This window comes from Mycobacterium montefiorense (genome assembly GCF_025823255.1).
Lineage (GTDB): Bacteria > Actinomycetota > Actinomycetes > Mycobacteriales > Mycobacteriaceae > Mycobacterium > Mycobacterium montefiorense.
The window spans coordinates 1-57,671 of record NZ_JACKVL010000003.1 but is presented as its reverse complement, the minus strand read 5'-3'; the positions used below and the strand labels follow the sequence as shown (position 1 = coordinate 57,671).

The window sequence follows — 57,671 nt, the reverse complement described above, 5'->3', positions numbered from 1 at the left end:
GGCCAACATCGGCGAGATGTTCATTCACCACGAGGACGTGCGCCGTGCGCAGCCGAAGTGGACGCCCCGCGCCCTGGAACCGGCCCTGGCCAAAAGCCTGCGTCGCACACTGCCGCTGATGGCCCGGATGACCCTCGGCAAGGTTCCCGGGCGGATCGCGTTGCGCACGCCGGAAGGCAAGACGGTGCTGATCGCGGGCAGTGGCGCGGCGGTCACTGTGATCGGTGCGCCCGAGGAGCTGCTGCTGTTCTCCGTGGGGCGGCAGGCTCAGGTCGAGTTCGACGGCGATGCCGATGCAGTGGCGGCGGTGCGCGAGTCGCCCAAGGGGCTGTAGGCGGTCGCAGCTAGGCCAACGTTGCCGGCTCCTGGGCAAAGGGGACCTCCACGCCCTTTTGGAACGACAGCGCCCCACTTTGAACTGCCAACGCGACCGTGAGCACGCCTACCCATAGCCAGGCTTCGGTTGGAGTGATATGTGTCGCCGGACTTGTGTAGCGCAACGCCATAATGGAGCGCACTATCACGGCAGCAACGACAGCAACCGTGACGTACGGAACGGCCATCCGGATGAATCCCGCGACGCGGCCGAAAGGTGATACCGATCGACGTCTACCAATTCCGAAGTACCACAAGGTGGCACAGACGATCATGAGCCCCAGTGGTATCGGAATCGCGAGCCGGTTGGCCCAGTCCCACAACGATTGGAGCGGCTGGTGCGTTTCCGGATCACCCAGCGAGAGCGCCAGATGTGTGAGCGTATCTTCGACCAGGAACACCGAAATTGGGGGAACGAAGACCGCCAGGACGAATACGCAATGCCTGGCCAGCGTGCCTGAGTTTCCCGAAAAGAACTGCACAATGGCGTACAGCAATATGTAAATGGACGCCGCAAACGATACGGCGGCCAGCACTTCCACCGAGGCGGCTCGGCCATAGGTGAGGGAGCATCCGCTCTCCCCGGCAAGCAAGCCATACCGCAGGGTCGTCAGAAAAAGACCCAGGAATGCACACACCAGGGAAATTCCCACTTGGGTCTCATGCTCGACCTCGCGCGGCTCCGGCCCACGCCCCTCGCCACGGCGCCGATAGGCGCGGTCAAGCACGAGATTTATGACGACAAAGGCAAAACCGGCGAGGATCCCGGTGAATTGCGCGTAAGTCCTGGCCACGACCGACATATCGAAGCCGGTCCACAGGACGCAGGAGTCGGCGATGAATCCCAGGGCCATCGTTGCGACGGTACTCGGACCTGGCCCGGCAGCAAAGGTTCGACGCCCGTGTCGACCCTCGAAACTGGTGTATCTCCGGGCCACACGCACCACATCAGCCGCGACGCTTCGGGTGACATGGTTTGCGAAGGCGGTATCGCATGCGATACCGCCATTTAAATCGGTTATAGATCAACATTTCTGGTACGGATGTGTCCGGGTGATCCGGTGGATCACGGGCGGCTGCAGGCCTCGCGCAGATCCTTCTTGATGACTTTGCCGAATTGGTTACGCGGCAAGGAATCGACGATGACCAGGCGCTCGGGATACTTGTAGCGACCGAGCCCTAGCGAATGACAGTGCTGCACCAGGGCTTCCAGCGATACACCCTCAGCTGACGTGGGTACCACGACGGCGCATACCCGCTCCCCTGCGCTGCGGTCGGGCACTCCGATGACCGCGACATCGGCGACCCCAGGATGGGTGGCGAGCACATTTTCGATCTCGAAGGCCGAGATGTTCTCGGCGTTGCGGATAATCGCGTCCTTGATTCGGCCGGTGACCCGCACATTGCCGTCGGTGTCGATCAGCCCGAGATCGCCGGTGCGCAGCCAGCCTTCATCGTCGAACGCGTCGGCGTCGAGCGTGGCCTCCGCGTAGCCCAGGAAGCATTGCGGTCCCTTGAGCCGCAGCTCCCCCTCGTGCCCGACGGACAATTCGGTTTCGTGGTTGTCGACCACGCGAACGCTCACCCCCGCTACCGGTGCGCCGACGGTGTAATCGAGCACCTCGGGCGCGGCGTCAAGCGCCGGTGAGGTGGCCACGGGAAACTCGGTCATCCCCCACGCGTTGGCGATGCCGGCTATTCCGAAGGTCTCGCGAACCTGCCGTCCCAGCTCGGCTGTGATCGGCGCGCCCCCGGCTATGCAACCGCGCAGGGCGCCGAATAGCGGCCGATCACCTTGGGCTCGTTGAGCTTCCAAGAAGGCAACGAAGAACGGGGTGGCCGTGCCGAGAAAGGTTGGGCGGTGCGCCGCGATGGCCTGCGGCGTCGCGGCCTGGTCGAACACCTCGAACAGCGCCAGGCGCATACCGGTCATCAACGCTGCGGCCACCATCGCGGCACCGCCGATATGAGAGATGGGAAACGCGATCGGATCCACGTCGCCGGCGCTGAAGCCCATCGCGTGCACCATGCCGCGCGAACCGGCGATCACCGTAGTGTCGCTGTGACGAATCCCCTTGGGCGCCGCGGTGGTTCCCGACGAGTAGTAGATCCACTGGGTGTCACCGCCGGGAGTCGCCGGTGCGGCGAGAATGCCGATATCTGCGCGTGGCAGCCGAAGCTCGTCAGCCCGCGGAGGTGTGGCCAGGTCGACGGCGATAACCTCGAAGCCCTGATCCGAGGCCAACGCCCGAGCGAGCTCGCCGTAATCGAATCCCCGCCAAACTTCGGGCACCACAAGAAATTCGGTCGACAGCTGGCCGGTGATGAAACCGACCTCACGCTCCCGCAGTATCGGGATGATCGGATTCTGCACCGCGCCGAGTCGGGTCAGCGCCGCCATGACGACCACGGTCTCGAGCGTGGTAGGCAGCTGCCAGGACACGACGCTGTCCGCCCCGATCCCACGTTCAGCGAACCCGGCAGCCGTCGCGCATGCGGCATCATGCAGCTGACGTGCGCTCAGGCTCCGGCCGTAGTCGTCGGCGAATAGCGGTCGATCCGGGTGGCGCTGTGCCGCGTCGACGATCAACGTCCAGTAGGTGACGTCCGTTCCCGTCGTCATCCGGCCGGCGGCAAGTCCGAGGGTGGTCGAAATCCGGAGTGCGCTATGGACACAGACACGGCGCTGCCGACTGGGCCCAGATGGTCTACGACGACGGCTGAACCATTGGCCACCCCGTCGTCGCTGTAATGCGTAAGTGCGGCGAGCCCGATATGCGGCCCTTCGGGCAACCGGCTCAGGGTAAGCGTGTAGTCGACGTTGATGAACTCCAACGCGTTGGTACCCCAGTTGGCGATCGCGGCGGTCACATCGGCACACAGCGCCGCGCGGCTGAACGGAGTGAGAGGCTCGTCGTCGATCAACGGACGCGTTTCGTGTAGCCACGTGTACTTCGGTCCGGTCATGTCCCAATCGGGATCGGGATTCTGAAGCTCGCCTCCCCAACCGTAGGTCTGCAGGAACAGCGTCGGCTTATCGCCGTCCTGCTCGACGGGCAGCCGCGGCATCTGCAACGGCTGCGACCACACTTGGCCGTCGGGCTGTGAGCCGCGCCGCAAGAACAGCGCGCTCGCCCGCGCGACCGCTTCGCCACGCTGGATGAGACGTGCCTCGACCAGCCGCAATCGACGGCGTTCGTGTTGCACCTGGATGTGCACGTCGAAAGGCTCCAGCGCGGCAGGTGCGGGCAGATCAACCGTCAGCCGCGCGGGTTGCAATTCGGGGTCGTCGATTGCACCCTCGAGCGCGCAGGCAAGAATGCCGCCGACCACGTGTCCGCTCATGGATGGGCCCCACCCGCCGCGCGCGACTGCCGTTGGCACGTAACGGCTTCGGTCGCGCGTAAAGTACGGCGTCGATGCCGCCCAATCGATGCCGTACGGCAGGATATTCGGCTCGGTCACCACATGACTCTCCACGCGAACAGGGCCTTCATCCAAACTCCTCCTCTGAGGTACGCAACAGTAGATATTACAGTTCGGCTCCTCAGCCGCGGGATGCATGGTTGTCATTAGTGTCAAAAATCCACCCGCACAGGACTATTGGCCTCTCCACATGCGCGGTTTGCCAGGCACATCAGGCAAGGTCGGGCCGGGCTTAGGGTTCGCCCAAAGCCTTCGCATGCTCATGTCACAGCCGGCACATAGCTAGCCTATCTAGCGTCGAGCGGGATGAGGGTCAGCGTTCGATAGATCCGCTAGTGAATACGTGGGGGAAATATGAATCTCAAGCAACTGATTGCGGCGGCCGCACTGGCCGGCGCCTTCAGCGCGGCAGCGCTGGGCATGGGCGTCGGCATGGCCAATGCCGCTCCAGGATCACCACCGCCGGCTCCAGCCGGCGGCCACGGCGCGCCAGCGCCTGCCGGCATCCATGCCCCGACCGGGCCAAACGACCCGGGTGGGCCCGGTCCGGGCGGACCAGGCGGACCCGGCGGACCTGGCGAACACGGCCCGGGTGGTCCCGGTGGACCGGGCGGACCCGGTGGCCCCGGACCCGGCGGGCCTGGTGGTCCGGGCGGACCCGGTGGCCCCGGACCCGGCGGGCCTGGTGGTCCGGGCGGACCTGGACACCCAGGTGGACCCGGCTTCGACGGTCCGGGTGGGCCGGGCGGACCCGGCGGTGCTTGGCATGGAGACGCCCAGCGTGGCTACTTCAACCGAGCCCCGTGGGGAGAAGGACCCGCGCCTTGGGGCTACGGCGAGCCGCCCCGGCCGGACTGGGGAAGGCCGCTCCCGCCGCCCGGGGGTCCGTGGAACTACGGCCCGATCAACTACTGGGGCTACCAGGAAACCCCCGTGTGGAATCCCGGTTTCAACCAGTGGGGCTTCGACTTCTTCGGAGTCTGGATCCCGCTGTAAATAGCTGACCACGACTGACCACGATGCCCGTTTCGCCGCTTGGCGAGGCGGGCGTCGTGCTGACTCTCCTGCCGCACGGTTGTTCGGGACGCTTTACACTTCTCGCGTGAAACTGCGGATGACTGCCTGCCTCGGCGCGCGCGGGTGAAATCGCCGTGACCATGCGACGTTTCGTTGCCATCGTTGTCGTCACGATGCTGGCCGCGGGCTGCGTGCCGGCGCGGGCCGCAGGCAATCGCAATATCACCTTGACGCTGGTGCGCCATGCCCAGTCAGCGGCCAACGCGTCGGGACTGATCGACACCACGACCCCCGGTCCAGAGCTCTCGCCCAGGGGGTTCTGCCAGGCGACGCTTGTGGTCCCGCAGCTGGCTCCCAATCACTACGACGGCATCTACGCCTCGACGATGATCCGCACGCAGGAGACGGCCACCCCGACGTCGCAGGCGCTGGATGAACCCATCACCGTGCTGCCCGGTCTGCGGGAGATCGAGGCCGGCAAATTCGAGGGCACTCCCGAGGCCGACATCCCGCAGACCTACTTCGCTGCCCCGGCCAAGTGGCTGCAGGGTGACCGCAGCGCACGGATCCCGGGCTCGGTGGATGGCAACGAGTTCAACGCCCGGTTCGCCGAAGCCGTCCAGCGCATCTACGACAGCGGCGAGCAGAATCCGGTCGCGTTCTCACACAGCGCGGCGATTATGTTCTGGGTGCTGATGAACGTGCACAATCCCGACCTGTCGTTGCTGAAAACCAAATCGTTGCCGAACGTCGGCCACGTGGTGCTGACCGGAAATCCGTCCGACGGCTGGACATTGACAGAATGGGATGCCGATCCCCCGCCGTGCTGACTTCCTGAGCAGCGCTTCAGCTCTTGATGCCAACGGTTACCACGTCGGATATGAACCAGATCCACCATGGACGCGGGATCCGGTGCTGATCGGTAACGGTGAACCCGGCACCCTCGAAAATCGATCGTACCTCGTCCGGCGACGCGTTGTGCTGCGGTTTCCACCTGCTCGTCGAAGGCGCCTGCAGGAGTGTTTGTCGGCTGCTTAGCGCCGAGACGACCGCCATTCCGCCGGGCGTCAGTACGCGATGAAACTCCCGGAGCGCAGCCGGCTGGTCGAAGAAGTGAAACGCCGAGGTGGTCACGACCGCATCGAGGGCTCCGTCGTCAAACGGCAGTTGCTCGGCGGGCCCGCGCATCCAGTGCACCCGATCGGATTTGGCGCGCGCCTGGGCCAGCATCCCATCCGACATGTCCACCCCGTAGATCGCCTCGGGGTGCAGTTCCCGCTCGATTCGTTCACTGAGAATACCTGTCCCACAAGCAATATCGGCGATATTGCACGATTGGTGGTCACGGAGCCTCGCGATCACCTCATCATGCGGCAGGCGGTAAATCCGCTGTTGCAGAAACGGCTGGTCGTAAACCGGGGCTAAGAAGCTCCAGGCCCGGGTGATGGCGCTGTTGAGTCCCCGACGACGCGGTGCAGTCATATGAAATGTCTAGTGATGCCCGGGCGCACCGGGTCCTCCGGGACCACCCGGTCCACCCGGTCCACCCGGCCCACCCGGCCCACCCGGTCCACCCGGCCCGCCGGGACCATTTGCGGCCGGCAGCACGAACACGCATTGGTTCAACTCGACGCTCCAGGCCCAGCCCGGGGCGCAATACGGGTCGGCCCGGCTGACCGCCGGCGCAGCGATCCAGGCGGTCGGCAATCCCGTCAGCGCAAGAGCGAACACGCCTACCGCACAACGCCGTAGCGTTGGTGAGCGGGTTAACACCGCGAGTGTCTTGGTCATGTCGGTTCCCCTCCCCGGAGATGGCCAAAAGATAGCCAGCGCACATCATTGTGCTCCAGCCTCACCATTCGCGTCCGGAGATTCGTCGGGTATCCCTGCAGCGCACCGAATTCGCAAAGTTCCCGCACAGGTAAGCGGATTAGCGTGGCAGCGTGACTGATCGTCAAGAGCGTGCAATGTCCTTCGGATCGATTGCCGAAGACTATGACGGACTGCGGCCACAGGCTCCGCAGGAAGCGGTGAGCTGGCTGGTGCCTTCCGGTTGCGAGGTGGCCGTCGACGTGGGGGCGGGAACCGGACTGTTCACCCGCACCCTGGTGGACAAAGCGGCACAGGTCGTCGCGGTGGAGCCTGACGCGCGAATGCGGAGGGTACTGACCGAGCGATCACCGGGAGTCCGTGCGCTCGAGGGGCACGGCGAATCGATCCCCCTTCCCGACGCCAGCGCGGACGGGGTGTTCGTCTCGTCGGCGTGGCACTGGATGGATCACGAACGCGCCGTGCCCGAGATCGGCCGGGTGTTGCGCGACGGTGGTCGCTTCGGTCTGATCTGGACGAGCCGAGACCGCGAGGTGGACTGGGTACGCCAACTCGGCCAACTGCCCGGCCAAGACCTCGAGGAGGTCCAGTCGGCCGAGCGATTCCGGCAGCGCCTGCACTTTGACCTTCCCGAACCGCAGATCTTCTATAACACCGAGCGCGAAGTCTTCCGCTTCGTGAAGACGATGACGGTCGATGACGCCGTGGCAATGTTGGGGACCTACAGCCAGGCCATCATTGCGTCACCCGACGACCGCGCCCAGACATTCTCCGATGCGCGCGCCGCGCTCGACGCGCGCTTTCCCGGTTCCGAGACGATCGATATCCCAATGCGCGCGTGGTGCTGGCGCGCCGACCGCATTCCCCGCGGCTCCGAGCCCTAGGCGGTGCTTCGCCGCGCCGCTGCAGACCCTGTTCGATCACAGACCTGCAGGTAGCGGCATCACGATCGGGAGCAATCCCACTCAGTTCACCAATGGGCTGTTAGACAGCAGATTCCGTTGCCTGCAGCTATCCGGCGCGCTACGCTGAGCCGGCACCACCCCACCGATGCCCCCTGAGGTCGGCAAGACGCACGACAACTGAAGATTCCGGGATCCGCAATGAAATTTGTGCTGGCAAGTTATGGAACTCGGGGGGATATCGAGCCGTCAGTCGCTGTCGGCCGCGAACTGCTACGCAGAGGGCATGACGTGCACATGGCCGTCTCGCCCGACCTCGTCGGCTTCGCAGAAGCGGCGGGCCTCAACGCGGTCGGCTACGGGCTGGACACGCGGGAATGGCTGGACACCTATCGCGACTTCTGGGCGTCTGCCTTCAATAACTATTGGAAAGTCCCCGATCTGATCAGGATGTGGCGCGAACTTCGCGACTCCGTCATCCGCAGCTGGGTGGAGATGAGCGCGACGCTGACGCCGCTGGCGGACGGGGCGGACGTGCTCTTCACCGGCGAAAGCTTCATGGAGACCGCGGCCAACGTCGCGGAGTACTACGACATGCCTTTGGCCACCCTGCACTACGTCCCAATTCGGGCTAACGGCCAGCTCATTCCGATTGTGCCGTCGCCGTTGGCCCGCTCCGCGATGAGCATGTTCAACTGGTTGACGTGGCGGATGACGAAGCACCTCGAAGATGCGCAACGCCGCGAGCTAGGCCTGCCCAAGGCGACTCGTCCTGCCTCACGACGCATCGCTGACCGCGGATCGCTGGAAATTCAGGCCTACGACCAGGCTTGCTTCCCCGGCCTTGAAACCGAATGGGCGAAATGGAAAGAACAGCGGCCCTTCGTCGGCGCGCTGACGATGGAATTGATGACGGATGCCGACGAGGAGGTGGCGTCGTGGATTGCCGCGGGAACACCGCCGATTTGCTTCGGTTTCGGCAGCATGCGCGTCGAATCTCCGGACGACACGGTCGAAATGATCAGTGCGGCGTGCGCGCAACTGGGTGAGCGGGCATTGGTGTGCTCCGGTTGCAGCGACTTCGGCGAGGTGCCACATTTCGACAACGTCAAAGTTGTCAGCGAGATGAACTACGCCGCAATCTTTCCGGCCTGCCGCGCGGTGGTGCACCACGGCGGCACCGGCACGACCGCCGCGGGCCTGCGGGCCGGGGTTCCCACGCTGGTGCTGTCGATGGACCTCGTCCAGGCGATCTGGGGAGCTCAGGTCACCCGGCTGAAGGTTGGCGCCGCACGGCGGTTTGCGAACACCACCCGCGAATCGCTGGTCGCCGATCTCCGCCGGATCCTCAACCCGGAATGCGGGACCCGGGCCCGCGAATTCGCCACTCGGATGAGCAAACCCGACGCGAGCGTTGCCAACGCCGCCGATCTCCTCGAGGGTCTTGCCGATCCGAAGCGTTCGGTCCCCGAGGCGGGTCAGCCTAGTTCTGCGCTCAAATAAGTGATGGTGCGCCGAAACTCGTTTAGCAATTCGTGATCGGGCAGCACGAACCCGTTTTCGGCGTACAGGTCTTCGGTGGGGTGCCGCGTGACCCTCCAGCCGATACCCGTCAGGTGCTCACTGGCCTGGCGCCGCTCGCCGACCCACACCAGATCGGCGACATCGAAATCCAGCCCATGCTTGCGCCACCCGTTGCGCAAGGCTCGAGCACGTTCGTCGGTGAACACCCGCATGTCGGTGATGTTTTCGGTGGCCAGCCGGCTGCCGGGCGCGCTCAGCGCGGTGATGTTGTCGAGAAGCCTGTCCTGGGCATCCGGCGGCAGGTACGGCAGCAGGCCTTCAGCGATCCACGCCGTCGGCGCGGTGGTGTCAAAGAAGTTGTCGCGCAGGGCCGTAGGCCAATCGTCACGCAGATCGACGCCGACGGCTCGACGTTCCGCGGTCGGTTCAGCGCCGATCTGGGCCAGCGTGGTTCCCTTGAACACGATCACCTCGGGTTGGTCCACCTCGAAGACGACGGTGCCCGCCGGCCACGGCAACCGGTAGGCGCGCGCATCGAGCCCGGCGGCCAGGATGACGACCTGACGGATCCCGCTCGAGGTCGCGGTGATCAAGAAATTGTCGAAAAACCTTGTGCGCATGGCTATCTGCTCGCAACGCTGCTGTGCCGTCAGGGGCACATCCTCATCGTCGAGAGGGATATCGCCGTCGAGCATGCGAGTAAAGAAAGAGTGCCCCACCGCCCGGACCAACGGCTCGGCGAAGCGATCATCGAGCAACGGATCGGGTTCGCGTGACGCCAGCGCCCGAGATGCCGCCACCATTGTTGCTGTCGCGCCCACACTGGAGGCAAGGTCCCAGCTGTCTCCTTCGGTACGCGCCGCGCCATCCGATGACACCGTTACCCCCATCCTGAAAGCAGCCCGCAAGGGCAAAGATTCGATTTCAGCCACCATAACTTGGACTACATCGGCACGGCCCGCAGGTAGCCGATCGACAAGAAACGACAAAGATCGCCACACGCGTCGCACGCGACACTAAAGTGCTGTCCGTGAGCAGGAACGTATTAGCCATCGGCCGCAGTCGCTGGATGGCGATCGCGGCCTCGCTCGTCGTTTCTGGCGGCATGATCTACGCCCAAGGCACGAAGTCCACGGTCACTGAGCCGCCAACGGCAACCCCGACGGTGACCGGCGCACCGCCCCCGAAAGACCCGGGATCTGCACCCGCTAACAGGGCCCACGTCGCAACCCCCGCGGAGGCGGAAGCGTTGGCGGCGCTGGCGTCGAGCGCGCCGACCGGGGCGCAGAGCTTTCAGTTCCCGTTACCGGCCGGGGTGGCGTCCGAGGACCGGTTGCAGGTCAAGACCATCTGGGCGGCCCGTGTCATCAGCGTGCTATTTCCACAGATCAAGACCATCTACGGGTACCGGCAGGACGCGTTGCCGTGGCATCCCAACGGATTGGCCATCGACGTGATGATCCCGGACCATGACAGCGCGCAAGGCATCGAACTCGGCAATCAGATCGCGGGATATGCGTTGGCGAATGCAAAGCGGTGGGGTATCAACCATGTGATCTGGCGGCAAAAGATTTATCCGGGCCCCAACTCGGGAGCCTGGACAGCCGATCTCGGGTCAGAAACGGCCAACCACTACGACCATGTCCATATCGCCACCGGTGGCGGCGGATATCCCAAGGGGAACGAGATTTACTACATCGCGTTCATGACCCCTACACCGCCGGAGTAACAGCATTAGCTAGCTCCGCGAGCCAAGGACGGCCCTGAACTGCACAGCGGCGCCTTTACTCGATCTTGACCAGGTATTGAATTGCGCCTCCAACGATGGTTGACGTGAGTACGCTTCCAACCGTGGAACTGGGGGTTTTGGGACCTCTCCAGGTCCGACAGGACGGCACGCCCGTCACGATCCCGGGCGCAAAACCTCGTGCCATTCTTGCGATGCTCGGGTTGCACAGCGGTTCGGTCGTGTCGGCCGACACGCTGATCGAACTACTCTGGGACGCCGATCCGCCGCGCACCGCCGACAAGGCTCTGCAAACCCACATCTCCTCGCTACGTCGCACCCTGGGCGACGGCATCGTGTTGACGGAGGGAGCCGGCTGGACCCTGGCCGGGACCGAGGTCGATGCCTCGCGCTACACATTGACCGCCCGGTTGGGCCGTCAAGCGGCTGCTGCCGGCGACACCGGCCAAGCTGTGGCCCGACTCGAGGAGGCGCTGACCCTCTGGCGCGGCACACCCGAACTGCCCGACGGCCAGCGGGGAACGTCCGAGAAGACCCGCTGGATCGAGCGTCATGCCGCATTGGTGGAGGATCGAGCCGACGCGCTGCTCGCCACCGGTCGCGCCGCCGAGATCATCGGTGAACTCGAAGCAGCGGTGGCCGAGGCACCGCTGCGCGAAAGGCGCTGGGGCCAGCTGATGCTCGCGCTCTACCGCGCCGGTAGGCAGGGTGACGCCCTCGGCGCCTACAAGCGGGCGCGATCACTCCTGGCCGACGAGTTGGGGATTGATCCCGGTCCGGAGCTTCGGCGGCTTGAGGCCGCCATCGTCGCACAGGATTCCGCATTGGATACTCCGGTGGCACAGCATCTTTCGTCGGTTATGCGAGCAGTGACCTTTCTACTCACCGACATCGAAGGATCGACCGCCGCCTGGGAGGCCGACGCCGGCGCGATGGCGGTAGCGTTGGCGCGCCACGATGAGCTGGTCGAACAGGTGGTCACGTCGCGCGGCGGACGGCTGATCAAGACCCGCGGCGAGGGTGATGCGACGTTCTCGGTCTTCGACCGGCCTTCGGGGGCAGCCGCGGCCGCCCTTGAGCTGCAAGACGCGATCAAGCACGAGCCGTTCGCGTTGCGCGAACCGATGCGTATTCGAGTAGCGCTGCATACCGGCGAGGTCGAGCTGCGCGACGGCGACTACTTCGGCCGGGCCGTCAACCGTGCCGCGCGACTGCGGTCACTGGCCGAAGGCGGCCAGATCCTGTGCTCGGGCGCGACCGCCGAACTTGTCATCGACTCACTACCCGACGATGTCGTGCTCGCCGATCTGGGAAAGCGCCAGCTACGCAACCTGCCGCGTCCCGAACACGTCTTCGAGCTCCGGGTGGAAACCGCCGAGGATAGTTCTGAACCGGATACCGGCATTGCGCCCATGCAGCGTCCCGACCTGCCTGCGGTGCTGGTCGGTCCCGGGCCGTTCGTCGGACGTCGGCGCGAACTCGAAAGCCTGTTGTCGGCGTGGCAGACGGCGGTTACCGGCGGAGCGCGCGCCGTGCTGATCGCGGGCGAGCCCGGCGTCGGTAAGACCCGCCTGGCCGGCGAATGGTCGCAGCAGGCCTACGCGCAAGGAGCGGTCGTGCTGTATGGCCGCTGCGACGAAGACCTCGGGGCGCCGTATCAGCCGTTCGCGGAGGCCCTGCGTTCGCTGGTGCCGTGCCTGGGTGCCGACCGCCTGCGAGGTTTACGCGGTGTCGAGGCCTTGCTTCCGCTGGCTCCCGGACTGACCGACGTCTTACCGGATATTGCCAACCCTGCTCGCGCGGATCCCGACACCGAACGCTATGCACTCTTCGATGCCGTCGTTGCGCTGCTGGGAATCGCGTCCGCGGGCGCGACGGTTGTCCTGATACTCGACGACCTGCACTGGGCCGCCAAACCGACGCTGCTGTTATTGCGCCATCTGTTGCGCTTCGGTGACCACTCCCGCGTGCAGGTCATCGGTACCTATCGCAACACCGACCTGGACCGCTCGCACCCGCTGGCGGCGATGCTCGCCGACCTGCACCGCGACGCCACCGCCGACCGCCTCAACCTCACCGGCCTCGACGCAGACGATGTGACCGCGTATGTCGCCGAAGCCGGCTACGACGACGAGGAACTCGCCCACGCACTGGCCTCGGTCACCGGGGGCAATCCGTTCTTCCTCATTGAGGCTTTGCGGCACGTCGATGAAAGTGGCGGCACGTGGGATCAGAGCACACTGCCGCAGGGCGTCCGGGAAGCCGTGAGCCGCCGACTATCCCGGCTTCCGGCAGAGACAAACAAGGCTCTTGCCGCAGCCGCGGTGATCGGCAGCAGGTTCGCCCTGGACCTCGTCGAGCAGGTGGTCGGCGACGATCTCATCGACGCGTTCGACGAGGCGTCGAAGGCGGGTATCGTCATCGAAGAGCCAGGCGGCAACTACCGGTTCAACCACGCCCTGGTCCGACAGTCGCTGCTCGCCGAGCTGGCGTCGGTGCGGCGGATGCGGCTGCACCAGCGCATCGCGACAACCCTGGAGACCCAGCCCGGCGCAGACGACGAGCTGCTCGCTGAATTGGCGTACCACTACTTCGAATGCGCCTGGGCCGGCAACGCGGTCAAAGCCGTCGAGTACTGCCGGCGTGCGGCAGACCAGGCGTTAACACGGCTGGCCTACGAGGGCGCCGCCGACCTTTACGATCGGGCCTGGCACGCGTTGGAGGAGATCGACGACGAGCTGCCGGACCGCGACGAACAAGCCGTCGAACTATTGGTCGCGCGCTGCGAGGCGCTGCTGGCCGCGGGCGACGTGGCCTCGGCGGTGGGTGCGGTCGCGCAATTGCAGCAAGCAACGGTCGATTCGGCGCGGCTGGTGGCGTGGGCAACGTGCTTCGACGGCGAACTCTCGATGCTGATTCACCCTGAACGACTGGACGAGGTCGAGGTCGCCGTCGGCGCGGCCGCCAGCAAACTAGCCGAACTCAGCGACGCCGCTGGAGAAGCCAAGGCGCACACCGTACATGCCGCGTGTCTCGCCCGGCTCGGACGAATTGCCGACTGCGAAGTCGCGTTGGACGACGCTCTGACGGCGGCGCGGCGCGCGCGTGAACATCGCCGGGTGAATGCGGTGCTCGCGGGTGCGCCACTGGCCGCACTATGGGGACCCAACCCGGTTCCACGCGCCGGCGGACGGTGTCTTGACGTGGTGCGGCTGCTGCGCATCACGACCGACTCGCCCGCAGTCGAGGCGACATCGACACGATGCCAGGCAGTGTTGGAGGCCTTCCGGGGACGTGGTGAGGCAGCGCGACGGATGATCGACTCGGCCCGGCGCGCCGTCACCGAACTCGGTCTACGCCATGCACGGCTCGAAGTTGAGCAGTTCGCCGGCATCGTCGAACTCGTCATCGATGACCCCGCTGCGGCCGAGCCGCATCTGCGTAAGGCCTACAACGGCTTTCGCCGGATGGGCTTGGACGCCGAGACCGCCGCGCTGCTGGGACGTGCCTGTCTCGCCCTCGGACGAGACGGGGAGGCGGACGAATTATGCACGAAGAGTGAACGTCTCGCTGGGCACGCGCTGAAACCGTCGATCGCCTGGCGCACGCTGCGGGCACGGTTGCTGTCGCGTGGCAATGAGCACGACGAGGCTCGACGAGTCGCCGAGGCGGCGGTGAGCCTGGCCGAACGCACCGACGCGTTGGTCGATCACGGCGACGCATGTCTGGCGTTGGCGACGGTTTTGGGGGCGGCCGGCGATGCTGCGGGTGCGCGTGCCGCCGCGGAGCGAGCCGTCGGCTTGTACGAGCGGAAAGGTGCTGCGGCACTTTCGGAGAAGGTGCACGCCCTTCTCGACGTTCGTGTTGTGCAGACCGTCGCCTCTCAACCCGAAGCGCTGGCCATCGAGCTGGACACCGAATGCATACGAGTGGGCGAGCGCGTGATGGCTGCTTTTCACCGCAAGGACTGGGATGAGTTCGAGCGGCTGTTCGCACCCAATGTTTCGATCGAGAGTCGACGGAAGATCGTCGGCGTTACGCTCCCGTCGGTTGCGGCGCGACGCGAGATAAGGCGCAGTGTCGAGACGGGCAACACGCGGATCGACCATGTCATGATTGCCGCGCGAGGCGAGCGACTAGCTCTGTCTCGATTGGTGTCGAGCACGTCCGACACGAGCCCGGGAGCGCCGCAAGACGAGCTTCTCCAGCTATTCGCTATCGACGACAACGGTCAAGTCACGCGGCAGGTGTGGTTCGACGTCGAAGACCTCGACGCGGCGATCGCCGAACTCGACGCGGCTTACGCGCGGCTGGAGGAAGAACATCCACAGGCGCGGAGACTCGAAAACACCGTAACTCGGGTATTCGACCGACTGTATTCCGACTTCGCGGCCCGCGATTGGAATGCCATCAGTCAAGCAGTGGACGAAGACTATTCCATCGACGACCGCCGGCGCGTGGTCAATACCGGAGTTCGACATGGTCGAGGCCCTGGGATCGACGAATTGCGAGCGGCGGCGGACGTCGGTATGGCGATAAAGATGTTGAGCATCATCGCGATTCGTGGCGAGCGGCTTGCCCTTACGCACACCCGCGCTTCGGGCCGCGACCCCGAGACAATTCAAAACGATGCGCTCAACGTCGTCGAGATCGACGCCGACGAGCGAATCACGTCCGTCGTCGTCTTCGATCTCGACGACATCGACACAGCATTCGGCGATCTCGACGCGCGCTACCTCACCGGCGAAGCGGCACCGTACGCGCACACGTGGACGGCAACCACTGAGAACTACGCGGCGCTGAGCCGACACGAACTTCCCCCGATGACACCTGACGCCGTGACGATTGATCATCGTCGAGCAGCCGCGTTCGCGCCCGGTGAATTCCTCCAATACCTGAGCACCGCCTTCGATCAAAGCCGAAGCACCAACATCCACCCCATGGCGGTGCATCGGCTGAATGAACTCGGCACGGTCATCACTCATACGGCGCATGTGACCTCGCTCGAAGGTTTCGACGCTGAGTTCCAAGACGTTATCGTCTGCACACTGGCGGGCAACGCGATCAATCACTTCGAGCTCTTCGGCGAAGCAGATCTCGACTCCGCGCTTGCGCGTTTTGAGGAATTGCAGCCAAGCGCGCGGCGACTGGAAAACGCGGCAGTCCGAACGGCGGCACGATTCCTGGCGCACTATGCGGTCCGCGACTGGAAGGCCACCGCGGACATGCTGGCCGAGGGCTTTTGCAATGACGATCGTCGTCGGGTGGTGGGCGCGGGAATCCGACATGGTCGAGATGCCCAGCTCGAGGACATGCGGGCCATCGCCGACATCGGAATTGACGACGTTGCGTCGACCTTCATAGCGACCCGCGGGGGAAAACTTGTCCTCGCTCGTCTCGACTTCTCTAACCGACGTCAAGCACCCGAAACACTTGTAATAAGAACGCTTAGCATCTTCGAGATCGATGCCGACGAGCGGATAGTCGCCCTCACCTCGTTCGATCTCGACGACCTCGACGCCGCGTTCGCTGAACTCGAAGCCCGGTACCTCGCAGGTGAAGCTATTCCGCACGCGCACGCCTGGTCGGTGATCACGGCATCCTTTGCCGCGCTCAATCGACGTGAGCCGCTGCCGACCACGCCGAACTTTGTGAGCATCGACCATCGCCGAGCCGTAGCGTTCGCTCCCGGTGAGCTGACTGCCTTCGTCCGCGCCGGATCAGACCTCGACCGCGACATCACTCACATCGAGGCCGTCAATCGGCTGACCAACTTCGGAGCGGTCGTCACCTTCACGACGCATGGAACCTCGCCTGAGGGCTTCGACGCGGAGTGGCGGGCACTCGCTGTTTCGACAGTCGACGGCGAGATGGTCAACCGGTGCGAGGTCTTCGACGAGACCGATCTCGACGCCGCGATCGCACGGTTCGAGGAACTACTCCCCCGAGCAGACCGGCTGAACAACGCGGCAAGCCAACTGGCCGAACGCTTCCTGAAGCATCTCGCGGCAAGCGACTGGGACGCCATGGCACAGACCCTGGCCGACGACATGTCCAATGACGATCGCCGCCCTATAGTAGGCGCGGGAGTCCGGCATGGACCCGCAGCCCAGATCGCGGACATGCGGGCCATCGCCGACCTCGGGGTCAACAACGTTACGTCGACCTTCTTGGCGATCCGCGGCGAGCGTCTCGTCCTTATGCACCTCGGCTTCGCGGAACGCGGTCAAGAGTCCGGCGAAGTTGTCACCGAGGCGCTCACCATCGCCGAAACCACTGCCGACAACCGAATCATCGCAATCGTCTCGTTCGAACCCGACGACATCGACGGCGCTATCGCCGAGCTCGATTCCCGTTACCTCGCAGGCGAAGCGGCGGCTCACACGGACACCTGGCGAGTCGTCTCGCAGTCTTACGTCTCGATCAGTCGGCAAGAATTGCCCTTGACCACACCAGATTGCGTACTCGTGGATCACCGCCGCGCTTCGGCATATTCGGGTGATCTGGTCGAATACGTCCGCGCCGGATGGGAACTGGGTCAACACGTCAGCACCTACGTCGAGACTGTGCATCGGCTGGATGACTTTGGCGCTGTCGTCACTCAATTCGCCCTTGGGAGCTCACGAGAGGGCTTCGAAGCAGAGTGGCGTGGGGTTCACGTCACTCATGTCGTCGGCGACCTGATTCACCGTTGCGAAATGTTCGAACCGACGGACCTGGACACGGCGCTCGCTCGCTTTGACGAACTGCACCCGCAGACGCCGCGACTAGAAAACGCCGCAACCCGAGCGTATGCGCGCTACCGAAGCTCCTTCGCCGCCCGCGACTGGGACGCGCTAACCGCGGTCGTCGCCGACGGCATAGTTACAGACGATCGCCGTCGGATGGTGGGCGCCGGGGTCCGACGGGGTCGCAGGGCCGAGATCGAAGACCTGCGGACGATCGCCGATCTCGGAGTCAACATGACGGCTGACTTCATTGCGACCCGCGGGGAACACCTCGCCCTCGCTCGCGTCCATTACTCGGGCCTGGGCCAGCAGTCTCAGGCTTTCCTCGTCGAGGTCTTCGGTGTTCTCGAGGTAGACGCTGACGAGCGGATCGCGGCCCGCGTCGGGTTCGACCTCGACGACCTCGACGCCGCGTTCGCTGAACTCGAAACCCGTTACCTCGCAGGCGACGCGGCTGCCCCCGCGCGCACCTGGTCGGTGATCTCGAACGGTTATGCCGCAATGAACCGGCACCAGCTTTTCCCGACGACGCCGAACTGGGTGAACGTCGATCACAGGCGACCCGCAATCATCGAGGAGGGCGGCCTGAACGCGTCCTTGCTCTCGCTCTGGAAGCTGGTGCCGGACCTCACCTTTCGTGTGACGGCCGTCCATCGCCTGAATGACCTAGGGGCGGTCTGCAGCCATGTCGCGCGTGGTGTTTCGCAAGACGGCGTTGCTGCTGAATGGCGCGGGATCGAAGTTATGACCATCGACGGCGATCTGATCAATCGCTGCGAAATCTTCGACGAGGCAGACCTCGACGGTGCTCTCGCGCGCTTCGACGAACTCCAGCCGCGGGCAACGCGGTTGGAGAACGCCGCAGGCCGAGCGTACGACCGCCTGCTAGCCTGCTTCACGGCCCATGAGTGGGACGCGGTCGGCGAGATGCTGGTCGCCGACGTCGTCAGTGATGATCGCCGACGAACCGCGAACTCGGGGATCCGCCGCGGCCGGGATGCCGCGGTCCAGGATGCGCGCGCAATGGCTGACGTCTGGATCACAACGGTGACGTCAAAGGTTATTGCGATCCGCGGCGAGCACCTCTCCCTCGCGCGCGCTCGGTACTCGGGTCGCAACCAGGGCGCCGAGGCGTTCTACACCGAGGTACTCAACCTCGTTGAGATCAATGACCACGGTGAGATCGTCGCGCGCCTCTGGCTCGATCCCGACGACATCGACGCCGCCTTCACCGAACTCGATGCACGCTACCTCGCGGGCGAAGCGGCAAACCATGCGCGCACTTGGTCGGTGATCGCGACAGCCTATGCCGCGCTCAATCGAGCTGAAGTTCCCACGACGGCATCCGATTTCGAAGACATCGACCATCGCCGTGGCGCAATGGTGGCGCCCGGTGACCTCATGGCGTACCTTCGGACCTCACTGGACGAGCCGGGGCGCAACAGCCTCTACGTCGAAGCCGTTCATCGGCTGACAGCTCGCGGCGCTGTCATCACTCATGTGGCGAAGGCAACGTCGGGAGACGGCTTCGAAGCCGAGTGGCGCATGACTTGCCTGTTTACCGTCGATGGCGACCTGCTCAACCGCTGCGAGATGTTCGACGAGGCAGACCTCGACACCGCGCTCGCACGCCTAAACGAATTACATCCGCAGACGCCGCGGCTGGAAAACGCAGCAGGCCAAGTGGTAGAACGCTTTTGGACCTGTCTGGCGACCCGAGACTGAGTCGCGATGTCCGAGACAATGGCTGACGACTTTTGCTCGCATGATCACCGCCGGGTTGTCAACGCCGGTGTCCTGCGCGGTCGTGACGTCAATATCGCGAACATGCGCGCGGTCGCCGAGGTCGGGTTCGAGGGCCTTAAGTCGACAGTCATCGCGACCCGCGGGCAGCGCCTCGCCCTCGGTCGTATTCGGTCCTCGGCTCACGGCTTTAACGCCGGGGAGATCAGTGCCGACATGTTAGGCATGTTTGAGATCGACGTCGACAACCGCCTCATCTCCGCCGCCATATTCGACTCCGACGACATCGACGCCGCCTTCACCGAACTCGACGCCCGGTACCTCGCCGGCGAAGCGGCCAACTCGCGAACATGGGAAGCCGTGATGACGGCGTACGCTGCAATAAATCGAGGCCAACTCCCTTTGACGACAACGCACTTCGAGGATATCGACCATCGGCGTGGACCAACGATGTTGCCTGGCGACTTGATGAAATACCTTCGTGCCGCATTAGACGATTCGGTCGGGAACCGACTCTACATCAAGACCGTGCATCGGTTGACCGAGCGCGGCGTAGTCGTCACCCACGTGGCGAAAGGGACTGCACGAGAGGGCTTAGACGCCGAGTGGCGGATGAACGACATCTATATGGTCGAAGGTGACCTGATCAGCCGGTGCGAAATCTTCGACGACGCAGATCTCGACGCGACACTCTCACGCTTCGACGAACTGCAGCCTCAGCTTGCCAACGCAGCAAGTCAAGTGGCTGAACGCTTCCTGGCGGACTTGGTGGCAGGCGACTGGGACGCTATGGCTGAAATGCTGACCGACGACTTTCGCGGTGACGATCGCCGTCGGGTAGTGGGCGCGGGAGTACGACATGGCCGAGACGCTGAGATCGCCGACGTGCAAGCGATCGCCGGCCTCGGGGTCACGAGCGTGGCCTCGAGCGTCATGGCTACCCGTGGACGACGCGTGGCCCTCCTGCGTGTTCGCTTCTCGTTCCGCGATCACGGACCTGAGGCGTTCCTCGGGGAGTTGCTGGGGATAGTCGAGATCAACACCGACAACCGGATGTTGGCCTACGTCGGGTTAGACCTCGACGACATCGACGCCGCCTTCACCGAACTCGACGCCCGGTACCTCGCCGGTGAGGCGGCTGCCCACGCGCGTACCTGGTCGGCCACTAGTCGAGCGTTCGAAGCGCTCAATCGAGGTGAACTGCCCTCTACGGCACAGGGATTCGTCGATATCGATCATCGCCGTGGGGCAACGCTGGAGCCCGGCGCCTTGTTTGACCACCTCCGTGTCGCGTTCGCAGAATCGGACCACATCACCATCTACATTGCTGCCGTTCACCGGCTGACCAGCGTCGGCGCGGTCATCACTCATGTGACGAAGGGGGCGTCACGAGAGGGCTTCTACGCTGAGTGGCGCATACATGACGTCGTTGCGCTGGACGGCGACCTGATTAACCGCGCCGAGTTCTTCGACGAGACAGAGCTCGACGCCGCGCTTGCCAGGTTCGACGAGCTCGAAAGTGAGCTGAGCAACCGCCGTCACTCTCCTTGACAATCGTCCTTGCCAACCAACTGTGACCGTGGATTTCGCCCATACCCGGGCCTACGTTGCACCTAGGGGAGCCGGCGATCCGGTCTACGTCCGAGGAGGGCCGTCAATGACTGCGGGGACAACAACGGACACACCTGCACTCGAAAAGGCGCTCGAGGAGCTATCTCGGGGCGCACCCGGCTGGACGGCTTCGTCATTGGACGAAAAGGTGGCATTGCTGGAAGCGCTGCCCCGCAAACTTTTTGACGTTGCTCCGCAGATGGTAGCCGCTGCCCTTGACGCCAAAGGCATTTCGTCGAGATCCAGCTGGGCCACCGACGAATGGACAACCGGCGTTTGGGTGCCCATCCAAGCCATCAACACGCAACTGCGCGTTCTCGAGCGGATCCTCGCCGGTAAGGAACCGGTCGACGCCGGCGCCGTGCACACCCGGCCCGATGGACAAGTCACCGTCGACATCTTTCCGCTTACCGCGTACGACCGCCTCTTATTCCACGGCTACCGCGCCACCGTGTGGATCGAGCCGGGCAGGAGCGCTGTGCAGACACGTAGGGAGGCCGCCGGGATCTACCGCGGCCAGACCCCCGGCCGGCCCGAAGTCTGCCTGGTGCTGGGTGCAGGCAATATGAGTGCCATCACGATGCTGGACGTGATCGACCAGCTGTACGTGCGGGGCAACGTGTGCGCCTTGAAGTTGAACCCGGTGAACGACTACCTCGGACCGTTCTACGCGGAGATCTTCAGCGACTTCATCTCCCGCGGTTGGGTTCGCATCCTGTACGGCGGCGCCGACGTTGGTGGTTACCTAGCCGGTCACCCCAAGACCGATTCGATCCACATTACCGGCTCAGCGGCCACCTACGACGCCGTCACTTGGGGCACCGACGACCGCGCCGCAATCCGAAAAGCAATCAATACACCGCTCCTCGACAAACCGATCACCGCGGAACTCGGCGGCATCAGCCCGTTCATCGTCGTCCCCGGTGAATGGAGCGATGCAGACCTGAGATTCCAGGCCGAGCACATCGCGACAACCAAACTCGCCAACTGCGGCCACAATTGCAATGCCACCCAGGTGCTCGTCATACCGCAGAACTGGCCATTGGCAGACAAACTCGTCGCCGAAGTCCGAACGATCATCCGCGATGCCGAACCGCGTCCACCGTACTACCCACGCTCGCAGGAGAAGACAGCGCAAGCGTGTCAGGGTATGCCCGGCACCGAATTCCTCTGCAGCGAAAAGACCCGTGCCCTTATCACGGACGTCGACCCCGACAGCGGAGCCAGCATCCTGACCGATGAAGTTTTTGGGGGTGTCCTGGGGATCGTGCGGCTCCCAGGCGACACGCCAAAGAAATTCCTGCACAACGCCGTTGAATTCGCCAATGATGTACTCCCCGGGTCTCTCGGCGCGGTCATCGCCATTGACCCCAAAACCCGCAAGCACAACGCCAAAGCTCTCGATGACGCTGTCGCACGCCTGCGCTACGGCGCCATCGGCATCAATATTTGGAGCGGCATAGTTTTCGCCCTGGCACCCTGGGGCGCCTACCCCGGCAACACGCCGCAGGACATCGGCAGCGGTATTGGCGTGGTGCACAACCCTTTCATGCTGACGCACCTGCAGAAAGCCGTGGTCGAGGTTCCGTTCCGCCCGGCGCCACGCTCGTTCTTCGGCGGCGAGATGTCGCTTTCACCAAAGCCGGTGTTCTTCATCACGAATAAAACGGCCCGCACCACAATGCGGCGATTGATTAAGTTCGCCGTACACCCCAACCCGGCTGCGCTGCCAGGAATTTTCGCCGCCGCAGTACGCGGGTAAGTCACCCGTCAATCGTGGTGGGGTTGTGGCTCCTCGGGAGTCCAGGCCGTCGGTACGCCTTGCTGTCCGGGAAATAGGAAGTCGACGAAAGCCGAAGCCGTGGGTTGCGGTTCGTGGTTGGCCAGGCCCGGCCGTTCGTTGGCCTCGATGAATGCGTACTCCACGCCGGTGATGTCGGGCACGAGCAAGTCGATGCCCGTCACCGGGATGCCGATCGCCTCAGCAGCCGCGACCCCGACCCGACAAAGATCCGGATGCACCTGCGCGGTGACGTCGTGGATCGTGGCGCCCTGGTGGAGGTTGGCGGTGCGGCGAACACGAAGCCGAATTCCTTCGGGTAGAACGTCGTCCAGCATCCACCCGGCCTCGCGGACAGTCTCCTCGGTCAGGTCGTCGAGCGGGATGCGAGACTCGCCACCGGTGGCCGCGGAGCGCCGTCGGCTCTCGGCGGCGATCAAGTCCCGCACGCTGTGCTCCCCCGTCCCGATGATCTCGGGGGGCACCCGCAGCGCCGCGGCGACGACCCGGCCGTTGATCACCACTAATCGAAGGTCATCGCCCGTTATCCGCTGCTCGATCAGCACCTCCGGGTATTGCTCCCGGGCCCGCCCCAGAGCCGTAGCGAGGTCATCTTCGGCGACAACGCCGACAGTGATGCCCTTGCCCTGTTCTCCACGAGTCGGTTTGACGACGACCTCTCCGACCTCCTGCATGAATGCGTAATCGTCGTCGGTAAAGGTGGCCAGGCGGGCACGCGGCACCGTGATGCCTGCCTCCGACACCAGGCGCCGGGTCAGCCGCTTGTCATCGCACCGGCACATCGCGATCGCCGAGGTGAACTCGGATAGCGACTCGCGGGTAATCAGGGTCCGGCCACCCAGAGACAGTCGCATCTCGCCGGTCTCGGCATCGAGAACCTCGACCCGAATCCCGCGGCGCAGCGCCTCATCGGCAATGATCCGCGCATACGGATTGAGGTCATCGACGGTCTCGGGCGGCGGGCTGAAGAGCGGCTCATTGATCGCGTTCTTCCGCTTGATCGCCAACACCGGAACGCGACGGAAGCCCAGCTTTTCGTAGAGGGCAATGGCGGCGGCGTTGTCATGGCCAACCGAAAGATCCATATAGGCGCGGCCCGCACTCCGGAAGTGTTCGGCCAGCGCCCGGGTCAAGGCCTCCCCCATGCCGGGCAACCCGGCGGCCGGGTCGACCGCCAGTGTCCACAAGCTGGACCCGTGCTCCGGGTCGGAGAACAACAACTCGTGGTCGACACCGGTCACGGTGGCCACCACTTCACCGTCCTCGTCACGCACCGCAACCAGGTAGGTCACCGCATCCGCGTCGAGATGGTTGTTCCAGATCGTCTCCACCGGCCCGGGAACCATTCCGCAGCGCACGAATACGCGGTTCATCGCGTCCGCATCCGTAGCGTCATTCAGCGTGCGCACCGTGACACCGAGCGGTGACGGCGCCAGCTCTTCGTCGTGCGCGGGAGTAAAGCGCAGCCGATAGGTATGGCTGGGATCGATGAAGAGCTCGGTTGGGGCTCGGGCAATCACCACATGAGATTCGCGGGCGTAAATGCAGATATCGCGCCGCCCGGGCGCTTCTCGTCTCAGCGCTTCGGCCAGCGTGTCGGGGTCAGCGAATGTCTGACCGAAGATAAGTCTGCCCCAACCTAATTCGAGCTCGACGTCCTTGGCCATCGCATCCACCATGCGCGGCGGCGATGCGTCGTGCAGGCCGAGTGTGATCGCCTCGGGGTGGTCGTCTGACGGGTCGATGACGGTCATGCGGCCGGCCCTGTCACGCCGTGGCGCTGCAGCCAAAGCTCGAGCAGGCCAATCTGCCAGAGTTCATTGCCACGCAGAGGTGTCAGCTTGCCGTTGGGGTCGGCCAACAACGCGTCGACCGCCTCGGCATCAAACAGCCCGCGCTCCTTCGCGATTGGCGCGTACAGCGCATCGCGGATCAGATCGAGATAAGGGCCTTCCAGGTGGGTCAGCGCGGGAACCGGGAAGTAGCCCTTGGGCCTGTCGATGACCTCCGACGGGATCACCCTTCGCGCAGCCTGTTTGAGTACGCCCTTGCCCTCGTGCGCGATCTTCAATTCTGGCGGACAGGTCGCGGCCAACTCGACCAACTCGTGGTCGAGAAACGGAACCCGGCCCTCCAAACCCCAGGCCATAGTCATGTTGTCTACCCGTTTCACGGGGTCATCCACCAACATCACCATCGAGTCGAGCCGCAGCGCACGATCGACGCCGGTTTCGGCGCCGGCCGCAGCAAAATGTTCGCTGACGAAATGCGTGCTGGGATCTCCGGGCGCGAATTTTCCCGGCCCTAATAGTGCTTCCACGCCTGCCGCGTCGCGGTCGAAGAAGGCGCCGCGGTATTCGGTGACGGCACCCGCGAGGGTCGCGGCGGCCGGCGAACCCATCGGCGGGTACCAGTGATAACCGGCGAACACCTCGTCGGCACCTTGACCCGACTGCACGACCTTGACGTGCCGGGCCACTTCCTGGCTGAGCAGGTAGAAGGCGACGCAGTCATGGCTGACCATCGGCTCACTCATAGCGCCGATCGCCCCGTCGAGAGCCGGAAGCATCCGGTCGGTTCCGATGCGAATCTGATGGTGATCGGTGTCAAAGCGCTTGGCGATGATGTCCGAATACTGGAACTCGTCGCCCTTGACGCCACCTGCCGACTCGAAGCCGATGGAGAAGGTCGACAGGCCATGCTGGCCGGCTTCGGCGAGCAGGCCGACGATCAGGCTCGAGTCGACACCGCCGGATAACAGGCAACCGACCGGCACGTCGGCGACGAGTCGGCGTTCAACAGCGAGGCGCAGGCTCGACAGCACGGCGTCTTCCCAGTCCCGCTCGGACCACCCGGCGCGGTCCGGGTGCCTGCTGAAGTCGGGCGTCCAGTAGGTCGTGGTGGTCGACCGGCCGTCGGGCTCGATGGCAACGAGCGACGCGGGCGGCACCTTGCGCACGCCGCGCAGGATCGTGGCCGGTGCCGGTACCACGGAGTGAAATGTCATGTAGTGGTGCAGCGCGACGGGGTCGATCCGGGTGTCCACACCGCCGCCGGCCAGCAATGCCGGCAGCGTCGACGCGAATCGGATGCGGTGGCTGTCCTGAGTCAGGTACAGAGGCTTGATACCCAGCCGATCCCGGCCAAGCAATACCCGGGCGCTGTCGCGCTCGACGATGGCGAATGCGAACATGCCTTTCAGGCGGCTGACGAAGTCGTCACCCCAGCGATGGTAGGCCTTGATCAGAACTTCGCTGTCGCTGGTTGAAAAGAACCGGTAACCGTGACCTTTGAGCTCGTCACGCAATTGCTGGTAGTTGTAGATGCAGCCGTTCCAGGCGATCGTCAGGCCCAGGTCCGAATCAACCATCGGTTGAGCTCCGTGCTCGGTCAGGTCGATGATCTTCAGGCGACGATGTCCCAGCGCAACGCGTCCCTGTGACCAGACTCCGGCACCGTCTGGCCCCCGTGGCGCCATCACGGCAACCATGGCCGAAACCGCTGCTACATCGGGTACGCGATCGTCGAGTCGCACCTCACCGGTGGCTCCGCACATATATTCGACCCTAACTGCGGCCGAACGAAAAGGAGACGTCGGTACCGCAGCTCGCGTGTGACCAGGGCGTTCGCCCTATGTGCGGCTACCCCGCGCCGGTGTCGTGATGTACCGCGAGGACGGGCCACCGGTCCGGTACAGATTTCAGTCGATGACGGCCGCGGTCGTCGAACGCGAGTCCGGATCCGAGCACAAGCGGCGGGACCGCACCGGAGACCAGGACTTCGTCAGGTCGGGCATCCCCCATGATTCGCGCCGCTATATGTATCGCGATGCCATGCACATCGCCGTCCTCCACTTCGACCTCACCCGTATGCAATCCGCAGCGCACCTGAGCAACGGGACCGCGGATCGCGTCGACGACGATGCACGCCGGGTGATTCGATGGCGCGGACGCCGCCAGGGCACCCTTTGCACCCCTTTTGTTAAACGGGATTACCACCGTCGTTCACCTATCGGACGATAGTGGGATGTGCCGTGAAATATGTTGCAGCCGATTCGGATTCGTCTATATGGTGAAGCCATGATCAAGAACAGCATCGGGACAATGTTCATCGGCCACGGCGGCGGCGCCGGCGGTGGCCGTGGTGGTGGCGCTGGTGGTGGCCGCGGTGGCGGTGCCGGCGGTGGCCGCGGTGGTGGCGCTGGCGGCGGCCGCGGTGGCGGTGCCGGCGGCGGCCGCTAAAGCTAAATACCTTTTCCTCTGCGCCCCTTAACTTCTCATTGCGTAATTGTGGGCGCCGAAGTTTGCGCGGCGATAGTCCCGTTGAGGCAGCTTTGCCTCAACGGGACTCGCTGTCGTATATGGATGTCCCGCTAGAGCACGACAAGATCGGTACCCGCGATTAGCACCTTGGCCACCCGACTGGAAGACTGCTGATATGCAAGCGATCAGCGGCACCGTGCGTTCGGCTTCCCCACAAGACGCGGCCGCTTGCGTAGCGATCTACCGCCCGTATGTGGAGAACACGGCGATCAGTTGGGAGCTCGAGGCACCAACCCCCGACGAGATGGCTTCGCGTATCGCCTCGGCCCAAAAAGCCCACGAATGGCTGGTTCTCGAGGATGACGATCAGGTCATCGGCTTCGCCTACGGCCACGCAATCATCAGCCTGCCGTCTTTCAAATGGTCAGCCGAGACGGGCATCTACATCGGCAGCGACCATCACCGCGCAGGCTGGGGCCGCAGACTTTATACCGAAGTGCTGCAGCGGCTTGCCGACCGCGGATACCGCCGAGCATTCGCCGGCATCACCCAACCCAACCAGGCTAGCAACGCATTTCACCGATCCTTCGGGTTCGAGGATGTTGGCGCGTACCGGCGCGTCTATTGGAAGCACGACAGGTGGCACGACGTCGCGTGGATGCAACTCGATCTAGGCACCGCCGACCGCGAAGGACCGCCCGGTCCAATCAGCTAACGCACGCCGATTGTGTTGCGCCGCTGTCTCATAGCGCCGCTCTCACCGGCGGGTACGCAACGCAACGTAGTACTCGTGCCGTCGGGTTTGGTCGACGGTATAGCTGATCGCTTTCATCACGCCGTCAGTATCGACCTCCACCCAGCGCTCGGTGCGCTGGCGTTCAAATTCGCTCCACGATGCGACGGTGAACCTCTCAAGGAACGAATTGGGTTCTTCGACACTGTGATACAGCCGCCAACTGTGGCCGCCCGTTCGCAGCCGTGACTGCCTGACCTCCCGCATCGCTTCGACGAAGTCGTCGAGATTCTCGGGCGGCACGTGGTAGCGCACGGCTACCAGCACCGGTCCATCTTGAGGGCACGGTTCAAACACGAGCGTCGGTGTCGGCCAGGCGCTGGAAACCTCGACACTTTCCGTCCCGGTGCACGGCCGCAACGGAAGGACGGCAACGGTGAGCGCGACAACGCCCAGCACCGCCGCCGACCACAGCATCGCGACGTCAAGTCCCCACCGGGTGGCAAGGACGCCCCAGATATAGGCGCCAAGCGCCTGAGATCCGGTGGAGACCAGCAGATACACCGACAATCCGCGGGCCCGAACCCATCGCGGCAACGACAGCTGCGCTGCAGCGTTCAGCGTCGTCAACGTGATCAGCCAAGCCATCCCCGACAGCATCAAGAAGGGAAGCGCCGCCGTAAACGGCAGCCAGACCACGGCCAGTGGCGCAAGGCTGTACGCGGCGGCCGACATCGCCAGCAGCACGTTGTCCGACATCCGTTCGTGCAACGGCCCGGCGACCAGGACGCCGAGTATGGCGCCAAAACCGATGGCCCCCAGCGCCACACCGTAGCCGCCGGCTCCCAGATTCCATGTGTGCGCGGCCGCCACCGGAAGCAGAGCCAGGATGGCCGAAGCAGGAAACAGGAAAAGAGCTGTGCGTAACAAGATCCTGCGAAAAATGGGGCTGTTGTCAATGTATTGCAGTCCGGTGATGATGGCCTGGCCGAAGTGTTCTCGCTCGAGTGGCGCGACTTGCCTCGGCCGGTTCCACAGCCGCAGTGCAATGATGATTGCCGAGAACGACACGGCGTTGATCGCGAAGACTGCCGAGGGGCCAAGCCAGGCCACCACGATGCCGCCGATTGCCGGACCCAACGCCCGAGTCGAATTGGCCGAGACGCTGCCCAGGACCGAGACGGCTGGTATCTGCTCACGCGGGACAACCTCGGGCTGAATTGCCTGCCAGGCCGGACCGGTCAGCGCAGCAGCGAACCCGATGGCCAAGGTGAACAGCAAGAGTGCCGTCGGGGTGAGACGACCAAGGTTCGTCAGCAGCGCCAGCGCAAGCGCTACCAGCACGGCATACGACTGCAGAAAAATCAGCAGTCGGCGCCGGTCGAACAGATCGGCAAGCACGCCGGCGAACAATCCCAAGAGCAGCGTCGGACCCAGACTCGCGGTCTGAACCAGGGCCACGATGACGTCAGGGCTGTGCTTTTCCACCAAGAACCACTGCGCCGCCACGGCCTGCATCCAGGTCCCCATGTTGGAGATGAACTGGGCGATAAATAAGCCCCGGTACACGAAATAAGCCCCGGTACACGCGATTGCGCAACGGGGCCCACGTAGACGGTTTCCCTCCGTCGGCACGCTGCTGGTCTGGAATCACCGGTGCACCGATGGTCGACAACCCCTCTGCTCGGCCAACGCCTTTCGCGTTGTTTTCAGAATTAGAAGTTTATGGCATCGGTCGCCGGCCCTCGCAGCACGGATCCGCACCCGGACCATCCTCGTCGCCCCTTGCTGGGCCGAACGGAGCCCCCGCGGGTTGGCGTACTCCGCATTCGCTGGTACACAACGACTCTGGCTGTTGACGAGTACCCGAGGACTCCTCGCCGATAAGGTGGCCCCATGTCGGGCTGCTCACGCCAACCGCTCTACCTGCTGGCGGACAGTCAGCTGCTGTTCTGGAAGCTGCGGGACCGACTGCTGCTCGAGATGGCACTCGACGGGTTGGGCCCGGACACAAAACCGCGCGCGGCCTATGTCGGTGCCTCGAATGGGGATCGTCTGGAGTTCTACGAGATCTTCGAAGCGGCGATGGATGCGGTTGGAATCGCCAACCGTCGAATGATCGATTCGTCGTTCGGCCCTGACGACCGCACCTTCCTAGAAGGCGCCCAGCTGATCGTCCTCGCGGGCGGCGATGTGCATCTCGGCTGGACCACGTTCGAGAGAACAGGAATGAAGGATGTGATCCTCGGCCGGTATACCCAAGGCGCAATCCTGGTGGGCATTTCAGCCGGCGCGGTCCAGCTCGGACAGTATGGACTGGTAGAGGCGTCGGAATCCGCTGAGTTGCTCGACGTGTTCAACCTCGTCCCCGCGGTCGTCGACACGCACGACGAACGAGCCAACTGGGCGCGGCTGGCGCGCACGATTCAGTCATTGCAGGGCTCGGCCACCGGGCTCGGAATCCCGTCCGGCGGCGGAGTCATCGTGCATACAGATGCCAGCGTTGAGCCGCTGCGGCACTCCGCGCACCAATTCCGTTTCGACGGTACACAAGTCACGCACTCACTGCTTCCTGCCACAGAGGTATAGCCGGTAATCCCTGCACGACAACGCAATACGAGAACTACGCGTTGTCTCCCGGCTGGGCCGGTGCAGCGTCGAGGGTAGCGATCTTATCCAGACCGCTGATGGTGAGGACCGAATCAGCAAGGGGTGGACGATGATGTGCAGACCGTCGACTTTGTCGGCATGATTGAAAAGCACATTGATTCCCGCGCTGTCCAGGTACCTGACCGTGCTGAGGTCGATGGTGATTGGCCTGCGAGTTCCCGCGCTCGCCGTGTTGAGTGCCTGGATCAGCTGGGCGACGTTGCTGAGATCGATCTCGCCTGTCGCAGTCACCCGGGGCGCCCCGTCTGGGCCGTCATCGGTGTTCAGACTGAGCTCTGCGGCCATTAGGCGATCCTCGCGTACAAGCGAACTGTGGTGCCGGCTTCCGTGGAGCGAATTGCGATGTCCTCCACCAGACCTCGCATCAGGATGATGCCGCGGCCCCGATTGCCGCCGGGGGCTGTGCGCGGTGTCTTCCAGGTGCCGTTGTCGATGACCGTCACGTGCAGCGAGTCGACGACTGCGGTCGCTCGCAATGAGACGGTGCCCGCGCTCTGGTCGTGGTAACCGTGCTCGATGGCGTTGGCGACGGCTTCACCTACGGCCGTGAGCACGTATTGAATTTGTTCTGGCTCAATGCCCGCCTGGACCAGCCAGCCGCGCAACGCATCGCGGCTCGGGGCGAGGTGATCGACATCGGCGTCGAATCTCATCGCCAGTGGCGCGGGCTGCCTATAGAGCAGCATGGCCACATCGTCTAGGTAGCCGCTCCGCGGCTCGAGTCGGACCATGAGATGGTCTGCCACCTCATCGAGCGACTGCGAACGACCTTCCTTCACGAGATCGGTAGCATTGGCGATGCCGTCGTCGATCGAACGACCGCGGCGTTCGACTAGGCCATCGGTGTAGAGCAGCAGCGTCGACCGCGGCGGCATCGTCAGGCGATTGACCGGTCGAATCCAATCCGGTCGCAGCGCCAGGGGCAGCCCGTGTTCGCCATCCAGCTGCTCGGCGGTTCCGTTGGCGTGCACCATGATCGGTGGCGGATGACCGGCATTGGAGTACACGATCTCACCCGTGGCCAGGGTGAGCACCGCGCAGAACGCAGTGGTGCAGCGGGCACCAGACAGGCGCGCGGCGAAGCGGTCCAACCCGGCCAGCGCCGCACTGGGGTTGGGCTGGTCGAGCAGCAGTGCACGACAGGCACTTCGGAGCTGACCCATTACCGTGGCAGCAGCCAACCCGTGACCGACACAGTCGCCGACCATCAATGCGATGCGCCCGTCGTCGAGATCGACGACGTCATACCAATCGCCGCCAACCTGTAGCGGGTGACTGGCGGGGTGATACCGGACCGCAAAGCCTCCCGGCAGATTCGACGGGCCGAGCATCGCGTGCTGCAGTGCCAGGGCGGTTTCGCGTTGCTCGTCCAACTGATAGACGCGATGCAGACCTTGGCTGAGCCGCCCGCCCAGGACCTTCAGCAGGTTGTGATCCTCAGAGGTGAACGGCCGTTGCTCTGACAAGTCGATCCAGACGACCAGAACTCCTCGGGGATGCTGCAGTGAAATGCCTGCCGTACCAGCCTCTCCGGTGACCGTGGTGAGCAGATCGGAATCGCGGAGCGACTCGATCAGCTGCCGGTGTCGGGGCGGCAGTTCGGCCCAACCGCAGGGCTCACCGGCGAAGACCAATGCCGCCGCGGTCTCGTGGGCAGCGTCGCGGGCGAACGTCGCGGCCAGAACGCGGCGAGCGTTCCAGGTCTGACGTAATACACCGACGGCCCCTTGCAGGGTTTCGTCAAGCGTATCTTCTTGTGCCAGTTGCTGATTCAGTCCAGCCAGGGCAAGCTGGCTCTGCACGACGTAGTGCTCGGTCGTGATGTCGCGCAGGGTGCCGACCACAATCCGGCGACCGGTGCCCGGGTCGGCCACGTGGTTGAAGTTGGCCGCGACCCACAGTCGGTGGCCGTCCCGGTGGACTACCGGAGCGCTGAAAGAGCCGTGGGCCTCGTTAACCAGCTGCTCGAAGACCCCCTCGACCTGCCGGTAAGCCTCCGGGTTGGCCTCGGCCTCCGGCCACCAGGGGTGGGGGGCTTCATAGGGCAGCTGTTCGGAGCCGTAGCCCAGGATCTCGGTGAACGCGGCGTTGACCTCGATGACGGCACCGTCTTCGTCGCAGACGAAGAACCCTTCCTGTAGCGAATCCACCAGGGCGGTGCGCCAGCGCGTGTGGTGGCTGCGCAACCGGGACAGTTCGACGTTGACTCGCACCCGCGCCAGCAGCTCGGCGGCGGCGAACGGCTTGACCAGATAGTCGTCCGCGCCGGCCAGCAAGCCTTCGATCGAGGCTTCCTGACCCGCGCGCGCCGACAGCAGCAGCACGGGTAAGGCAGCGGTGCGCGGGTCACTGCGCAGCGCCGCGAGCAGCTGCAGACCGTCCAGCTCGGGCATCATGACGTCGCTGATGATGAGGTCGGGAAGCTGCGCGCGGATGGCGTCCAGCGCCTGCCGCCCGTCGGTCACCCCGGTGACCTGGTACCCGGAAGTCTGCAGCAGGTTCGTCAGGTATTCACGCATGTCGGCGTTGTCGTCGGCGACCACGACACGTGTCGGTTCACCGTCTTTTCGAGCCGGCGCGATCGCCGTCATCATCGCTGTGGTGCTGGTGTCGGACGGTGTGACGCCGGGCAGCCAGCGCAAGGCTTCCTGCACGTACGGTTCGGCGATCACGCCGAGTACCGGACGCTCTCTCGGTGGTGCCGACACCTCGTCGGGTGGAAGATGGGCCGCGCCGAAGGGCAATCGAATGACGAAGCGAGTGCCGGTGCCTTCCTGGCTCTCGACCGCGATGGTGCCACCGTGCAACCCGACGAGTTCTTTAACCAGAGCCAACCCGATTCCACTGCCCTCCGTGGATCGTGCCCGGACATTCTCAACGCGGTGAAAGCGCTCGAACAGCCGGGGCATTTCGGTGGCGGGTACCCCGATTCCGGTGTCGGACACGGTGACGATGGCACTAGATTCGTCGCGGCTCGCCGCGACCACGACCGACCCTTCGAAGGTGAACTTCAACGCGTTGGACAACAGGTTGAGGATCACCTTCTCCCACATCTCGTGATCCAGATAAACCGGTTCGTCGAGTGGCGGGCAGTCGACCGTGAAAGTCAGGCCCGCCCGGTCGATCGCCGAGCGGAAGACGCTGGCCAAATCGGCGGTGACGGTTGATAGGTCGACGGGCTCGAACCTGGCCCGCATTCGCCCCGCCTCGATGCGCGAAAAATCCAGCAGCGTGTTGACCAACTTCGCCAGCCGCAGGCCGTTGCGATGAATGAGTTCCAACTCTTGGCGTGTCTGCTCATCGAACCCGGCCACCCGGGCCCGCAACTCGTCGACCGGTCCGAGGATCAAGCTGAGCGGAGTGCGGAACTCGTGGCTGATGTTGGAGAAGAACGCCGTCTTCGCCCGGTCGAGTTCGGCCAGGCCCTCGGCGCGCTGCTGCTGAGCTTGATAGCTGCGCGCGCTGCCCACGCCCGCGGCGATGTAGCCCGCCACGAGCTCCACAAAGCCGCGGTAGCCGTCGTCGAGCTGGCGGTACCGATTCAGACCGGCCACCAGGAATCCGACTGGTTCCCCACCCTGCTGCAACAGCGGCACCACGAGTGCCTGAATAGGCGGCTCCGGCCAAGCGCCGGTGGGCAGGTCCAATGAGTCGCCGTCGAGCTCGATCAGTTCGGTTTCGCCCTGCGCCAACTTGTCGATCGGCCACGCGGAAAGGGCGCCACCTGGAAGTATTTGCGGCGCCGCCGGATGCCCGGGCGCGACTCCACTGACACCGGCCAGCTGCGCTTCGCCGTGATCACCGAACAGATAGGTGAGCGTGAACGGGAGGTCGTACGGGTTGTTCGCGAGTTGGTGGGCGGCGTAGTCCAATATCTGACGCTCGGTACGCACGACGCTCGGATCTGAGCCCAGGTCCCGCAGCGTGGCTATCCGACGCTGAGCGATCACCCGATCGGTGTCTTCTCGGACTACGCAGAGCAACCCAACGACGCTCGCGTCCTCGTCACGCAACGCGCTGTAGGAGAAGGTGTGATACGACTCCTCGGGGTAGCCCGAGCGCTCCAGGATGAGCATCAAAGCCTCATCCCAGGTCGCCTCCCCCGTCGCCAGCACGCTCTCGATTCGCGGACCGATGTCGTTCCAGATTTCCGCCCAGACGTCGCTGGCCGGGCGGCCGAGCGCCCACGGGTACTTGCGGCCCAGGGTGTCCCGGCGATAGGCGGCATTGCAGAAGAACGTCAGTTCCGGGCCCCACGCCATCCACATCGAGAACCGCGACGACAGCAGAATGTTGACCGCCGTGCGAAGGCTTTGTGGCCATCCCTGCACCGCTCCGAGTGGAGTGGACGTCCAGTCGACGGCGGCTAGATCGCGGCCGATCTCCTGGTCTGCCCGGAAAACCACTGCCATCCCTCTCGAAATGTGACATGCCCAGCGACCGTTACCTAGCCGCGGCCCGTCGCGGTTGCGTCAAGACAATCATTCACCCCGTTCGCGCCGCCAGCTTTTCGCTGGATAACGCGGAATCGTGAAGTTATTGCGGGCAACCGGTTTGGTAAATGACTTATCCGGTTTGCGGTGGCCGACGCAGTTGTCGTTGAAATGATCGGGCCGAGCCAAACACTGGGCCGCGGCGGCCAGCGCTGGCATGGTCGTTGTTCGTGCGGGTGTGGCTGAGCGGCTAGGCAACGGCCTGCAAAGCCGTCTACACGGGTTCGAATCCCGTCACTCGCTCCACGAGCCGAGCGACTAGGCGTTCGGAGTCACGAGGAACTTCTCGCCGGTCGCTCGCTTGACGTATGCGTTGAACGCATCGGGCGTGAGCATGCCGGCGAGTGAAACCTCCCGGGTGTAGCTACTCGCGAAGGTCGTGGTGAGCTCCGCTGCCACTCGAGCGCGCAGCCGCCCGAAAGTCTCGGCGCCCGCGTTCTGAAGAAATGGAGTGAGCAGCCACCCTCCCACCCCCCACGCCATGCCGAAGCTCCTGGTGAGCACCGTCGGACTAGTGTCAAGTGCGCCGTAGATGTACACCTGCTTGTGGACGCTCGACCCGTAGCGTGAGTACTGCCCCGCTGTCGCGCTAGCCGCCTTCTCCATGCCGTTGAGGATCTGGCTGGCCAGCGTTCCACCACCCGTGGCGTCGAAAGCGATCGTCGCGGATGTCGCCTTGAGAGCCTCGACCAGATCGGTCGTAAACGACGGTGATGACGAGTTGAGGACATGGGTTGCGCCGATCGCGGTGAGTAACTCCTCTTGCTCGGGCTTGCGAACGATGTTGACCAGCGGTATCTCATCCTTGTGGCAGAGCTTGACCAGCATTTGACCGAGGTTCGACGCCGCAGCGGTGTGTACCAGGCCCGAATGTCCTTCGCGGCGCATCGTTTCCGTCATTCCGAGTGCCGTCATTGGATTAACGAAAGACGAAGCTCCGTCCCTCGCCGTAGCCCCCTCGGGCAGGACTAGACATGCGGATGCGTCGACCGCTCGGTATTGCGAGTACATCGCGCCGCCAGCAATCGCCACCGTCTTACCGACCAGCGCTTGGGCCGCTTCGGATGATCCCGCGGCCACCACGGTGCCGGCACCTTCATTGCCCACCGGCAGCGACTCGTCGAGTCGAGCCGACAGCGCTGCCAGGCTCCCCGCTGCCAGAGACGCGGTGACGATGGGACGCTCGGGCGTACCCGTGACCGTGGCAGTGGTCATGTCGGCGCTGGCAATGAGAAGGCCCAGGTCTGACGGGTTGATCGGCGAAGCTTCCACCCGCACCAGCACTTCATTTGGGCCGGCGGCCGCAACCCGAACCTCTTGCAGCGAGAGTTCGAGGGTGCCATCCGACGTCACCAACGAACGCAGCTCCAGTGCTGTATCAGGCAAGTCTGCGGTCATGGGCGGTGCCTCGTTCCTGTTGTGGGTCTGCTTCAAGCGAGTTAACGCCAAACTCCGCTACAGATCTTCCGGCACGGGGTCGAGGTAAAACCATCGGCCGGCGCGGCGCTCGAAGCAGCTGCGCTCATGCAGGCTGTCGGTGCGGCCCGCGGACTCGAACCTGGCCGTGAATTCCACTTCCCCGGAATCGTCATCCGGGCCACCCGCGAGAGTGTCGATCACGTCCAGGCCAATCCAGGTGACGCCGGGGTCGACGGTCACGTCGGCCGGTCGTGTTCGCGGGTGCCAGGTGCGGAACAGATAGTCCGCGTCGCCGCAGGCGAAGGCCGAATATCTCGATCGCATCAATTCCTCGGCCGATCGAGCCAGCGACTCGCCATCGTGCAGCGGCCCGCAACAAGCGCGATAGCTCTTGCCGGCGCCGCAGGGGCACGACGGTCCGGGGAGTTCGTCCACGTGGTTCGCTTTCTGACTTACGTCACGCGCGCGATGGATAGCTCGGCCAATGCACATCTTCCTAGCCTCAAAGTATGCGTGAAACGGCATCCTCGACCATCCGCGACGCGATCGCGATTGTGGAGAATTACCGGACCTGTGAGTTCACCACAGTGTCCCGTGATGGAACACCGCAGACGTGGCCAGTCAGCGCGCTACTCCTGCGCGATGGACGACTTCTGGTCTGCACCAGCATCGGGTTTCCACAAAAGGTTTTCAACATCCGCCGCAATCCCAAAGTGAGTCTGCTGTTCTCGGAGCCAACCGGTAGTGGGTTGTCCCGGCCGGGAGCCGTCTTGATCTGCGGCAGCGCGGTAGCCGAGGACAGGGTGATCGCCGACATGAGATCCTCACCAGAATTGGCAGCCTTGTGCCAAACGGTGATCGATCGACAACCGGCCAGCAAGTTCATGAGCTCGTTCCTCGGGCGCCGCCTATTTCCTTCTTATTACTGGCGGATAGCGATATACGTGACGCCAGCACATGGATTCCACTGGCGCAACAGGGATTTCACTGCAGCCCCAGAGCCGCTCGACCTGAAGGAGTTGCGCGATGTGGCAGCTGGCAAGTGAGTCGCTCAGCGAGTTTCCCGAGGTGGTTGTCACCGCGGTTGGCGTCGAGGGACATCCTGTCAGCGTGCGGCAGCATTCGTCGCGCTACGACGCGCAAACCGGTGAAATGCCAGTCCTGATACCAACATCCGTCGCGCCAGCGGCCGGGCCTGCGAACCTGCTGGCTCACTCCCACGACGAAGACCTCTGGAACCTACGAATCGTGCGGGTCACGGGGCGTCTGGAAAGCCGAGGCGAAGGCTGGGTCTTTGTCAGCACCGCCTTCACGCCGCCATCGCCGGACGGGTTCAAATCGAGGTGGCAGATGGCTAAGGCCATGCGGCGCAGTTCCCGTCGATACCTGGCGGCACGCGGAATGGCGCACCCAAAGGTCAATTGGCCGATCATCAACAGCATGCAACGGCAGGCGCATCTGAATCGACTCCGGGGCAAGTAGTTTCACACCAGCAGGATTCGCATGAATACCAAACCGCTGCGCTTTGGCGCGGTCCTGTGCACACGGGGCTCGGTCGCAGACCTGATTGATCAGGCCCGCCACGCCGCGGACAGCGGTTGTGACGTCGTGCTGTTGCCCGATCACCTCGGCTATAGCGCACCTCTTCCGTCCCTGGTAGCCGTTGCCGCCGCGGTGCCCTCGGTGCGCGTGGGCAGTTGTGTGCTCAACTGCGGTTTGTACCGGCCTGCCCTGTTGGCCCGCGACCTGGCGGCGGTGGACTCCGCAATCGACGGCCGCCTCGAGATCGGGTTGGGTGCCGGCTATGTTGCCGAGGAATTCGAGACGGCGGGCCTGCGCTTCCCGACGCCCGCAGAGCGCGTGCACCTGGTCGGAGAACATGTCGAGCAGATCCGCGCGACGTTCGCCAATCCGGACTATTCACCTACGCCGATCCAGCATGCGCCGCCGATCATGATTGGCGGTACGGGCGACAAGATGTTAGCGATGGCGGCCACGCATGCCGACATCGTCTCGATATTGACGTTCGGCACCGAAAGCGAACTGCTGCAACGTGTTCAGTACGTCAAGGAGCACGCGGGCGCACGCCTGGATCAGATCGAGCTTTCGTTCAGCTTCGGCCAGGTAGCCATCGACGATCCCAACGACCTGCTGATCCTCAAACGGGCGGCGCCCGAAATGCCTGAGTCGCAACTCCGCTCGATGGCGACATGTTTGGACGGTCCCATCGAAGCGGCGGCCGAGCGCATCTCGCGCATGCGGCAAGAGCTGGGCATCGGCTACTTCACCTTCTCCGTCGGTGAAGGCCGCGGCCTCAGCTGGCCTACCCTCGAGAAACTAATCGCCAGAGTCAAGGGATAAGTCAGCATGCATGCGACGACGGTCGCTGCGAATCACGTTGGAATATGCTGCGGCGCAAGGTATCACCTGGCGCCTCGCGGTAACGGTCGGCGTGCGCGGCCGCGAACCTGCCGAGATGGTTGAAGCCCCCAACGATGTGCCACCGCAGCAACGGTGGTCATCGATGGATCGGATTCCAGCAGCATTCGGTGTGCTCGGCGCAGCCGAACTTCGCGCAGATACGCCATCGGCGATGTGTCAAGGTGCCGCCGGAAACCTAGCTGTAGCGAACGGACACTGACGCAACTGCGGGCCGCGATCGAGGACAGCGTCATCGGCAGATGCGCTTCCTCCTCGATGATTTCGATGGCGGCGCGAATCGCGCGGGGTGCGGCCAGCCCTTCACCACCGGCAAGAGCATCGCGGAGCGAATGATCGGCGGCGAGTAGGAATCCGTGCACCAGACTGTCGACAAAGGGCAACCCGACGAGCGGATGATTGAGCAGGCTGTCGGGGGAGAAAAGCTGTCCGCTGAGCAGCGCCAACATCTTGATCCAGTTGCGCGCCGGCACTGACGTGGTCGCCATCACGGGCGTGAAGTCGACCTGCGGAGTCACCCGCCGACCGAGCGCGTCACTGAGAGCGTCGTTGACGACCCAACGGTCCATCAGCAACGTGAGCGTCCTGGCGCCGGCTCCCCATCGCGCCTCAGTCATACCGCCCGGCGCAGCGACGGCGGCATTGCCCGGGCCGGGACGCACCGACACTCCCCTGTGTACGCATTCCATGTGCCCCGAGATCAGCACCACTACCCGGAATGCATCGCAGAGCTCGGCGCGATCCATCGACACGTCGGCGTCGACGACGACTTCGGCGAGGGTGATCGGCCCGACGCGGGCCAGCCGGTGGGTGAGCCGGAATTCCTCCGGATCGGTCAGCAGATCAAGGTGCGGTTTCTGGCAGCAGGTAAGGGACCAGTCGTCGAAATTCTTGGACCGCGTCCAAGCGTGCAGATCCGATGCGTCTGTTGTCGATCGGTTTGTCACTCGACCTTGATCACCATCCCGCAGATACCCCTCAGCACGGGGTACTGACCACAGTAACTTTTCCGGCTTTGCTCTGCTAGACGGCTGGTGGTGACATGCGCTGAATGGACACATCGCCGCGCAATCCGGCCGGTCTGCGCGTCGGGGCATACGATCTGAGCGTGAAAGGCAGGCCAACGAAGGCCGACGTTGCGCGAATGGCCAACGTCTCGACCGCGACCGTCAGTTACGTGCTCAATAACTCAGTCGGGCGCACCATTTCGGCGCAGACGCGCGCCGCGGTGCACAGTGCGGCCACAGAACTGGGGTACCGGCCCAACCTGGCCGCTCGTAATCTGGCCCGCGGAAAGAGCGGCGTCATCTTGTACATCGTGCCGCAACTTGCCGGCGGCGAGATGCCCATGCAGGTGGGCACTCACATGACCACCGAGTTGACCCGCCGCGGAATCATGCAGGTTCAGCTCTTCGAGACCGAGCGCGACGACGCCGTCGCCGACGCCATCAACCAGTTGCAGCCGATCGCGGTGACGAGCTTGTTTCCCTTGGGCCGCAAGGCATCAAGCGCCGTGAAGGACGCGGCCATTCCCCACATCTGCGTCCACACGCTGCCGGGCCTCGGCGACCCGCAGTATTCGGTCGGACAGATGCGCGTGGACCATCTCGTCGCACGGGGACACCGCAACGTGGCGTTCGCATACTCGGGCGATCGCCGGTGGCGCGCACTGGGCGATTACTGGATCGACGGCGTCCGGCACGCAGCGCACCAGCATGGGCTGCCCGATGTGGTCGTGACGGCGTTCACGCCGGACGACAGCGCCGCGGTGGTGGGTGAACTGCACGCCGCCGGCGTCTCCGCGGTCTGTGCGCAGAGCGACGAGGTGGCCTTCGTGGTGCTCGACGGCGTGCGGCGCGCCGGACTACGTTGCCCCGACGATCTCGCGGTCATCGGCGTGGACGCCACGGCCCTGGCTCCCTTCAGCATCCCCGCGCTGACGACGGTGGCGTTCGACCGCACGGCGATCGCCGAAGTGGCACTAGCAGCGGTTTTAGCAGAACTGGAGCTTCCCGACGAAGCACGCCCGGCTGCCCGGGACATCGCGACGCTGGTCATCCGAGAGTCCACCTGAATCTTGCGCTCGCCTTCCGGCGGATACTGGACACTCATTAGTTACGCGCGTAACCTCTGACGAGCAGCGAACGCATTCTGCGTCTCGGAGCGGCTCGTCGAAAGGATGAAGGACATTGACTGACGCCATCGCGGTGTTCAACCCCTCCAACGAAGAGCTGATCATCGAGGTCCCCGATTCCGACCAGGCGGCCGTCGACGCGGCGGTGGCCCGCGCCCGTGAGACCTTCGAGTCGGGAGTGTGGCGCAAGGCGCCCGCGTCGCACCGAGCGAACGTCCTCTTCCGCGCCGCGCGCATCATCGAGGAACGCATCGACGAGCTCGCCGCGCTCGAGGGTCAAGACAACGGCATGAACCTGACCGCCGCACGCCACATCATCCCGGTGTCGGTCGACATGCTGAAGTACTACGCCGGCTGGGTCGGCAAGATCCACGGCGAGTCAGCCAATCTGGTGTCCGACGGCCTGCTCGGCACCTGGGAGACGTACCACACCTTCACCCAGCTCGAGCCGGTCGGCGTCGTCGGCCTCATCATCCCTTGGAACGGACCGTTTTTCGTGGCGATGCTCAAGGTCGCGCCCGCACTGGCCGCGGGTTGCAGCGCCGTTCTCAAGCCCGCCGAGGAAACACCGCTGACCGCGCTCAAGCTCGAGGAGATCTTCCGCGAGGCGGGTCTGCCCGACGGCGTCCTGAATGTCATCACCGGCTATGGCGAGACCACCGGTGCCGCGCTGACCGCACATCCTGACGTCGACAAGATTTCGTTCACCGGATCGACGGAGGTTGGACGGCTGATCGTCAAGGCGGCCGCGGGCAACCTCAAGCGGCTGACGCTCGAGCTCGGCGGCAAGTCGCCGCTGATCATGTTCGACGACGCCAACCTGGACAAGGCGATCATGGGGGCCGGCATGGGCTTGCTCGCCGGCTCGGGGCAGAACTGCTCGTGCACCTCGCGTATCTACGTTCAGCGCGGCATCTACGACCAGGTGGTCGAGAGCCTCGCCGGGTTCGCCCAGATGCTGCCGATGGGCGGCAGCGACGATCCTGATTCCGTCCTGGGGCCGCTGATCAGCGACAAGCAGCGCAAACGCGTCGAAGGCATCGTGAGCGACGGTGTGGCCGGCGGCGCGCAGGTGATCACCGGCGGCAAGCCGATGGACCGCAAGGGCTACTTCTACGAAGCGACGATCGTCACCAACACCACGCCCGACATGCGACTCATCAAGGAAGAGATCTTCGGGCCGGTCGGCTGTGTCGTTCCGTTCGACGACGAGGACGAGGTGCTCGCCCTCGCGAACGACACCCAGTACGGCCTCGCCGGATCCATCTGGACCGAGAACCTGTCCCGCGCCCACCGTGTCGTCAATGAGCTTCGCGCGGGCCAGGTTTGGGTGAACTCGTCGCTGGCGGCGGACCCGTCGATGCCGATCAGCGGCCACAAGCAGTCGGGCTGGGGCGGCGAGCGTGGCCGCAAGGGCATCGAGGCCTACTTCAACACCAAAGCCGTCTACATCGGGTTGTAGTCCGGCCTCGCGCGCTACTGCGGGTTGCCCGCCAGATAATCGGCGACTGGGATCGGCGACGTCGCGGCATAACCGATAGGTAGTAACACGTCGCCTGCGGTGGTCACGTAGTAGACGTCCCAGCGGTAGAAGGTGGCAAACGTCGCGGGATCGGCGGCGATCAACGCGGCATATTGGTCGACCGCCTGGACGTATTGGTGCGCGTGGTTGTAGCCGTAGATGGCGTGATCGCGGTCGTTGGCGAAGCCGTTCGCGGCGAGGTAGCGGCCCGCCGCCATGATGCTGTCGCGGGGCGAATTAACGTCTCCGCCTTGGCCGTAAGAGGCGAACGTCGACGGCAAGAACTGCATCGGACCTTGCGCGCCGGCGGTGCTCACGCCATGGATGCTGCCGAAGCGGGTCTCGACCAGGTTGATCGCGGCCAGGTAGTTCCAGCCGACACCGGAGTCCGCCTCCGCCGCGTGGTAGTAACCCATCAGCTCGTCGGCCGGAGTCGGGGGGTCGATGCGCCAGGCAGGCACGGTGTCGCGCACCTGTGCCATCGCCTGAAGCTGCCGGCGAGCGTCGACATTGCGGTCGTAGACATCGGTCAACGACGCCGGAATCCGCGGCCGGATGGTCGCATCCCATTCCGGATGCCGTCCAATGGCCCGGTAGGCCACTTGCTCGCGGTGCGCCGCCGCCGAAAGCGCCGCCTCCGGCGTACCCGAATTGCGCAGCGCCTGCTCGTCGGCGACGAGATCATCGGCTAGCTGCGCGGGGTCAGAAGCCAGCTGCGGCTGTGCGCCCAGCGGAATGCTCGGCGCGTCGGCGAATACCGTCGTGGCGGAAGGGAACTCCGCGGCGGCAGTTGCGGACGACTCTGCGCAGCCGACTACTGCGAGCACGGTCACGAGCAGCGCAAGCATGTGGTTACGGTTCATTGCGTCCACCAGTGTTTCTCATCGGCCGCAGCAGGGCAACGCCGCATGAATCATTGTCCCGTCAGGATGAGATATTGGGCCGCCATTTGTTGCTGCGCGTTGTCGAGCTGGCGGGCAATGGTTTTGATGGTGTAGCGGCCCGCGGCGGCCAGACACCAATATCTGGGTACCAGACCGTTAGCTCCGGCGACCCGGGTGCAGTGACTGTCCGGAAGACCGGGAACCGGCGAAGCCGGCTGTGCGGCAGGTGTTTTAGCGACAAGATCGCCGTAGTCTCGGGTAAGGGTTTGCGCGGCCGAGGGATCTCTTGTCCGGTAGACGGTGGGTAGGTTGACCGAAACGTCGTCGACGCCCGCCGCAGATAGCAGGGGCCCGATCTGGACGGGGTCGTCTTCGAGGTGGAGTGCACCCGCAAGCGGATAGGCAGCCCCGGACATTGACGTGGCTTGGCCGGCCGGTGGCGGCAAGGTGCGGGCGACAAGTCCGGTGGGATCCATTGCAAGCGTGGGGAATTGCACGGGGTCGGTGGGAGTAAACGTGTCGATCAGCGGGAGCTGACGATCGAGTGTGTGTCCGGCGAGTTGAGCTTCGCATTCCGGGCCCGCCGCACACCGCGCCACTTGCACAAGGACGTAGGAGCCGTGCGTCGTAAGCGCAGTCAGTTCACGCACGATCTGAGCACCCTCCTGGAAGGTCAGCACTGTGCCGCTGGCCTCGGGATGACCGGGAATAGCCAAAGGGCGTTCGGGTTCTGTCACGATCGGGATCGCGCTGGTGATGCGGGGCATGTTCCTGGCCGCCGTGGTCATGTTCTGGGCCGCCTGAGATGCTGCCGAGGGGTTGACGAATCGCAGCACGGTATTGCGCAGCGACATCTGAGGATCCGGGCCAGCGGCTTGTCGCTCGGAGACGAACCCGACCACCAACGGCAAGTTGTAGGCGCCACCGGCGATCGGCGGCCACACCGCGCTCGACAGCCCAAGGGGCTTGTCGATGACGTTCGCGCCGGCCGAGCTCGCGCCGACCAGTGTGGAATCGGTTTGCCAGGGCCCGACGACGTAGGCGGCCATACGCCGACCTTCGACCAGACGCCCCGCGTCTTGGGAGTCGGCGTTGCCCAGCGCCGGCTGCGGCGTGACCGGATAGTTCCTGGAGTCGAGCTGCGAAGCGTTCACCGTCGCCGCGGGGCTGGGCGACGCGTGGGTGGCTTCACCGGCGGTGGTGTGGCTACAAGCCACTAGCGCCACCGCGAGCAGTGCCGTCAGAATCGCCGAATTGACTTGCAATAGTTTGCTTTTCATCTTAGTCAGTAGCTGGTCTGGCAGATCTTCCAGCCGTCCTCGAGTTTCAGCGGCAAGCTGACGTTGTGAGAGCCCATGGTTTCGTTCTGGCCGACAAACTTGACGTCGGCGGTGCCACCCGTGATTGTGATCGAGGTGATGTCTTTGATCGTGGTGACGCCATTTTGGGCCCGGCCCTTCTTGACGTAGTTCATCGCGGTGCCGCTGAATTTATTTCGCATCGCAGTGCACATCAATTCCAAATAGGCATCCCAGTTTTGGGTGTTGTACGCGTCCTGAAACGCCATCAGGGTCTCGCGGATCTGGTCCTCGGCAGCAGGCTTTGCGGAGGGGGCCGGTGACGCCGAGGAGCCGGGCGGGGCCGCCGCCGTGGCCGAGGTGGAGGTGCCGGTCTGTTGGGGCAGCGCCGAGCCGCCGGTGACGGTCGTGCACGAGGTGGTCAGCGCGGCGGCCACACCGAGCGCGCACAGGCGATTGGCGACAGTCATCGGTCTCCCCGTCGTTGCGTCATTGTCGAGGCACCTTGTTGGCGGTGGCGGTGACCAACGAGGCGACATCGGTGCCACCGGCAGCGCGGCATTGTCGGATGTCGACTAAGACGTTGCCGCGCACCAACATTCCTCGCTGGCACGATCCGCCGCCGCGCAGGGTCACACGCAGGGTGAGCACACCGGCGGTGGTCAGGGGCTGGCCGAAGTTCCAGGTTTGAGCGGGGACGCCCGGTTGGTTCACGGTCACGGATTTGCCGCCGCATAATTCCAACTGCCCGCGCTGCGTGGTCAGCGATGAGCTGGCCTTATCGCCGGGAAAGGCGATGACCGCTTGGGTGACGCTGTCTTGCCAGGCCTGTTCGTTCATGCCGCGCAACGTTTGTGCGGCCACACCCGTATAGCCGCTTTGCCGGTACACGGATTGCTGCGCGGGCGCCCAGGCAGCCAAACATTGCGGGTTGTCGAGGATCCCGGAATCGTCGAGCAGGCTGGCACTGTCTTGCTCGAGAACCAGCGGATCTCCATTGGCCGCGACCGGAAGCTGGGCGGCGGACAGCAAAATGGAGCGCAGCGCAGCGGCGGCGACATTGGTTGCCGCCGGCCCCTGAGCCGATGCCGATGCCACCGGTGATCCGGAGCGTTGGCTGGTGTCAGCGCGAGGCCCAGCGGTGTCGGGCCAGGCCCACACGGTGACCGTGACAACCAACAGCACGACGCCGGCCAGCGCGGCGGCGATCAGGCCGCGCCGGCGCCGGCGCTGCGGCGGCGAGGGCAGTGGGGGGCCCGGCCAGGCCGACACCGTGGGCGGCTGTCGCTGCCAGGTGTGCGGGTAGGAGCTGACGTCGCCGCTGGGTATCGGCGGGAGCGGCGCGTACCGAGTGGGATCGCGCAACGCCGAGACGGCGGCGTCGGCGAGCGCGGTCGCAGACGCGAAGCGGGCACCGGGATCTTTTGCCATCGCGACCGCAATCACATGATCGAGGCCGCGAGGCAGCGACGGCACCATGTCGCTGGGTCGGGGCGGGGGCTGGAACAAGTGGGCCATCATCACGGCTGCGGCCCCGTTGCTCGCCGCAAAGGGCGTGTTGCCTGTCAGCAATCGATACAGCGTGCAGCCCAACGAGTAAATGTCGACCCGGCCGTCGATGCGTCCGTTGGAAAGCACCTCGGGCGCGGCGTAGCCGACGGTGGCCAGTACCGCCCCGGTGGCGGTCAGCCCCACGTCGTCAAGTGCGCGAGCAATCCCGAAGTCGCCGAGCAGGACTCGCTCATTTGGGCCGACCGCGCCGGAGAGCATGAAGTTGCCCGGTTTGACGTCGCGGTGGATGACGTGGTTGGCGTGGGCGAAATCGAGCGCCCTGGCCACGTGCGTGATGATGTGGACAGCACGGTGCGGGGTCATGGTTCCGTCGCAGAGCGCGTCCTCGGCGTCGGTGCCGTCGACAAACTGCATCGCGATCCACAGTTGGCCGTCGTCGGTTTGTCCGCGCGTGTACACCGACACGATCTGGGGGTGATCCAGGGCGGCCGCGGTGTCGGCTTCGCGGATAAAACGCGCCCGAAAATCCCGATCGCGTGACAGTTCGGCCGAAAGCACTTTGAGCGCCACTTGGCGAGGCAATGCCGGGTCGGCGGCCAGATACACAGTGCCCATGCCCCCGCTGCCCAGCACCGCCTGGATGCGGTAGCCGCATACCAGCGAACCGATTGCCAGCACCCGCTCAACCCTACGGTCCGGCGGACGACACCGACCCGTTTTCGTCCGCGCGATCGCTTCCAAGAACTCTTTGAGAATTCGAGAAGGCCGACATCCGAGTCTTTTCTTAGCTACTCCGCGGCTAGAGCGGGAGCAGAAAAGGACAAACCATGAAGGGCTTCACGAACGCCATCGCCAAGACCGCCTCCGTTGCTGTCGTCGCCAGCGCTGTTGCGCTGGGATTGGTCGGCCCGGCCTACGCGACCTCGGACACCATGTACGGCGATCCCGCGGGCGCCGCGAAGTACTGGCGCTACCAGCAATACTGGGATGACTGCGCCGTGGCGTCGACCGCTGATGTGATCGGTGAAGTGACCGGCGTGGCGCCCTCGGAGGACGAGATCATCGACAGGGCGCAGGCGACGCCTAGCACGCAAGGCCCAGGTCCGATCTACACCAGGCCCGCCCACCCCGACGATCCGGATTCGGGCGAGGGCATGTGGTTCAGGGACATCCCCGCGCTCCTGGCGCTGTACAACGTCGGCGCCACCATTAGCAACGGAAGCATTGAGGGGCTCGAGCAGCAACTTGGCGCCGGCCACAAGGTGCTCGTCACCGTCAACGGCGAACTCATCTGGCACCAGCCTGTCGACCAGACAGACAAAGACGGCAACCCGGCGCATGACCACACCGTGGTCGTGACGGGCGTCGACACCGGCAACAACGTCGTGCATCTCAACGACAGCGGTAGCCGCCAGGGTCGCGACGAGCAGATCCCCTTGGCGCTCTTCATTCAAGCCTGGGACGCCGGCCAACGGCTGATGGTCGTCACCACCTAGCGTGCCGGTCCGGCGCTGGCCCGCCAAGGTCGGACCGCCGCGATCGCGGTCTTGAGGCCGCGGCGGCGCCCCGTCGCTAGATCGGTCTTGGCGAGACCGGGCTGGAGTTCAGCGAACATCCGCTCACTGCGGGTCTCCGGTGCGTTGTCGGCCGTGTCGCGCAGATAGCTGTTCGGCAGCGACAGTTTGGCGATGGTACGCCACGTCTTGGCGTACTGCATCAGGAAAGAGCCTGTGGTGTAAGGCAAGTCGTATTTGTCACACAGCGCGCGCACCCGCACCGAGACCTCGTGTAGCCGGTTGCTTGGCAGATCGGGAAACAGATGATGCTCGATCTGGTGGCACAGGTTGCCGCTCATGAACCGCAGCATCTGGCCGGCCTCGAAGTTGGCGCTACCCAACATCTGGCGCAGGTACCACTCGCCCTTGGTTTCGCCGATCATGTCGGTCTTTGTGAATTTCTCTGCGCCATCGGGGAAATGCCCGCAGAAAATTACCGCGTTGGCCCAGATGTTGCGGATCACGTTGGCGGCAATGTTGGCTTTCAGCGTCGATTTGTAACTAGCCGCCGGTGATATCGACGTGAGTGCCGGGAACGCGACATAATCCTTGACCACCTGGCGTGCGGCCTTGACCGAGAACTCGCGTGTTTGCTCGAGCACTTTGTCGCGTTCCGGGCCAGCCTTTAAGAGTTTCTCCAAATCGACTGTCTGCAAGCCGATTCCCCACTCGAACCCAAGCGCGAGCAGGGCATTGAATAGTACGTTGCCGACGTTGAAGCGCTCCCAGGGCTGGTCACGGGTGACGCGCAGGATGAAGTAGCCGACATCGTCATCCATGCCGAGGATGTTGGTGTACTTGTGGTGCTGATGATTGTGGGCGGAAATCCAGTGCTTTGACGCCGCACTCATGTCCCATTCCCAGGTTGTGGAGTGAATCTCGGGATCGTTCATCCAGTTCCACTGACCGTGCATGACGTTGTGGCCGATCTCCATGTTCTCGATAATCTTCGCTACAGCCAGTGTCACGGTGCCTGCCCACCAGGCCGAACGTCGCGAACCGGCGGCCAGCATGAGCCGGCCGGATACGTCGAGGACACGTTGGGCACCGATGGTGCGGCGGATGTAGCGGGCGTCCCGCGCGCCCAGCGAATCCTCAATGTCCAGGCGGATCGCGTCCAGCTCGACGGCGAGACTCTCGATGTCGGCGTCAGTTAAGTGGGCGAACGCCGGAACATCAGAAATCGCCATAGGTTTCCTCCACTTGCAACTGCATGTCGGGATCTCATCGGCAACTGCCCAATCGGCGGCCGAGTGCCCTCCCCTTGATCGCCTAACGAGGCCAACGGTGGTGTGGTTCCGTCTGGATGGCGGACTTACGTGATGCACAGGTCCGACGCGGCGGCCCGCATGCGGGTCAGAACCGGTCGTCGCTCAGCGGTCGCGCAGGGTGATCATCGCGTCGATGTGGTGCCTCGACGTTTCGGCGTGCGGTGCGCCGCGAGCACATCGGCGTTTGCCAGAGTCTGTGCCGCGGCGGCCAGCGTCGAGGCCCCGTTGGCATGGCCAATTGCTTCGGGCTCGTTGCTTGCTTCCTTGCTGTGCGCCGCCGCTAAATGCCGTTTTGCCTCTTCGAGCCGGGTCCGAGCCTCGGCGCCGACGCTCGCGTGATGTTTGGCGACGTAGTCGGAGATTTGCCGCAATCTGGCTTCCGCGATGGACAATGCCTGGCCCAGCGAGTCAACCCGCTGGGCGCCGCTGGGGCTGACCTGCCGTGCGGCACGCCGGCGGCGGCGCAGGCGATAGAGCACGAGGACCACCACGACGATCGCCACCACGACGATGACACCGATCGCAATGATCAGCCAGATCCGCATTGACGAACCCGGCGAGTCGGTCAATCCGTCCGATTTGTCCAGCCCGTCAGCGGCAGCGACCGCGGCACCGGCCCAGTCTTTAGCGCCCACCGCGGGTTCAATTTTGTTAGTCCGCAAGCTGTTTAGCTCGGTTGCTGTGAGGTCATGGACCTTCGGCGGCACCACGAACGAGTACGCCTTGGTGTTGGTAGCCACGGCCAGCAGCACGTCGTTGTCGCCCATCCCGCTGGCGCTGCGGGTTCGGTCGGCCCAGTTGTCTGGTTTGAATCGGGAGAAGTTGTCGACGTAGACCACCCACAGTTGAACGCGCTGATCGTGGTAAAGCCCGTCGATTGCCGAGCTGATCGTCGCCCGATCGGAATCCGTCAGCACCCCGGAACTGTCGGTGATGTGATCGGTGAGCTTGGACGGCGGTTGTGCGCCGGAGTGGGTTGCCAGCAGCAGCCCTGCTGTGAGAACCGTCAGGACTGCACCTAACACGCGAACAATTCGCATAGGGGTAATCTAGCCCGCCGCCGGCCGCCGGCTAGGTGTGGACTTTCCAGCCCGCTAAGGGAGTGGGCGCCGCCGGGGCATTGGGGTCGTTGAATTCGATGTAAATGTCGCCTTGTTTCACGTTGCCGTCGTAACCGATGAATCCGTGCGCGGTTTGGCCGTTGGTGACGCTGCCCAGGCGCAGCGGCGGCGTCTTGTTGATCTGCCGGTAATTGACGGTGGATGAGCCGCCCTGGATATCCCGGTATGGATCTTGCCGCCACGGGGAAGAGGCAGCCGTCACGTACCTCTCGCTGTAGCTGAAGGGTGCATCGGATTTGCCGACGATGGTGAGCTCGATGACGTTGCAGCCCCCGCCTGCAGAGCAGCCGGACGAAACCCAGGTCGCGTTGTTGAGCGTGACGTCGGCGGTCGCGGTGCTGTACTCGGTGACATGGATTGTGGTTCCGGACTTTCCGGTCGGGAAGGGCGACTGTTGCGTTGTCGGATCGGCAATGCCGTGCGGCGCTGTTGTGCATGCGGCGATCGCCAGCAATGTCGCAAGCCCTGCGCTCACAGATGTAGATATGGCCACCTGCAGACGATAGCGCGTCCGCCCGAGCGCCCGTAAGCGCAGAAACAGTCTCTGAAGTGGGACTAGCCGAGGCTCTTCGCGAACCCGCTGAGATCGCGCACGCTGGCCGCGAAGACGTCGGGCATCGCGCCCGCGAATATCAGATCGCCCCCATGACAGGTGCCCGCGACTACCCTGCCCACAGTCGGGACACCCGCACGCACCAGGCGGCGGTAGTACTGCAGTCCTTCGTCACGCATCGGATCGAGTTCATTCACCGAGATCACATGCGGCGGTAGGCCATTCAGGTCCTCGTCGGTCGCGACGCCGGCGAAACAGGTGGGATCGTTCGAGTTCTGATTTTCGGGGTCGTAAATCGAACCCAGTAGCTCCGCCTGCTGAAGGCTGATGAAGTAGCCGTCGCATTCCCGCAGTGACGGCAACTCATCGGGAGCTTCATGCCACCGGTTCCAGATGTACGGGCACTGCGCGTAGAAGCCCGCGATTTCGTTCAGCCAGCCTTCGCGTTTCGCCTTGTGCGCCAGGGTCAGGGTGAGATTGCCTCCGCCGGACTCGCCGTTGACGATCAGATGGCTGACGCCCAGTTCTGCGCGATCCGCCGAAACCCAACGGGCGCCGGCCGCGCAGTCGTTCAATCCGGCGGGAAACGGGTGCGGGCCGAGCTTTCCTCCGGAATTGCGGAACTCGACGCCGATGACGACCAGGCCGGTGCCCGCCAGGTACTCGCGCAGCCGCGCGTAGGTGGCGTCGGCGGCACTGGCGATGGCCATGCCGCCACCGTGCAGATGCACCACGGCAGGCAGCGGACCACCGACATCGGGGCGGCTGATGTACAACGTGACGTCGTTTCCGTGTTCGCCGGTGACGGTTGTCGTCGTAGTTGTCACACCGTTCGCGTCGGGAATGCCCGCGGCGAATAGACCTAGAACTGCGCCCATCCCCTCCTCGCACATCGCGGCATAGGCGAGCCGTTCCGCGAACGGCGCATCGATTGTCAGCGGCACCGTTGGCGCATTGTTGTCGAGACCCACCGGCGCAAGAGCCATGACCATTCGTGGGTCCGACCGAGCGTCGGTTTTGAGGCAGCAATCCGGATCAGCGAGGCGACCGTTGGTCACTTCGAGACTGTACAACGGCCGGGGTGCACTGTCAGACGTCACATTTCGAAGGTGAATTCATGGCCACAGATGCAAATGCGGTCGCCGTCGGGTTGCGAGTGTGCCAGCCAATCGGGGCCTGGCGCCCCGCGCCTCTTGACGCGACGCGTGGGACCATGGGGTGATCCGTATAGCAACCACTAGCCCGCTCGAGTTGCGAAAAGGAGTAGTTGACTACGCGTGCCAGGTAGGCATAGCCGGCAGATGGTAGGACAGATCCTCCATGCATAGAGGTAGTGCCAACTTATCCGCCGCAACGAATCGGAGGCCGAGCGATGCAGAACGAGGCAGAACTTCGACTGGCTCTGGTTTGTTACGGAGGTGTCTCGTTAGCCGTCTACATGCATGGTGTGACCAAGGAACTGCACAAGCTGATTCGGGCGGCACGCGCATTCGATAGCGCAGACAACGCCAGCCATCCCAACCCATTTCGCACGGGCGCCGGCCCAGATGACACGGAGGCCGTCTACTACGACGCTCTGCAGCAACTAGCCGCTGCCGGACGGCCACTGCGCGTCACCATCGACATCATCGGCGGTACCTCGGCCGGTGGGATAAACGGCGTCGCACTGGCCAAGGCACTGGCGCGCGACGCGTCGCTCGATCCGCTGACGGACGTGTGGATCAACGAGGGTGATATGCGCAAATTGCTCAGGGCTCCTTCGTTCGCGGGCTTGCGCGCGCAGGCGTTGATGGCCGCAGTGCGTCAACTGGTCGGCGCGTTCAGTCCGGTATCACCGCTGCGGGGAGACCTGATGTCCCAGTTGCTCTTACGTGCGCTGAAAAAGATGGACGACGGGCCCACTGCCGCGAATCTGCTGCCGAGGAACGGCACGCTGACGCTGTATGTCACCACGACGGACTTGGAGGGCTTCGAGGTATTGGTTCCGTCCGGCGCGGGTGGTGCCAGCCAACGCAGTGATTACAACGCGCAGGTTCTCGAATTCGATGGCGAACGGGGTGACCTCCAGCAATTCGAATCCGATTTCACGCCGGAGATGGCTTTCGCCGGCCGAGCGACGGCGAGCTTCCCAGGTGCGTTCGCACCGGTCAGCTGGGAATCCTTCATGAAAGAGACCGGGGGCAAATCGAAGCTGCATACCTCGATCTTTCGCTACGCCTACTCCTCTCACGACGATGCAGAAAAAACGTACTTCGTCGATGGGGGCGTGCTGGACAACGCACCTTTCGACCTTGTCATCGATGCCATCAGTCGCCGGCGCGCCGAAACCGAGGTGTACCGACGCATCGCTTACATCGAGCCCGATCCCGTCAGGCCACTCGATGCGCCTACACCGCAACAGATTCCGAAAGGACGCCGCTGGCTGTTTGACTTGCTCACCGTCAACAAGGTGCGCGGCAGCCACCCGATTCTGCTCGATCTATTGAAGCTACGAGACCTCAACTGGAGAATCGACGAAGTGGGCGCCCTCGCCGAGCGCCAGATGGCTAACGTCCAAGATGAAATTGCCGCCGCGCGAATGTCGATCCTAGCCAAACATGGCAATCTCGTTGAGAATTGGACGAACTTCGAACAGCGCACGACTCCCGTGGCGATCAATGCCCTGACGAAACAACTGAGGGCACCTGACGACATCCAGGAACTCTCGGATGCCATGCATGCCCGGGCGGAGGGGGCGCTCGGACTGTCCTGGCAGACGTACCAACGACTCAAGTTCGATGCCGCGATTCGCCGACTGGCCGGCGAATTCCTCGAAGAGCTGTCATTTCCACAGAAATCCGCTCAGGGCAGTTTCATCTGCGCCGCATTCATGGCGTGGGTTCGTCGACACCCGGACTGGAAGACCGGCGAAAGAGGGCTCAGCACAGTGCTGCGGGCGATCGACGTGCCTTACCGCGAACGGCGGCTGATGTTCATCCTTGCCGGTATCAACGCGCTGTACCGCGGGGACGGCGCTACTCGGCAACCGCCGCCGCGCAGCGACCTCGACGAAATGAAGCAGACCGCGTGGTCGATACTCGACCGCCTCCGAGGCGATGTGCGCGCCGCCGTCCACGACCTCAGCGCTGCCAACGTCGACTTTCTTCGGCTAATCGACGACGAGACAATGCTGGCTCTTCCTGACACATTCGTGAAGAGTCACCTCGACGAGTTCAACGCGATCTTCGATGCCTACGTCGCGGGGTTGCAGCGCACGCTCCACAACGACAGCTTCGAGCTTTGGACGGTCTTCAACCGGGCGACGAAGAACTGGGATCCGGACGACAGGCAAGCTCTGCTGAGCCGCTATTTGGGTTTTCCGCTCTGGGACGGATTGCTCTTCCCAACGATTTCGCTCGCGGAGCTGCCGCAGCTGACCCCGATCGGCGTGGCACAGTTCAGCCCGCTCGCGGCGACCGCGCTCTATGCCGAGGAGAAGGGCAAGCGAACGACGAAACTCAAAGGCATCCCGCTCCACCATTTCGCGGCATTCATGAGTGCGGCGTCGCGCGAAAACGACTATCTGTGGGGCAGATTGGACGGTGCCGAGTTGATCCTTCGCAATCTGCAAGCCGTCGACGACACCCGCCGTGGAGTCGACGCTGGTCCCGCTGCCACACTGCCGCGGCTCGACGAGGCTTTCACCTGCGTCATGAACACGGAGAAAGGACTCAAGAGAATTCCCAAGGATCTGCGAGACAGCCTCAATCGACAGATTAAGAAGTTGGGTTCGTCGTCGGCGTAACTTCGACATCGTGGCCACCCGCGACCAACGAATTACCAGACTGTCCTGCAGGGTGATTCCCTAGAGTGCGGGAAGGAATCGTGAGCCCGTGCCCTTGCCCTGACTAGGCCGCAGGGGTTCCCCCGTCGTTGCTAGGATGCAGTTCACATCGCGGGCGGGCCTTGAGACCCCTATTATTCGGCTAGCGCGGTGCTACGAATGTTGTCACTGCCATGGCCAGTGGCGACAGGTACCGTCGTCGTCAAAGAGCTTCAAGGAGAAGGAATCCCAATATGAAGACGAGAGTATTGATGGCGACGGTCAGCGCTGCATCGGCAGCCTTGGCCGCTGGTGTGATGTGGACCGCACCATCGGCCTCGGCTGGCACCCCCTTTTGCGATTCGCTTGCCACCCCCCAGCAGGCTCATGAGTGCAACTGCGGCTTCGACTTCGCCCCGGGTAGTCCGGAATACAATGGCTGCCTGTATGGAAATGCGGGTTCGTCCGCTCCCCCGAAGCCTTAGTCCCAGCGCGCCGCGCAGGCCCAGCGCTTTGATGTAGTCGGCGAGGGTCGCTTGTGCGTCGTCCTCTGATGTAGACACCTGCATGTAGTACCCCCGTGCTTAGCGGCAACGTGGCGGAGGTGCCTTTCAGACACGTTGGAAGTAGCTGTGGCACACGTTTTCACCACGCTCAGCTTGGCTCGATCGAATTCCTCAATCTGAACCGCAGACTTCCCGCACGAGTGCGCTTACCCGGAACGGGCGGCGGCCGAAGCGCAGAATGCGCCGACAGCGCGTGGTGCCGCCGGGTCTTCGCTTAGGTCATGGTCGAACCGAACGCAACCGAGCATTGTTATGGGCTATATCAAGTCGTGCACATTGCAGCCTCTCATATCAGACAGGCCGCCTGCGCGGGCGAACACCATAGCGTCGCCCGTACCGGCTGGTAGATGAAGTTCCGGTGAGAATTGCCGCGAAATGCCCCATAGTTCGGCGACGCAATCGACGATAATATGTCCGTCTGCCCGTCGAAGGGATCGCCAATGAGCACCTATAAGGTCGGAAATATCATCGGCAGTTTGTCTTCTACCTCCGTCAACCGGACTTTGGCCAAAGTTCTGGTTCGCCTAGCGCCTAGCGACCTGTCGTTCCTGGAGATCCCCATCGCCAATCTACCGCTCTACAGCCCAGACTATGACGCAAACTACCCGCCCGAAGGTCAGGCGCTGAAAGAGGCGATCGCCGCGGCCGACGCGATCTTGTTCGTCACGCCGGAATACAACCGGTCGATCCCTGGCGTCTTGAAGAATGCGATCGATTGGGCCTCCCGGCCGTATGGACAGAATTCATTTAACCACATGCCCGCAGCCATTATCGGCGCCTCTCCGGGTGCGATTGGCACGGCGATGGGTCAGCAGAACCTCCGCGCGGTGCTGAATTACCTCAATGCGCGGCAGATGACGGCGCCCGAGGCCTACATCACGTTCAAGCCGGAAATCTTCGGTGCTGATGGGTCGGTCTCCAATGACTCAACCGAGCGATTCCTACGCGCCTACATGCAAGAATTCCGCGACCACATCCAGCGGGTGCTCACCGTACTGCCGCGTCCTTCGTGACCGGAAGATGACCACGGGCAAATTTACCAACGTCGCTGCTTCAGTTCCAAACCCCTGAAATGGGTACATCCAAACGGAGTCACATCATGAACCAGGTATCGCAAGACCTCTTTAATCGATTTCGTCCGGCCGAGGTCAAGTCATCAAAAAGACTCAAGGTCGCGGTGGCTGGCGGTGGCCCTTCTGGTTTGCTACTTGTATGGAAGCTTTTAAATGGTGGCGCCATAGTAAGTGTTTTCGAAAAGAGGGGAGTATATAAACTCGACCAGGCAACCGACGCACGCTCCTACAACGTTACAGCAGATGCGCTTGGACTCCGATCATTCGGTCGATTAGGTAATCTAATCTATGGTGCCGGAACCATCGTTGATGGAAGAGCAATCCACTCGTTGTCGGGTGCGTGCTGGACTCATCCTTACGGTCATCGCCCCTCAGATCTTCTCGTTTCTGTGCCGAGGGGAGACCTACTTGCACTCTTGACCGGGACAATTCTTGGTCATCCGCAATGCACATTGAATTTCGATTGCGAGGTCGTTGACGCAGATCCGACAACAGGAACTGTGAGGTGGAAAAGCATGGCAGATCAAAGCCAGCATGAGTTGACTGGCTTGGATCTCATCGTGTTTGCCGACGGAGTGCACGGCCTTGGCCAACGTAAAGCCAAGGGCCAGCCCGGAGTAAGCGCAACCAGTGAGAGTCGTACGCCCTACTTGAATTTGACGGTCAGCGAAGATGCGGTCAAGCGATCAAAATTAGAGCTAGATAAAATCCATTTTTTCCCAGCGCCAGACGATGAGAGCCTTGGCATCGGTTTGCCCAACTTCAACGGCACTATTTCATTGCTCATTGAGGCGCAAGTGCACACGAACCACAAAGGAGAAGAAATCTGGCTATTCACGGGCCAAACACCGTTTAGCCCATATAGTTCTGTCTTCACTAAGAGAGAGGATGCTGATAGATATCTGCAAGCTCAGAATCCTCAACTTGCAGACGTACTAAAGGACTTGCCTGACGAGCAAATCCTTAACAAGCGGCCTAATTATTTTTACGAATCTTTTATCAACAGTTGGCGCATTGGTCGGATGGGTGTCTTGGTAGGCGACGCGGGAAGTTGCGCCCCTCCCTGGGCTGGATTCGGTATGAACCTCGCGTGCTCACACGCAGCAGATCTCGCGGAACTAATCACCCAATCTACCGACTTGGAAGCTGCGCTAAAGCTGTACAACAAAAGGAGGCAGAAGTGCACGGACGTAGTTAAGCGGGTGATCCGCGAGCATGGCGCGCTCCTGAACAGCGGTATCGGGTCCCAACGCTGGCGTCGGGAGCAGGCGATACGAGATCAGCGAGAACGCACGTTGGGCGAACGTTCCGAGTACCAGATTGTTGCGTTCGACGAACAAGGGCTAGAGGAATTGGCCGGTCTGGCTTGATCAGCCTCAAAACATGTTTTCATCCCCCACCCCTACATGCCCGGGGGCAAGGCTTCATGTAGTGGTCGCGGACCTCATGGATCGCCCCATTGACGATGTATAAGCGATGGACTGGGCCAACACGATCAAGAAATAGCCTCTTAAGTGGGGCACAAAGAACGAGTGCCCCTCTAAAACTGACGGACATCGTTGACAGTCCGGGTCTCCGAGCACTAGGAGACCTGCATGAGCGAACCGCTGCTGCCCCGTGAAGTCCGTCGTCGGTTGGCGATCATCCAGCACGCCGAGG

The 57,671-nt window shown here is 63.7% G+C and carries 44 protein-coding genes and 1 tRNA gene (1 of these 45 running past the window's edge); 22 read left to right on the top strand and 23 right to left on the bottom strand.

The features are described 5' to 3' along the window. Nucleotides 1-334, top strand: the 3' portion of a protein-coding gene (locus H7K34_RS00990) for a TIGR03085 family metal-binding protein (RefSeq protein WP_264058871.1). It extends 287 nt beyond the left edge of the window; the window shows 334 of its 621 coding nt (coding positions 288-621); the start codon falls outside the window, past its left edge; its stop codon occupies nt 332-334. A gap of 10 nt (nt 335-344) precedes the next feature. Here the strand turns inward: H7K34_RS00990 and H7K34_RS00985 are convergent, their stop codons facing one another. The 3 genes from H7K34_RS00985 to H7K34_RS00975 form a co-directional block, all read right to left on the bottom strand. Then, on the bottom strand, nt 345-1,229 hold the full coding sequence (locus H7K34_RS00985) for a hypothetical protein (RefSeq protein WP_264058868.1): 885 nt from the start codon (nt 1,227-1,229) through the stop codon (nt 345-347). 212 nt (nt 1,230-1,441) lie between these two features. Continuing rightward, the gene (locus tag H7K34_RS00980) at nt 1,442-2,998 is read right to left on the bottom strand and encodes a class I adenylate-forming enzyme family protein (protein ID WP_264058867.1); all 1,557 of its coding nucleotides are present in this window, start codon (nt 2,996-2,998) and stop codon (nt 1,442-1,444) included. After that, nucleotides 2,995-3,840, bottom strand: a complete 846-nt coding sequence (locus H7K34_RS00975; protein WP_264058866.1) for an acyl-CoA thioesterase domain-containing protein — start codon at nt 3,838-3,840, stop codon at nt 2,995-2,997. The genes H7K34_RS00980 and H7K34_RS00975 overlap by 4 nt, the downstream gene beginning before the upstream one ends. A 315-nt stretch (nt 3,841-4,155) precedes the next feature. Between H7K34_RS00975 and H7K34_RS00970 the strand changes: the two genes are divergently transcribed. Next, nucleotides 4,156-4,797, top strand: a complete 642-nt coding sequence (locus tag H7K34_RS00970; RefSeq protein WP_264058865.1) for a chitin-binding protein — start codon at nt 4,156-4,158, stop codon at nt 4,795-4,797. A 161-nt stretch (nt 4,798-4,958) separates the two neighbouring features. Further along, nucleotides 4,959-5,648, top strand: a complete 690-nt coding sequence (locus tag H7K34_RS00965) for a histidine phosphatase family protein (RefSeq protein ID WP_108921639.1) — start codon at nt 4,959-4,961, stop codon at nt 5,646-5,648. 16 nt (nt 5,649-5,664) lie between these two features. On the opposite strand, the gene H7K34_RS00960 is transcribed toward H7K34_RS00965, so the two are convergent. Together H7K34_RS00960 and H7K34_RS00955 are read right to left on the bottom strand one after the other, a co-directional pair. Further along, a complete protein-coding gene (locus tag H7K34_RS00960) occupies nt 5,665-6,300 on the bottom strand; it encodes a class I SAM-dependent methyltransferase (protein WP_264058864.1) in 636 nt (211 codons plus the stop codon). Nucleotides 6,301-6,309: 9 nt separating this feature from the next. Continuing rightward, nucleotides 6,310-6,609: a hypothetical protein gene (locus tag H7K34_RS00955; protein ID WP_264058863.1), complete on the bottom strand. Its 300-nt coding sequence runs from the start codon at nt 6,607-6,609 to the stop codon at nt 6,310-6,312. Between the two features lie 152 nt (nt 6,610-6,761). Between H7K34_RS00955 and H7K34_RS00950 the strand changes: the two genes are divergently transcribed. Together H7K34_RS00950 and H7K34_RS00945 are read left to right on the top strand one after the other, a co-directional pair. After that, on the top strand, nt 6,762-7,532 hold the full coding sequence (locus H7K34_RS00950; RefSeq protein ID WP_264058862.1) for a class I SAM-dependent methyltransferase: 771 nt from the start codon (nt 6,762-6,764) through the stop codon (nt 7,530-7,532). A 219-nt stretch (nt 7,533-7,751) separates the two neighbouring features. Continuing rightward, nucleotides 7,752-9,053: a glycosyltransferase gene (locus H7K34_RS00945; RefSeq protein ID WP_264058861.1), complete on the top strand. Its 1,302-nt coding sequence runs from the start codon at nt 7,752-7,754 to the stop codon at nt 9,051-9,053. On the opposite strand, the gene H7K34_RS00940 is transcribed toward H7K34_RS00945, so the two are convergent. Then, the gene (locus H7K34_RS00940) at nt 9,029-9,952 is read right to left on the bottom strand and encodes a class I SAM-dependent methyltransferase (RefSeq protein WP_264058859.1); all 924 of its coding nucleotides are present in this window, start codon (nt 9,950-9,952) and stop codon (nt 9,029-9,031) included. The genes H7K34_RS00945 and H7K34_RS00940 overlap by 25 nt on opposite strands. 152 nt (nt 9,953-10,104) lie before the next feature. Here H7K34_RS00940 and H7K34_RS00935 point away from each other — a divergent pair, with 152 nt between their 5' ends. From H7K34_RS00935 to H7K34_RS00920, 4 genes are all read left to right on the top strand, one after another. Continuing rightward, nucleotides 10,105-10,803: a glycoside hydrolase gene (locus H7K34_RS00935; RefSeq protein ID WP_372510658.1), complete on the top strand. Its 699-nt coding sequence runs from the start codon at nt 10,105-10,107 to the stop codon at nt 10,801-10,803. Between the two features lie 95 nt (nt 10,804-10,898). Then, complete coding sequence (locus H7K34_RS00930; protein ID WP_264058857.1) at nt 10,899-19,274, top strand: BTAD domain-containing putative transcriptional regulator; 8,376 nt, start codon at nt 10,899-10,901, stop codon at nt 19,272-19,274. 6 nt (nt 19,275-19,280) lie between these two features. Beyond that, on the top strand, nt 19,281-20,843 hold the full coding sequence (locus H7K34_RS00925; RefSeq protein WP_264058851.1) for a hypothetical protein: 1,563 nt from the start codon (nt 19,281-19,283) through the stop codon (nt 20,841-20,843). A 106-nt stretch (nt 20,844-20,949) separates the two neighbouring features. Next, nucleotides 20,950-22,665: an aldehyde dehydrogenase family protein gene (locus H7K34_RS00920; RefSeq protein ID WP_264058845.1), complete on the top strand. Its 1,716-nt coding sequence runs from the start codon at nt 20,950-20,952 to the stop codon at nt 22,663-22,665. Nucleotides 22,666-22,673: 8 nt separating this feature from the next. Here the strand turns inward: H7K34_RS00920 and ngg are convergent, their stop codons facing one another. The 3 genes from ngg to H7K34_RS00905 all read right to left on the bottom strand — a co-directional run bounded on the left by ngg (nt 22,674) and on the right by H7K34_RS00905 (nt 26,702). Further along, nucleotides 22,674-24,458, bottom strand: coding sequence for an N-acetylglutaminylglutamine synthetase (gene ngg, locus H7K34_RS00915; protein ID WP_264058843.1), 1,785 nt, complete (start codon nt 24,456-24,458; stop codon nt 22,674-22,676). Then, nucleotides 24,455-26,260, bottom strand: coding sequence for an N-acetylglutaminylglutamine amidotransferase (locus H7K34_RS00910; protein WP_264058841.1), 1,806 nt, complete (start codon nt 26,258-26,260; stop codon nt 24,455-24,457). The genes ngg and H7K34_RS00910 overlap by 4 nt, the downstream gene beginning before the upstream one ends. An 85-nt stretch (nt 26,261-26,345) precedes the next feature. After that, nucleotides 26,346-26,702, bottom strand: a complete 357-nt coding sequence (locus tag H7K34_RS00905; RefSeq protein ID WP_264058838.1) for a nucleotidyl cyclase domain-containing protein — start codon at nt 26,700-26,702, stop codon at nt 26,346-26,348. A gap of 136 nt (nt 26,703-26,838) precedes the next feature. Here H7K34_RS00905 and H7K34_RS00900 point away from each other — a divergent pair, with 136 nt between their 5' ends. Together H7K34_RS00900 and H7K34_RS00895 are read left to right on the top strand one after the other, a co-directional pair. Beyond that, on the top strand, nt 26,839-26,976 hold the full coding sequence (locus H7K34_RS00900) for a hypothetical protein (RefSeq protein ID WP_264058836.1): 138 nt from the start codon (nt 26,839-26,841) through the stop codon (nt 26,974-26,976). 165 nt (nt 26,977-27,141) lie between these two features. After that, nucleotides 27,142-27,681, top strand: coding sequence for a GNAT family N-acetyltransferase (locus tag H7K34_RS00895; protein WP_264058833.1), 540 nt, complete (start codon nt 27,142-27,144; stop codon nt 27,679-27,681). Nucleotides 27,682-27,723: 42 nt separating this feature from the next. On the opposite strand, the gene H7K34_RS00890 is transcribed toward H7K34_RS00895, so the two are convergent. Further along, the gene (locus tag H7K34_RS00890) at nt 27,724-29,268 is read right to left on the bottom strand and encodes an MFS transporter (protein ID WP_264058832.1); all 1,545 of its coding nucleotides are present in this window, start codon (nt 29,266-29,268) and stop codon (nt 27,724-27,726) included. Nucleotides 29,269-29,595: 327 nt separating this feature from the next. Between H7K34_RS00890 and H7K34_RS00885 the strand changes: the two genes are divergently transcribed. Further along, on the top strand, nt 29,596-30,288 hold the full coding sequence (locus H7K34_RS00885; RefSeq protein ID WP_264058831.1) for a Type 1 glutamine amidotransferase-like domain-containing protein: 693 nt from the start codon (nt 29,596-29,598) through the stop codon (nt 30,286-30,288). On the opposite strand, the gene H7K34_RS00880 is transcribed toward H7K34_RS00885, so the two are convergent. After that, a complete protein-coding gene (locus H7K34_RS00880; RefSeq protein WP_264058830.1) occupies nt 30,262-30,654 on the bottom strand; it encodes an STAS domain-containing protein in 393 nt (130 codons plus the stop codon). The genes H7K34_RS00885 and H7K34_RS00880 overlap by 27 nt on opposite strands. Then, entirely contained in the window at nt 30,654-34,781 is a 4,128-nt protein-coding gene (locus H7K34_RS00875) for a SpoIIE family protein phosphatase (protein ID WP_264058828.1), read from the bottom strand. The genes H7K34_RS00880 and H7K34_RS00875 overlap by 1 nt, the downstream gene beginning before the upstream one ends. A gap of 253 nt (nt 34,782-35,034) precedes the next feature. Here H7K34_RS00875 and H7K34_RS00870 point away from each other — a divergent pair. Next, nucleotides 35,035-35,108, top strand: a tRNA-Cys gene (locus H7K34_RS00870). Between the two features lie 12 nt (nt 35,109-35,120). On the opposite strand, the gene H7K34_RS00865 is transcribed toward H7K34_RS00870, so the two are convergent. Together H7K34_RS00865 and H7K34_RS00860 are read right to left on the bottom strand one after the other, a co-directional pair. Beyond that, nucleotides 35,121-36,260, bottom strand: coding sequence for a zinc-binding dehydrogenase (locus tag H7K34_RS00865; protein WP_264058826.1), 1,140 nt, complete (start codon nt 36,258-36,260; stop codon nt 35,121-35,123). A 57-nt stretch (nt 36,261-36,317) separates the two neighbouring features. After that, nucleotides 36,318-36,716 carry a YchJ family protein gene (locus H7K34_RS00860; RefSeq protein ID WP_264058824.1) on the bottom strand — a complete coding sequence of 133 codons (399 nt, stop codon included), beginning with the start codon at nt 36,714-36,716 and terminating at the stop codon, nt 36,318-36,320. Nucleotides 36,717-36,790: 74 nt separating this feature from the next. Between H7K34_RS00860 and H7K34_RS00855 the strand changes: the two genes are divergently transcribed. From H7K34_RS00855 to H7K34_RS00845, 3 genes are read left to right on the top strand one after another with little or no spacing between them, the layout of a single operon-like run. Continuing rightward, complete coding sequence (locus tag H7K34_RS00855) at nt 36,791-37,327, top strand: pyridoxamine 5'-phosphate oxidase family protein (protein WP_264058823.1); 537 nt, start codon at nt 36,791-36,793, stop codon at nt 37,325-37,327. Continuing rightward, nucleotides 37,308-37,763: a hypothetical protein gene (locus tag H7K34_RS00850; protein ID WP_264058822.1), complete on the top strand. Its 456-nt coding sequence runs from the start codon at nt 37,308-37,310 to the stop codon at nt 37,761-37,763. Before H7K34_RS00855 ends, H7K34_RS00850 begins: the two co-directional genes overlap by 20 nt. A 21-nt stretch (nt 37,764-37,784) precedes the next feature. Beyond that, nucleotides 37,785-38,642 carry a TIGR03621 family F420-dependent LLM class oxidoreductase gene (locus H7K34_RS00845; protein ID WP_264058820.1) on the top strand — a complete coding sequence of 286 codons (858 nt, stop codon included), beginning with the start codon at nt 37,785-37,787 and terminating at the stop codon, nt 38,640-38,642. 62 nt (nt 38,643-38,704) lie between these two features. Here the strand turns inward: H7K34_RS00845 and H7K34_RS00840 are convergent, their stop codons facing one another. Beyond that, nucleotides 38,705-39,667, bottom strand: a complete 963-nt coding sequence (locus H7K34_RS00840; protein ID WP_264058819.1) for an AraC family transcriptional regulator — start codon at nt 39,665-39,667, stop codon at nt 38,705-38,707. 197 nt (nt 39,668-39,864) lie between these two features. Between H7K34_RS00840 and H7K34_RS00835 the strand changes: the two genes are divergently transcribed. Then, the gene (locus H7K34_RS00835) at nt 39,865-40,794 is read left to right on the top strand and encodes a LacI family DNA-binding transcriptional regulator (RefSeq protein WP_264059226.1); all 930 of its coding nucleotides are present in this window, start codon (nt 39,865-39,867) and stop codon (nt 40,792-40,794) included. Nucleotides 40,795-40,909: 115 nt separating this feature from the next. Beyond that, nucleotides 40,910-42,316 carry an aldehyde dehydrogenase family protein gene (locus tag H7K34_RS00830; RefSeq protein WP_108921591.1) on the top strand — a complete coding sequence of 469 codons (1,407 nt, stop codon included), beginning with the start codon at nt 40,910-40,912 and terminating at the stop codon, nt 42,314-42,316. 14 nt (nt 42,317-42,330) lie between these two features. On the opposite strand, the gene H7K34_RS00825 is transcribed toward H7K34_RS00830, so the two are convergent. From H7K34_RS00825 to H7K34_RS26575, 4 genes are read right to left on the bottom strand one after another with little or no spacing between them, the layout of a single operon-like run. Further along, a complete protein-coding gene (locus H7K34_RS00825) occupies nt 42,331-43,239 on the bottom strand; it encodes a lytic transglycosylase domain-containing protein (RefSeq protein WP_372510657.1) in 909 nt (302 codons plus the stop codon). 50 nt (nt 43,240-43,289) lie between these two features. Continuing rightward, a complete protein-coding gene (locus H7K34_RS00820) occupies nt 43,290-44,540 on the bottom strand; it encodes a DUF7373 family lipoprotein (RefSeq protein ID WP_264058813.1) in 1,251 nt (416 codons plus the stop codon). 5 nt (nt 44,541-44,545) lie between these two features. Further along, nucleotides 44,546-45,028 carry an Rv0361 family membrane protein gene (locus H7K34_RS00815; RefSeq protein ID WP_264058811.1) on the bottom strand — a complete coding sequence of 161 codons (483 nt, stop codon included), beginning with the start codon at nt 45,026-45,028 and terminating at the stop codon, nt 44,546-44,548. A 19-nt stretch (nt 45,029-45,047) separates the two neighbouring features. Continuing rightward, a complete protein-coding gene (locus H7K34_RS26575) occupies nt 45,048-46,748 on the bottom strand; it encodes a serine/threonine-protein kinase PknH/PknJ (RefSeq protein WP_308205427.1) in 1,701 nt (566 codons plus the stop codon). Nucleotides 46,749-46,897: 149 nt separating this feature from the next. Between H7K34_RS26575 and H7K34_RS00800 the strand changes: the two genes are divergently transcribed. Then, complete coding sequence (locus H7K34_RS00800; protein ID WP_264058808.1) at nt 46,898-47,566, top strand: C39 family peptidase; 669 nt, start codon at nt 46,898-46,900, stop codon at nt 47,564-47,566. Here H7K34_RS00800 and H7K34_RS00795 read toward each other — a convergent pair. The 4 genes from H7K34_RS00795 to H7K34_RS00780 form a co-directional block, all read right to left on the bottom strand. Further along, on the bottom strand, nt 47,563-48,816 hold the full coding sequence (locus H7K34_RS00795) for a fatty acid desaturase family protein (protein ID WP_264058806.1): 1,254 nt from the start codon (nt 48,814-48,816) through the stop codon (nt 47,563-47,565). The two genes, H7K34_RS00800 and H7K34_RS00795, sit on opposite strands and share 4 nt — an antisense overlap. 203 nt (nt 48,817-49,019) lie before the next feature. After that, nucleotides 49,020-49,937: a TPM domain-containing protein gene (locus tag H7K34_RS00790; RefSeq protein ID WP_264058804.1), complete on the bottom strand. Its 918-nt coding sequence runs from the start codon at nt 49,935-49,937 to the stop codon at nt 49,020-49,022. 31 nt (nt 49,938-49,968) lie between these two features. Beyond that, the gene (locus H7K34_RS00785; protein ID WP_264058802.1) at nt 49,969-50,493 is read right to left on the bottom strand and encodes a hypothetical protein; all 525 of its coding nucleotides are present in this window, start codon (nt 50,491-50,493) and stop codon (nt 49,969-49,971) included. Nucleotides 50,494-50,573: 80 nt separating this feature from the next. Beyond that, entirely contained in the window at nt 50,574-51,629 is a 1,056-nt protein-coding gene (locus H7K34_RS00780) for an alpha/beta hydrolase (RefSeq protein WP_264058800.1), read from the bottom strand. A 314-nt stretch (nt 51,630-51,943) separates the two neighbouring features. Here H7K34_RS00780 and H7K34_RS00775 point away from each other — a divergent pair, with 314 nt between their 5' ends. The 3 genes from H7K34_RS00775 (at nt 51,944) to H7K34_RS00765 (ending at nt 57,382) form a co-directional block, all read left to right on the top strand. After that, nucleotides 51,944-54,355: a patatin-like protein gene (locus H7K34_RS00775; RefSeq protein ID WP_264058798.1), complete on the top strand. Its 2,412-nt coding sequence runs from the start codon at nt 51,944-51,946 to the stop codon at nt 54,353-54,355. A 1,024-nt stretch (nt 54,356-55,379) separates the two neighbouring features. Continuing rightward, entirely contained in the window at nt 55,380-55,952 is a 573-nt protein-coding gene (locus H7K34_RS00770; RefSeq protein ID WP_264058795.1) for an NADPH-dependent FMN reductase, read from the top strand. 86 nt (nt 55,953-56,038) lie between these two features. After that, complete coding sequence (locus H7K34_RS00765) at nt 56,039-57,382, top strand: FAD-dependent oxidoreductase (protein WP_264058793.1); 1,344 nt, start codon at nt 56,039-56,041, stop codon at nt 57,380-57,382. Nucleotides 57,383-57,671 lie beyond the last annotated feature (289 nt).

Bases quoted from the DNA above. Each gene is read 5' to 3' on its own strand.
- H7K34_RS00985 (WP_264058868.1), bottom strand. From the start codon at position 1,229: ATGGCCCTGGGATTCATCGCCGACTCCTGCGTCCTGTGGACCGGCTTC.
- H7K34_RS00980 (WP_264058867.1), bottom strand. From the start codon at position 2,998: ATGACGACGGGAACGGACGTCACCTACTGGACGTTGATCGTCGACGCG.
- H7K34_RS00970 (WP_264058865.1), top strand. From the start codon at position 4,156: ATGAATCTCAAGCAACTGATTGCGGCGGCCGCACTGGCCGGCGCCTTC.
- H7K34_RS00965 (WP_108921639.1), top strand. From the start codon at position 4,959: ATGCGACGTTTCGTTGCCATCGTTGTCGTCACGATGCTGGCCGCGGGC.
- H7K34_RS00960 (WP_264058864.1), bottom strand. From the start codon at position 6,300: ATGACTGCACCGCGTCGTCGGGGACTCAACAGCGCCATCACCCGGGCC.
- H7K34_RS00955 (WP_264058863.1), bottom strand. From the start codon at position 6,609: ATGACCAAGACACTCGCGGTGTTAACCCGCTCACCAACGCTACGGCGT.
- H7K34_RS00945 (WP_264058861.1), top strand. From the start codon at position 7,752: ATGAAATTTGTGCTGGCAAGTTATGGAACTCGGGGGGATATCGAGCCG.
- H7K34_RS00930 (WP_264058857.1), top strand. From the start codon at position 10,899: ATGGTTGACGTGAGTACGCTTCCAACCGTGGAACTGGGGGTTTTGGGA.
- H7K34_RS00925 (WP_264058851.1), top strand. From the start codon at position 19,281: ATGTCCGAGACAATGGCTGACGACTTTTGCTCGCATGATCACCGCCGG.
- H7K34_RS00920 (WP_264058845.1), top strand. From the start codon at position 20,950: ATGACTGCGGGGACAACAACGGACACACCTGCACTCGAAAAGGCGCTC.
- ngg (WP_264058843.1), bottom strand. From the start codon at position 24,458: ATGACCGTCATCGACCCGTCAGACGACCACCCCGAGGCGATCACACTC.
- H7K34_RS00910 (WP_264058841.1), bottom strand. From the start codon at position 26,260: ATGTGCGGAGCCACCGGTGAGGTGCGACTCGACGATCGCGTACCCGAT.
- H7K34_RS00895 (WP_264058833.1), top strand. From the start codon at position 27,142: ATGCAAGCGATCAGCGGCACCGTGCGTTCGGCTTCCCCACAAGACGCG.
- H7K34_RS00885 (WP_264058831.1), top strand. From the start codon at position 29,596: ATGTCGGGCTGCTCACGCCAACCGCTCTACCTGCTGGCGGACAGTCAG.
- H7K34_RS00880 (WP_264058830.1), bottom strand. From the start codon at position 30,654: ATGGCCGCAGAGCTCAGTCTGAACACCGATGACGGCCCAGACGGGGCG.
- H7K34_RS00875 (WP_264058828.1), bottom strand. From the start codon at position 34,781: ATGGCAGTGGTTTTCCGGGCAGACCAGGAGATCGGCCGCGATCTAGCC.
- H7K34_RS00865 (WP_264058826.1), bottom strand. From the start codon at position 36,260: ATGACCGCAGACTTGCCTGATACAGCACTGGAGCTGCGTTCGTTGGTG.
- H7K34_RS00855 (WP_264058823.1), top strand. From the start codon at position 36,791: ATGCGTGAAACGGCATCCTCGACCATCCGCGACGCGATCGCGATTGTG.
- H7K34_RS00850 (WP_264058822.1), top strand. From the start codon at position 37,308: ATGTGGCAGCTGGCAAGTGAGTCGCTCAGCGAGTTTCCCGAGGTGGTT.
- H7K34_RS00845 (WP_264058820.1), top strand. From the start codon at position 37,785: ATGAATACCAAACCGCTGCGCTTTGGCGCGGTCCTGTGCACACGGGGC.
- H7K34_RS00835 (WP_264059226.1), top strand. From the start codon at position 39,865: ATGGCCAACGTCTCGACCGCGACCGTCAGTTACGTGCTCAATAACTCA.
- H7K34_RS00825 (WP_372510657.1), bottom strand. From the start codon at position 43,239: ATGAACCGTAACCACATGCTTGCGCTGCTCGTGACCGTGCTCGCAGTA.
- H7K34_RS00820 (WP_264058813.1), bottom strand. From the start codon at position 44,540: ATGAAAAGCAAACTATTGCAAGTCAATTCGGCGATTCTGACGGCACTG.
- H7K34_RS00815 (WP_264058811.1), bottom strand. From the start codon at position 45,028: ATGACTGTCGCCAATCGCCTGTGCGCGCTCGGTGTGGCCGCCGCGCTG.
- H7K34_RS00800 (WP_264058808.1), top strand. From the start codon at position 46,898: ATGAAGGGCTTCACGAACGCCATCGCCAAGACCGCCTCCGTTGCTGTC.
- H7K34_RS00795 (WP_264058806.1), bottom strand. From the start codon at position 48,816: ATGGCGATTTCTGATGTTCCGGCGTTCGCCCACTTAACTGACGCCGAC.
- H7K34_RS00790 (WP_264058804.1), bottom strand. From the start codon at position 49,937: ATGCGAATTGTTCGCGTGTTAGGTGCAGTCCTGACGGTTCTCACAGCA.
- H7K34_RS00775 (WP_264058798.1), top strand. From the start codon at position 51,944: ATGCAGAACGAGGCAGAACTTCGACTGGCTCTGGTTTGTTACGGAGGT.
- H7K34_RS00770 (WP_264058795.1), top strand. From the start codon at position 55,380: ATGAGCACCTATAAGGTCGGAAATATCATCGGCAGTTTGTCTTCTACC.
- H7K34_RS00765 (WP_264058793.1), top strand. From the start codon at position 56,039: ATGAACCAGGTATCGCAAGACCTCTTTAATCGATTTCGTCCGGCCGAG.